At 71.4% G+C, this 44,265-nt stretch carries 35 protein-coding genes (1 of these 35 only partly in view); 19 read left to right on the forward strand and 16 right to left on the reverse strand.

Going from position 1 to position 44,265, the window contains the following annotated elements; genetic code table 11:
• The 5 genes from ACGFN2_RS06380 to ACGFN2_RS06400 all read left to right on the forward strand — a co-directional run.
• Nucleotides 1-90, forward strand: the 3' portion of a protein-coding gene (locus tag ACGFN2_RS06380) for a molybdopterin molybdotransferase MoeA (protein ID WP_393357931.1). It extends 1,572 nt beyond the left edge of the window; 90 of the gene's 1,662 nt are visible here — the last part of the coding sequence; its start codon lies off the left edge, out of view; it ends in the stop codon at nt 88-90.
• Entirely contained in the window at nt 87-1,226 is a 1,140-nt protein-coding gene (locus ACGFN2_RS06385) for a potassium channel family protein (RefSeq protein WP_362600546.1), read from the forward strand. The genes ACGFN2_RS06380 and ACGFN2_RS06385 overlap by 4 nt, the downstream gene beginning before the upstream one ends.
• A gap of 94 nt (nt 1,227-1,320) precedes the next feature.
• Nucleotides 1,321-2,298 carry an NAD(P)H-quinone oxidoreductase gene (locus ACGFN2_RS06390; protein WP_393357933.1) on the forward strand — a complete coding sequence of 326 codons (978 nt, stop codon included), beginning with the start codon at nt 1,321-1,323 and terminating at the stop codon, nt 2,296-2,298.
• A gap of 154 nt (nt 2,299-2,452) precedes the next feature.
• The gene (locus tag ACGFN2_RS06395; RefSeq protein WP_393357935.1) at nt 2,453-3,340 is read left to right on the forward strand and encodes a hypothetical protein; all 888 of its coding nucleotides are present in this window, start codon (nt 2,453-2,455) and stop codon (nt 3,338-3,340) included.
• Nucleotides 3,341-3,481: 141 nt separating this feature from the next.
• A complete protein-coding gene (locus tag ACGFN2_RS06400; protein ID WP_362600555.1) occupies nt 3,482-4,048 on the forward strand; it encodes a bacterial proteasome activator family protein in 567 nt (188 codons plus the stop codon).
• A gap of 87 nt (nt 4,049-4,135) precedes the next feature.
• On the opposite strand, the gene ACGFN2_RS06405 is transcribed toward ACGFN2_RS06400, so the two are convergent.
• Nucleotides 4,136-5,779: a protein kinase gene (locus ACGFN2_RS06405; RefSeq protein ID WP_362600558.1), complete on the reverse strand. Its 1,644-nt coding sequence runs from the start codon at nt 5,777-5,779 to the stop codon at nt 4,136-4,138.
• Between the two features lie 313 nt (nt 5,780-6,092).
• Between ACGFN2_RS06405 and ACGFN2_RS06410 the strand changes: the two genes are divergently transcribed.
• Nucleotides 6,093-7,664 (forward strand): protein kinase, encoded by a 1,572-nt coding sequence (locus tag ACGFN2_RS06410; RefSeq protein ID WP_362600561.1) that lies wholly within the window; start codon nt 6,093-6,095, stop codon nt 7,662-7,664.
• 16 nt (nt 7,665-7,680) lie between these two features.
• Here ACGFN2_RS06410 and ACGFN2_RS06415 read toward each other — a convergent pair whose 3' ends face one another.
• Nucleotides 7,681-8,724, reverse strand: coding sequence for a phosphotransferase (locus ACGFN2_RS06415; protein ID WP_362600564.1), 1,044 nt, complete (start codon nt 8,722-8,724; stop codon nt 7,681-7,683).
• Between the two features lie 176 nt (nt 8,725-8,900).
• Entirely contained in the window at nt 8,901-9,560 is a 660-nt protein-coding gene (locus tag ACGFN2_RS06420; protein ID WP_362600567.1) for a response regulator transcription factor, read from the reverse strand.
• A 327-nt stretch (nt 9,561-9,887) separates the two neighbouring features.
• On the opposite strand from ACGFN2_RS06420, the gene pdhA reads away from it, so the two are divergent.
• The 4 genes from pdhA (at nt 9,888) to ACGFN2_RS06440 (ending at nt 14,532) form a co-directional block, all read left to right on the forward strand.
• Nucleotides 9,888-11,105 carry a pyruvate dehydrogenase (acetyl-transferring) E1 component subunit alpha gene (pdhA, locus tag ACGFN2_RS06425; protein ID WP_362600570.1) on the forward strand — a complete coding sequence of 406 codons (1,218 nt, stop codon included), beginning with the start codon at nt 9,888-9,890 and terminating at the stop codon, nt 11,103-11,105.
• Between the two features lie 3 nt (nt 11,106-11,108).
• Nucleotides 11,109-12,092 carry an alpha-ketoacid dehydrogenase subunit beta gene (locus ACGFN2_RS06430; protein WP_362600573.1) on the forward strand — a complete coding sequence of 328 codons (984 nt, stop codon included), beginning with the start codon at nt 11,109-11,111 and terminating at the stop codon, nt 12,090-12,092.
• A gap of 23 nt (nt 12,093-12,115) precedes the next feature.
• Nucleotides 12,116-13,582 (forward strand): dihydrolipoamide acetyltransferase family protein, encoded by a 1,467-nt coding sequence (locus tag ACGFN2_RS06435; protein ID WP_393357939.1) that lies wholly within the window; start codon nt 12,116-12,118, stop codon nt 13,580-13,582.
• Between the two features lie 527 nt (nt 13,583-14,109).
• Nucleotides 14,110-14,532: a VOC family protein gene (locus ACGFN2_RS06440; protein ID WP_393357941.1), complete on the forward strand. Its 423-nt coding sequence runs from the start codon at nt 14,110-14,112 to the stop codon at nt 14,530-14,532.
• 26 nt (nt 14,533-14,558) lie between these two features.
• Here ACGFN2_RS06440 and ACGFN2_RS06445 read toward each other — a convergent pair whose 3' ends face one another.
• Complete coding sequence (locus ACGFN2_RS06445) at nt 14,559-14,735, reverse strand: hypothetical protein (protein ID WP_362600582.1); 177 nt, start codon at nt 14,733-14,735, stop codon at nt 14,559-14,561.
• 197 nt (nt 14,736-14,932) lie between these two features.
• Here ACGFN2_RS06445 and ACGFN2_RS06450 point away from each other — a divergent pair, with 197 nt between their 5' ends.
• The 3 genes from ACGFN2_RS06450 (at nt 14,933) to ACGFN2_RS06460 (ending at nt 18,110) form a co-directional block, all read left to right on the forward strand.
• Nucleotides 14,933-15,793 carry a GNAT family N-acetyltransferase gene (locus ACGFN2_RS06450; RefSeq protein WP_393357943.1) on the forward strand — a complete coding sequence of 287 codons (861 nt, stop codon included), beginning with the start codon at nt 14,933-14,935 and terminating at the stop codon, nt 15,791-15,793.
• Between the two features lie 269 nt (nt 15,794-16,062).
• Entirely contained in the window at nt 16,063-16,746 is a 684-nt protein-coding gene (locus tag ACGFN2_RS06455; protein ID WP_393357945.1) for a GntR family transcriptional regulator, read from the forward strand.
• 110 nt (nt 16,747-16,856) lie between these two features.
• Nucleotides 16,857-18,110: a nitrate/nitrite transporter gene (locus ACGFN2_RS06460; RefSeq protein WP_393358017.1), complete on the forward strand. Its 1,254-nt coding sequence runs from the start codon at nt 16,857-16,859 to the stop codon at nt 18,108-18,110.
• A 161-nt stretch (nt 18,111-18,271) separates the two neighbouring features.
• Here ACGFN2_RS06460 and ACGFN2_RS06465 read toward each other — a convergent pair whose 3' ends face one another.
• Together ACGFN2_RS06465 and ACGFN2_RS06470 are read right to left on the reverse strand one after the other, a co-directional pair.
• Nucleotides 18,272-19,096: a maleylpyruvate isomerase family mycothiol-dependent enzyme gene (locus tag ACGFN2_RS06465; RefSeq protein ID WP_362600590.1), complete on the reverse strand. Its 825-nt coding sequence runs from the start codon at nt 19,094-19,096 to the stop codon at nt 18,272-18,274.
• 151 nt (nt 19,097-19,247) lie between these two features.
• Complete coding sequence (locus ACGFN2_RS06470; protein WP_393357948.1) at nt 19,248-19,778, reverse strand: LURP-one-related/scramblase family protein; 531 nt, start codon at nt 19,776-19,778, stop codon at nt 19,248-19,250.
• Nucleotides 19,779-19,842: 64 nt separating this feature from the next.
• On the opposite strand from ACGFN2_RS06470, the gene ACGFN2_RS06475 reads away from it, so the two are divergent.
• The gene (locus tag ACGFN2_RS06475; RefSeq protein WP_393357950.1) at nt 19,843-21,651 is read left to right on the forward strand and encodes an NHL domain-containing thioredoxin family protein; all 1,809 of its coding nucleotides are present in this window, start codon (nt 19,843-19,845) and stop codon (nt 21,649-21,651) included.
• A 69-nt stretch (nt 21,652-21,720) separates the two neighbouring features.
• Here the strand turns inward: ACGFN2_RS06475 and ACGFN2_RS06480 are convergent, their stop codons facing one another.
• The 7 genes from ACGFN2_RS06480 to ACGFN2_RS06510 all read right to left on the reverse strand — a co-directional run bounded on the left by ACGFN2_RS06480 (nt 21,721) and on the right by ACGFN2_RS06510 (nt 31,294).
• Complete coding sequence (locus ACGFN2_RS06480; RefSeq protein ID WP_393357952.1) at nt 21,721-22,377, reverse strand: DUF4232 domain-containing protein; 657 nt, start codon at nt 22,375-22,377, stop codon at nt 21,721-21,723.
• 215 nt (nt 22,378-22,592) lie between these two features.
• Nucleotides 22,593-23,327: a helix-turn-helix domain-containing protein gene (locus ACGFN2_RS06485; protein WP_393357954.1), complete on the reverse strand. Its 735-nt coding sequence runs from the start codon at nt 23,325-23,327 to the stop codon at nt 22,593-22,595.
• 158 nt (nt 23,328-23,485) lie between these two features.
• Complete coding sequence (locus ACGFN2_RS06490) at nt 23,486-24,478, reverse strand: hypothetical protein (RefSeq protein ID WP_393357956.1); 993 nt, start codon at nt 24,476-24,478, stop codon at nt 23,486-23,488.
• 371 nt (nt 24,479-24,849) lie between these two features.
• A complete protein-coding gene (locus ACGFN2_RS06495; protein ID WP_393357958.1) occupies nt 24,850-25,668 on the reverse strand; it encodes a DUF4232 domain-containing protein in 819 nt (272 codons plus the stop codon).
• 159 nt (nt 25,669-25,827) lie between these two features.
• Nucleotides 25,828-27,849 carry a BTAD domain-containing putative transcriptional regulator gene (locus tag ACGFN2_RS06500; protein WP_393357960.1) on the reverse strand — a complete coding sequence of 674 codons (2,022 nt, stop codon included), beginning with the start codon at nt 27,847-27,849 and terminating at the stop codon, nt 25,828-25,830.
• Between the two features lies 1 nt (nt 27,850).
• Nucleotides 27,851-29,146 (reverse strand): M18 family aminopeptidase, encoded by a 1,296-nt coding sequence (locus ACGFN2_RS06505; RefSeq protein WP_393357962.1) that lies wholly within the window; start codon nt 29,144-29,146, stop codon nt 27,851-27,853.
• Nucleotides 29,147-29,452: 306 nt separating this feature from the next.
• Nucleotides 29,453-31,294 (reverse strand): acyl-CoA dehydrogenase, encoded by a 1,842-nt coding sequence (locus ACGFN2_RS06510; protein WP_362600615.1) that lies wholly within the window; start codon nt 31,292-31,294, stop codon nt 29,453-29,455.
• Nucleotides 31,295-31,458: 164 nt separating this feature from the next.
• Here ACGFN2_RS06510 and ACGFN2_RS06515 point away from each other — a divergent pair, with 164 nt between their 5' ends.
• The 3 genes from ACGFN2_RS06515 to ACGFN2_RS06525 all read left to right on the forward strand — a co-directional run bounded on the left by ACGFN2_RS06515 (nt 31,459) and on the right by ACGFN2_RS06525 (nt 34,327).
• Nucleotides 31,459-31,932, forward strand: a complete 474-nt coding sequence (locus tag ACGFN2_RS06515; protein WP_018092739.1) for an SseB family protein — start codon at nt 31,459-31,461, stop codon at nt 31,930-31,932.
• 203 nt (nt 31,933-32,135) lie between these two features.
• A complete protein-coding gene (locus tag ACGFN2_RS06520) occupies nt 32,136-33,092 on the forward strand; it encodes a pirin family protein (protein WP_393357964.1) in 957 nt (318 codons plus the stop codon).
• 98 nt (nt 33,093-33,190) lie between these two features.
• Nucleotides 33,191-34,327 (forward strand): AI-2E family transporter, encoded by a 1,137-nt coding sequence (locus ACGFN2_RS06525; protein WP_362600621.1) that lies wholly within the window; start codon nt 33,191-33,193, stop codon nt 34,325-34,327.
• Here the strand turns inward: ACGFN2_RS06525 and ACGFN2_RS06530 are convergent.
• Nucleotides 34,267-36,438 carry a SpoIIE family protein phosphatase gene (locus ACGFN2_RS06530; protein WP_393357966.1) on the reverse strand — a complete coding sequence of 724 codons (2,172 nt, stop codon included), beginning with the start codon at nt 36,436-36,438 and terminating at the stop codon, nt 34,267-34,269. The genes ACGFN2_RS06525 and ACGFN2_RS06530 overlap by 61 nt on opposite strands.
• 277 nt (nt 36,439-36,715) lie before the next feature.
• On the opposite strand from ACGFN2_RS06530, the gene aspS reads away from it, so the two are divergent.
• Together aspS and ACGFN2_RS06540 are read left to right on the forward strand one after the other, a co-directional pair.
• Nucleotides 36,716-38,479 carry an aspartate--tRNA ligase gene (gene aspS, locus ACGFN2_RS06535; protein WP_393357968.1) on the forward strand — a complete coding sequence of 588 codons (1,764 nt, stop codon included), beginning with the start codon at nt 36,716-36,718 and terminating at the stop codon, nt 38,477-38,479.
• Nucleotides 38,480-38,685: 206 nt separating this feature from the next.
• A complete protein-coding gene (locus ACGFN2_RS06540; protein WP_393357970.1) occupies nt 38,686-40,395 on the forward strand; it encodes a hypothetical protein in 1,710 nt (569 codons plus the stop codon).
• 104 nt (nt 40,396-40,499) lie between these two features.
• Here the strand turns inward: ACGFN2_RS06540 and metG are convergent, their stop codons facing one another.
• Together metG and ACGFN2_RS06550 are read right to left on the reverse strand one after the other, a co-directional pair.
• On the reverse strand, nt 40,500-42,215 hold the full coding sequence (gene metG, locus ACGFN2_RS06545; RefSeq protein WP_393357972.1) for a methionine--tRNA ligase: 1,716 nt from the start codon (nt 42,213-42,215) through the stop codon (nt 40,500-40,502).
• Between the two features lie 185 nt (nt 42,216-42,400).
• The gene (locus ACGFN2_RS06550) at nt 42,401-43,876 is read right to left on the reverse strand and encodes an MFS transporter (RefSeq protein WP_362600634.1); all 1,476 of its coding nucleotides are present in this window, start codon (nt 43,874-43,876) and stop codon (nt 42,401-42,403) included.
• Nucleotides 43,877-44,265 lie beyond the last annotated feature (389 nt).

Below are 44,265 nucleotides of genomic sequence, written 5' to 3' on the forward strand. Positions count from 1 at the left end.
TCGGCAGGCTGGTCCGCGGGCTGGACGCCCGACTGGGCCGCCCCACGGGACCCCTACGATCCCCCTGAGGCCACCGGAGGCCGCACGTGAAGCTCCCGTCCCAGGACGCCGCGGCGCGTGACGTGTCCGAGGACCGTTCGCACCGGGTGCTGCTGCCGCGCCGCACCCCCAAGCCGCCGCTGCGCCAGGTCGCCCGCCGGCTGCTGATGGCGCTGCTCGTGCTGCTCGCGACGGTCTTCATCGTCTGGATCGACCGCGACGAGTACCACGACAACGCCAACGGCAAGGTCGATCTGCTCGACTGCTTCTACTACGCGACCGTCACGCTCTCGACCACCGGATACGGCGACATCGTCCCGTACGGCGACAGCGCGCGGCTGCTGAACATCCTGCTCATCACGCCGCTGCGGGTGCTGTTCCTGATCATCCTGGTCGGCACCACACTGGAAGTGCTGACCGAGCGCACCCGCGAGCAGTGGCAACTGAAACGCTGGAGAAACGCCTTGCGCGATCACACCGTCATCGTCGGCTTCGGGACGAAGGGCCGTTCCGCCGCCCAGACCCTGTGTGCGACGGGGCTGCACCGCGACCGCGTCGTCATCGTCGACCCCAGCAGCAAAGTGATCGACGCGGCGGTCGCGGACGGGTTCGCGGGGGTGGTCGGCGACGCGACCCGCAGCGATGTGCTCCTCCGGGCCGAGGTCCAGCGCGCCCACCAGGTCGTGATCGCCACCCAGCGCGATGACACCGCCGTGCTGGTCTCGTTGACCGCCCGTCAGCTCAACAAGAGGGCGAACATCGTCGCGGCGGTGCGGGAGGAGGAGAACGCCCCGCTGCTGCGGCAGTCCGGCGCCGATGCCGTGATCACCTCGGCCAGCGCGGCCGGCCGGCTGCTGGGGCTCTCCGTCCACAGCCCCAGCGCGGGCACCGTCATGGAGGACCTGATCCAGCAGGGCAGCGGCCTCGACCTGGTGGAACGCACGGTGGTGAAGGCGGAGGTCGGCAAGTCCGTACGGGAGACCGACGACTTGGTGGTGTCCGTGCTGCGCGGTCACCGGCTCCTGGGCTACGACGACCCGGAGGCCAGTCCGCTGCAGAGCACGGACCGTCTGATCACCATCGTGCGCGCGGCCGCGGCGGAGCCGGCGGACCACCCCGGTAAGCAGTCCGGCAAGCCGAACCTCCCCGGCAGCGGCGTCACCCCGATGCGCCGGGCGGATGAATAACCGCACGTGGAGCGGGGGCGGATGGCCCTTCCTGCGGTAGTCGCCGCCCCCCACACCTTCGCTCCGTACGCGGACGGCGAGTAGCCTCGCGCCCATGCGAGCGATCACTATCCCGGAGCCCGGTGGCCCCGAAGCACTTGTCTGGGCGGACGTCCCCGATCCGCAGCCCGCCGAGGGCGAGGTCCTGGTCGAGGTCGCGGCCAGCGCCGTGAACCGCGCCGACCTGCTCCAGCGCCAGGGCTTCTACGACCCGCCGCCCGGCTCCTCCCGCTATCCCGGTCTGGAGTGCGCGGGGCGGATCAGCGCGCTCGGCCCCGGCGTGCACGGCTGGGCCGTCGGGGACGAGGTGTGCGCGCTGCTGGCGGGCGGTGGATACGCGGAGAAGGTCGCCGTCCCGGCCGGCCAGCTGCTGCCGGTGCCGGCCGGCGTGGACCTGGTCACGGCCGCCGCGCTGCCCGAGGTGACCTGCACGGTCTGGTCGAACGTCTTCATGATCGCGCACCTGCGGCCCGGGGAGACCCTGCTGGTCCACGGCGGTGCCAGCGGGATCGGCACGATGGCGATCCAGCTCGCCAAGGCCGTCGGCGCACGGGTCGCGGTGACCGCGGGCGGCCCCGAGAAGCTGGCCCGCTGCGCCGAGCTGGGCGCGGACATCCTCATCGACTACCGCGAGCAGGACTTCGTCCAGGAGATCCGCAAGGCCACCGACGGCAAGGGCGCGGACGTCATCCTCGACATCATCGGCGCCAAGTACCTGCAGCGGAACGTCAAGGCGCTGGCGGTCAGCGGACGGCTGGCGATCATCGGGCTGCAGGGCGGGGTGAAGGCGGAGGTCAATCTCGCCGCTTTGATGGCCAAGCGCGCCGCGATCACCGGCGCCGGGCTGCGCGCTCGCCCGCTGAACGAGAAGGCGGCCATCGTCGCCGCGGTGCGCGAGCACGTCTGGCCGCTGATCGCCAATGGTCAGGTCCGGCCGATCGTGGACCGCACGATCGCGATGGCGGACGCCGCCGAGGCGCACCGCGTCGTGGACGCGAGCGCCCACGTCGGCAAGGTCGTGCTGACCGTCTGAACCGACGCCCGCCCCTCCCGCGAACCGCGCCGTCCGCGCCCGCCGGCTGCCGCAACTGCGCCCGGTAACCCGGCCGAGCTGTCCGAGATGCCGTGAATCTCGTCACATGTGACGCTGGTCAGGTCACTCGACGGCTCGGCACGGGAGGGGCACTGTGGTCGCTCCAGGTTTCCGTTCGCGCATCGCCACCGGTCTGTTGGTGGCTGCCGTCGTGCTGCCCGTACCGATAGGGGCCACCTCCGCGGTGGCCGCGGACCGGCGGGCCACACCGGTCGACCGTCCCCCGCAGCTCGTCCGCCCCGGCGATCAGCCCGATGACGCCCCCGGAGACGGCGGTGCCGACGGTTTCGGTTCCGACGGGTACGGTGCCGACGGCTTCGGTGCCGGCCCGCCGCCCGCCGAGGGGCCCGGTGCCGGAGGAGGCCGGGCGCGCGCCGGACATCGCGGTCACCCGGGAGCCCCGGGACTGCCGGACCGCTTGCCCGGCCTGCCGTACGCCCTTCCGGACTTCCCGCACCGGCCGCATCACCATTTCGGGTTCCGTGGGTACGGCCGCTGGCACCACCACCCGCATCACCCCTTCGAGCCGGGCTCCGCCGCACCGCCGTACTCCGATGGCGGGAGCGCCGAGTCCCCGGGGCACGGCAGGCACCGGCACTCCGCTTCGGCGGGCTCGCCCGACGCCGACCGTGCGCACGCGCGGCCCGGCCGGCGTGCCCCGAAGCCCAAGCACCGCAAGCCCTCCGCGTCCGCTTCCCACGACGCCGCGGCCACTCCGTCCCGGCCCTCCCCGTCCCGGCGCGATGTCGCGGACCGGCACACCCGGCGCTCCTACGAGGCCTTGCCGCCGCTCCCGACGCCCGCTCCGGAGGACGTCCGCTCCGCACCGGAGAACGTGGACGACACAGCGGCGGCAACGGCGACCCCGTACGCCATGGAGACCCCCACGGCCCCCGTCGAGCGGGTGCTCCCGATGGGTGCCGGGCTTGCTCTCACGGGGCTGGGGCTCGCTTTCTTCGCCCTGCGGCTGCGCCGGGGCTGATGCCGGCGTCGGTTTCACGTGAAACGGCGGGAATCCGCGGTTTCACGTGAAACAGTGACGCCCGGATTCGCGCGGAAAGGGTGGATCACCTTCTCCCAGGGGCACCACTTGTGGGGAGCCCAGGTACGAGAGAATGGCGGCATGGAGATGCCGATGAATGAACGGTCGCAGGAGAATCCGCACGTCCTGGTTGTCGGCCCGGACGGAATGGCGCTCGGCGGTGGCGTCGGCTCCGGTGGCGGGGAAGACGGCGAAGAATCCCGGGAGACCCCCTTGACGGACATGGTCGAACAGCCTGCGAAGGTCATGCGCATCGGCAGCATGATCAAGCAGCTGCTGGAGGAGGTGAAGGCCGCCCCGCTGGACGAGGCGAGCCGGGTCCGGCTCAAGGAGATCCACTCCAGCTCGGTCAAGGAGCTGGAGGACGGTCTGGCGCCCGAGCTGGTCGAGGAGCTGGAGCGTCTGTCGCTGCCCTTCACTGATGAGTCGGTGCCGACAGACTCGGAGCTGCGGATCGCCCAGGCCCAGCTGGTCGGCTGGCTGGAGGGCCTTTTCCACGGCATTCAGACCGCGCTCTTCGCCCAGCAGATGGCGGCCCGTGCCCAGCTGGAGTCGATGCGCCGTGCGCTGCCGCCCGGTGCCATGCCGATGGAGGGCGAGGAGGGCCAGCCCGGTCACGGCGGCGCCCGCTCGGGCCCGTACCTCTGAGCCGGGGTTTGATTGTTCAGCGACCCGCAGCAAGCAGAAGGGGTCGGCACGCCGCGTGCGTGCCGACCCCTTCTTGTCCGGTCCTGATCAGTAGTGCCCCGTCGAGACGGTCAGCTCGATCGTCTCGCCGCTCTTCGGGTCCCAGCGTTCAAGGCTCGCCGGTTTCGTCTGTATGACCGTGTTCTTGGCCGTGTACCCGCGGTTCTCTTCCGTGACCTTGTACTTCCAGCCCGCCGCGTCGAGGCAGGACTTCACCGAGGCCAGGTTCTTGTAGGTGAGGAACGGGAAGTAGATCTTCTTCGGTTCGCTGTAGGGAGAGTCCGGCTTGGTGCACTCCGTCGAGTCAACCGTCTTCGTCTTGTCCTCAGGCATGACGCTCTGGGTGGGTGACGACGAGTAGGAGTAGGTCGATGTCGGGTCGGGGTCCGGGTCGTCGCCGCCACCGGCGCTCAGCCCGATGCCGATCGCGATCGAGGTGACCACGATGACACCGACGATCGCCGAGACGACGATCACCGCGGAGTTGTTCTTCCGCGGGGCGGGACGGGGGGCCGGCGGCATCGTGGGAGCCACCGGCGGCGGGGTGTACGCCGGGGGCTGGTACCCACCCGAATTGAACGGCGCCGGGCCCGGAACGGGGCCCGGCGCGGGCGTCGGGTAGGTGTTGCTCGGCGGCGGGGGAGTCGAGGGACCGAAGGCAGCCTGCGTCGGCTGGTACGGCTGCTGCACGCTCGGCGGGGCCGGGGTGTGCGGGTTGCCGGAAGCGGTCGGGAAGACGGCGGAGGAGACCGACGCACCACTGGTCCGCGCCCGCGGGCCCTCGCCGATGATCAGCGGCGTCGCGCCGGACTGCCCGGACCCGACGATCCGCAGACACTCGTCCCGCATCGCCTCGGCGGTGGGGAACCGTTCGTTGGGGTTCTTCTTCAGCGCACGGGCCACCAGCGCGTCCACGGCCGGCGGCAGCGAGCTGTTGATGCTCGACGGGACCGGGGGCTCTTCCTGGACGTGGGCGTAGGCGATGGCGAGCGGGGAGTCCGCGTCGAACGGCAGCTGGCCTGTCACCAGCTCGAAGAGCATGATGCCGACGGAGTAGAGGTCGGAGCGGGCATCCACAGCGCGGCCCAGCGCCTGCTCGGGCGACAGGTACTGCGGGGTGCCGACGACCATGCCGGTCTGCGTCATCGACGTCACGCCGGACTGCATGGCGCGGGCGATGCCGAAGTCCATGACCTTCACGACGCCGCGCTTGTTCAACATCACATTGCCGGGCTTGATGTCCCGGTGGACCAGGCCCATTTCATGGCTGACCTCGAGCGCGGCCAGGACATCGCCCGTGATCTTCAGGGCCTTCTCCGTCGGCATCGCGCCAACCTGGGCGATGTCGGTGTCCAGATCGGAGCGCAGCGGCTGGCCTGCGACGTACTCCATGACGATGTACGGCACCATGCCGCCGTCGAGCTCGTCCTCACCGGAGTCGAAGACGGAGACGATATTGGTGTGCGTGAGCTTCGCCACGGACTGCGCCTCACGGCGGAAGCGCTCACGGAAGGCCTGCTCGCGGCCGAGCTCGGTGTGCAGGGTCTTGATCGCGACCTCGCGGTCCAGCACGGTGTCGTAGGCGAGGTGAACGGACGCCATACCGCCCGCGCCCAGAAGATCACGAAGCTGGTAACGTCCTCCGCCGACCGAACGGCCCTCGAATTGGCCCTGAGCGCCGTCCTGGCTCATCGTTCCGCTTCCCCCTAGGCGCACTACCCGTACGTATAGCGATCAAAATCTGGAATTTCGCAGCCAAGTCTGCCCCAGGCCCCGGACACGTCAAGCCGTGTGCCCGTTCCGTGACCAGATGTGCAAGATCCCGTCACGGCCAGGGGGCTTTTCGGTGCCCGATTACCCCCGGTGAACTTGCGGTGCTTGACTTCCAGCGGCTTTGATGGCCGGTCCACGACGGACCGGTGGGTGCCGCGGAACCTGTAGCGTGCTCTAGCGAAGACCGATGACCTTACCGCTCTCATGCGGATTGATTCGACGGCGAGGACCGATGGCACCGACGCAGAGCCCCCAGGGCCCGTCCGATCCTGACGCCACCGGCTCCAATATCCCCGACGCACCGGAGATGTGGGGCAACGGCGGGCTGGTCGGCGATGGCCGCTACCGGCTCACGCGACGGCTGGGCCGCGGCGGTATGGCGGAGGTGTTCGCGGCGGAGGACGTACGGCTCGGCCGTACCGTCGCCGTGAAGCTGCTGCGGGCCGACCTCGCCGAGGACCCGGTTTCCAAGGCCCGCTTCACGCGGGAGGCACAGTCCGTGGCCGGGCTGAACCACCACGCGGTGGTGGCGGTCTACGACTCCGGCGAGGACCTGGTCGGCGGCAACACCGTGCCGTACATCGTGATGGAGCTGGTCGAGGGCCACACCATCCGCGATCTGCTGCTCAACGCCGACGCCCCGCCGCCGGACCAGGCGCTGATCATCGTCTCCGGTGTGCTGGAGGCGCTGGCCTACAGCCACCAGCACGGCATCGTGCACCGTGACATCAAGCCCGCGAACGTGATCATCACCAACAGCGGCGCGGTCAAGGTCATGGACTTCGGCATCGCCCGTGCCCTGCACGGCGCGCAGTCGACCATGACGCAGACCGGCATGGTCATGGGCACCCCCCAGTACCTCTCCCCGGAGCAGGCGCTCGGCAAGACCGTCGACACCCGCTCCGACCTGTACGCCACCGGCTGTCTGCTCTACGAACTCCTCACGCTGCGGCCCCCGTTCACCGGTGAGACGCCGCTGTCGGTCGTCTACCAGCATGTGCAGGACATGCCGGTGGCGCCGTCCCATGTCGCCGACGCGGTGCCGCCGGAGCTGGACGGCCTGGTCATGCGGTCGCTGGCGAAGGACCCCGACGACCGCTTCCAGTCCGCCGAGGAGATGCGCGGCCTGGTCCAGTACTCGCTGCAGATGCTGCACGAGCAGGGCGGCCACACCGGCACCTGGAGCACCGGCCCGGTCGCCGTCCACGAGGGCGGGCTCACCTCGCCCATGGGCACCGCGGCCACCACGGCGATGCCACACCCCGACGCCGGCAGGACCACGGCGCAGCCGATCCTTACCCCCGGTATGCGGGACGACGACGGGGGCTTCGACGGCGGGCCCCGGCCGGGCAAGGGCGGCCGCGGCAAGATCTGGCTGATCGCGGCGCTGGCGGTGATCGCCATCGCGGTGGGCGTGGCCTTCGCGCTCCAGAACACCGGTGGCCAGGACAAGAAGCACCAGACGCCCACTTCGGAGTCGCCCAAGCCGTCGAAGGACGACGAGACCAGCGAGCCGCCTTCGGAGGAGCCGAGCATTCCGGAGACCGAGCCCGAGGACACGGGCGATGACGGCGGCACCTACTCCGAGCCGCCTTCGGAGCAGCCCAGCACTCCGGAGACGTCCCAGCCGCCGACCTCGCAGCCGCCCTCCTCGCAGCCGCCGACGTCCGAGCCCCCGACGTCCGAGCCGCCCACGGACCCGACGGACCCGACCGACCCGACCGACCCGACCGGTGGTGCCGCTGACGGGGGCGCCGCCGACGGCGGTCCGGACACCGGTGTGACGGCGGGCGCGACCGGCTGACCGGTCCGTCCCCGCCTCAGCGGGTGAACGCGTTCCGCACGGCTCGGTACTCGCGGGTCCACCACACGGCCAGTGCGGCCGCCGCCGGGAACTGTGGATCGGTGCGGCGGTCGCCCAGCTGGTAGCGCCAGGTGAGCATCCAGAAGTCGTTCAGCCGCTCCCACCACACCCGGTGGACGGCCGCCGCGAGCTCCTCGGCACCTGCCCCGCAGGCATGGCGGTAGGCGCTCGCGTAGGCCGCCACCTTGGCGAGGTCCAGGGTGCCGCAGGGCCGTACGAAGAAGATCGCGGCGGCGCGTACCGCCTCTTCGGCGCGCGGCTGGACGCCCAGCCGGTCCCAGTCGACGATCGCGGTCGGCTCGGTGCCCCGGTAGAGCACGTTCAGCGGGTGGAAGTCGCCGTGCACCCAGCCCGCGGGCGGCTCCGCGCCGGGGGCCGGGCGGCGGTGCGCCTGCTGGGCCAGCAGGGAACGGCGCTCCAGCAGACGGTGTTCGGCCAGCTCGTCGAAGCTGGTGCGCGGCCGGGCCCCGCGGGCCAGGGCCAGCAGCTCGTCGATCGTCTCGAAGGTCCGTTCGGGGTCGGCGCCGGCGTCCGCGCAGGGTGGCCGGGGCGGATGCGGTTCGTCCGCCATGACCTCCGCCAGCGCGTTGTGTACGACCCCGAGCAGGGCGCCGAGCCGCCGGGACTGGTCGCGGGTCAGCGCGGCGCCGCCGAGATGGCGGCCTTCGACCCAGGGGTGCAGGGCGTAACAGCGGCCGTCGAGGACCGTGACCGTGCGGCCGTCCGGATGGGCGACGGGCGGGGCGACGGGCAGTCCGAGCGCGGCGAGCCGGTAGGTGGCGCGGTGCTGGCGGGTGAGGGCCGCGTGGTCGCCGTCGAGGTGGTGCTTGAGGAAGTAGCGGCCGCGGGTGGTGGCGAGGAAGTAGCCGTGGTTGAGCAGGCCTTCGGCGACCGGTTCACAGGACAGCGGCGTACCGGCGCCCGTGTAGTGGCGGAGCAGGGAGCCGAGAGTGTCTCTGTCGGGCGTCGCCGCCGTCCGGACTACAGATGAGCGCAGCACGCGCCAGATGTTAGATCAACTACGCCCGTCGGAGTGGGCGTGCCGGAAGGCCTCACGCAGCGTGCGCACAAGGACGGAGGGCGCTCCGGCTTCCGTCAGGCGGGGCCTGGGGGCGGCGGCGATTCCGTGTTTCCGCAGGACCGTTCGCCGAGGGTGCTGTCGCATTCCCTGGCTGGTCAGTGCCGTTCCGCCTGCATTCGGGCGACATAGGCGGCGGCCTGGGAGCGGCGCTCCATACCGAGCTTGGACAGCAGGCTGGAGACGTAATTCTTGATCGTTTTCTCGGCGAGATGGAGCCGTTCGCCGATGGCGCGATTGGTCATTCCCTCGCCGATCAGATCGAGGATCTTGCGCTCCTGGTCGGTGAGGCGGGCCAGCCGGTCGTCGCCCTTGGCGGCGTTGCCGTCGCGCAGCCGTTCCAGCACCCGGGCGGTGGCCACGGGGTCGAGCAGGGACTTCCCGGCCGCCACCTCGCGCACCGCGGAGAGCAGTTCGTTCCCCCGGATGGCCTTGAGGACATATCCGGCCGCACCGGCCATGATCGCGTCGAACAGCGCCTCGTCGTCCGCGAAGGACGTGAGCATCAGGCATTTGATGTTCTCGTCCTGCGAACGGATCTCGCGGCAGACCTCGACGCCGCTCCCGTCCGGCAGCCGGACATCGAGCACCGCTACGTCCGGACGGGTCGCCGGTATCCTGACCAGGGCATCTGCGGCAGTTCCCGCCTCGCCGACGACCTCGATGTCCTCCTCGACCGAGAGCATTTCGTGGACACCGCGCCGGACAACTTCGTGGTCATCGAGCAGGAATACCGTGATTTTTCCGTCTTCGCGCACCTCACCAGTCTCACACATCAACCCTTCCCGTGCTCCAGGTCACCGATATAACGTGCCGTTGTCCCGGCGGCCTGCAACGCTGTGACCAGGAGTTGTTCCAAGCCTTCGCGATTTACTTGGAAATCCAAGCAAAATCGCAGGTCAGCGCCGTTTCCACTTCGGCTTTGACAATGGGTAACGTGCAATGAGCAGGCCACTGTCCGGGAGCTTTGTTCCACCCGGAGCCGGCCGCGAACGCACACACCCCGTGCGCCGTATCGGATACCGGGTGAGCCGCAATACGGCCACCGGCGGACCCCGGGGGCCGGACAGACGGAGGAGCAGCACGTGACCGTGGAAGGCACTGCGCAGCGGAAAAACGCCCGCGGCAGCAGCAAGCGCACCACCGCCAAAAAGGCGACGTCGGCGAAGAAGGCGTCCCCGGCCAAGGCCCGGAACTCCGGCCGGCCCGAGCAGGCGGAGCACGACCAGCTCGTACAACTGCTGACGCCCGAAGGCAAGCGGATCGAGCACCCGGATTACTCGATCGACCTTTCCGCCGAGGAACTGCGCGGGCTCTACCGCGACATGGTGCTGACGCGTAAGTTCGACGCCGAGGCGACCACCCTCCAGCGCCAGGGCGAACTGGGCCTGTGGGCCTCGCTGCTGGGGCAGGAGGCCGCCCAGATCGGTTCCGGCCGCGCGCTGCGCGACGACGACTACGTCTTCCCGACCTACCGTGAGCACGGTGTGGCGTGGTGCCGCGGTGTCGACCCGACGAACCTGCTGGGCATGTTCCGCGGTGTCAATCACGGCGGCTGGGACCCCAACAGCAACAACTTCCACCTGTACACCATCGTCATCGGCTCGCAGACGCTGCACGCGACCGGCTATGCGATGGGTGTGCAGAAGGACGGCGCGGATTCCGCGGTCATCGCCTATTTCGGTGACGGTGCCTCCAGCCAGGGAGATGTCGCGGAATCCTTCACCTTCTCCGCGGTCTACAACGCCCCGGTCGTGTTCTTCTGCCAGAACAACCAATGGGCGATTTCCGAACCCACCGAGAAGCAGACCCGGGTGCCGCTCTACCAGCGCGCCCGCGGTTTCGGATTCCCCGGTGTACGGGTCGACGGCAATGACGTGCTGGCCTGTCTGGCGGTGACCAAAGCGGCGCTGGAGCGGGCCCGTACCGGCCAGGGGCCGATGCTCATCGAGGCGTTCACCTACCGCATGGGTGCGCACACCACCTCCGACGACCCGACGAAGTACCGGGAGGACGAGGAGCGGGTGGCCTGGGAGGCCAAGGACCCGATTCTGCGGCTGCGGACGTACCTGGAGGCCGAGGGCATCGTCGATGACGCGTATCTCGCCTCGATCGACGAGGAGAGCGAGGCCCTGGGCAAGCGGGTCCGCGATGCCGTACGTGCCATGCCCGACCCGGACAACATGGCGATCTTCGAGAATGTCTATGCCGACGGGCATGCGCTCGTCGATGAGGAGCGCGCGCAGTTCGCCGCGTATCAGGCGTCGTTCGCCGATGCCGATCTTGCCGCGGAGGGGAACTGAACCATGGCCGTCTTCGAGAAGATCACCATCGCCAAGGCGATCAACGAGTCGCTGCGTGCCTCCATGGAGGCCGACCCCAAGGTCCTCGTCATGGGCGAGGACGTCGGCAAGCTCGGCGGCGTCTTCCGCGTCACCGACGGTCTGCAGAAGGACTTCGGCGAGGAGCGGGTGATCGACACCCCGCTCGCCGAGTCCGGCATCGTCGGCACCGCGATCGGGATGGCGCTGCGCGGCTACCGCCCGGTCGTCGAGATCCAGTTCGACGGCTTCGTCTTCCCCGCCTACGACCAGATCGTCACCCAGCTCGCGAAGATGCACGCCCGCGCGCTGGGCAAGGTCAAGGTGCCGGTCGTCATCCGCATCCCGTATGCGGGCGGTATCGGCGCGGTCGAGCACCACTCCGAGTCCCCCGAGGCGCTGTTCGCGCATGTCGCCGGACTCAAGATCGTTTCTCCCTCGAACTCCTCCGACGCCTACTGGATGCTCCAGCAGGCCATCGCTGGCGACGACCCGGTCATCTACTTCGAGCCCAAGCGCCGCTACCACGACAAGTCGCGGCTGGACACCGAGTCGATCCCGGACCCGCTGCACAAGGCCCGGATCGCCCGGACCGGCTCCGACCTGACGCTGGCCGCCTACGGACCGATGGTCAAGGTCTGTCAGGACGTCGCCAACGTCGCGGCCGAGGAGGGCAAGTCGCTCGAGGTCGTCGACCTGCGCTCGCTCTCCCCGATCGACTTCGACACCGTGCAGTCGTCGGTGGAGAAGACCGGCCGGCTGATCGTCGTCCACGAAGCCCCGGTCTTCTTCGGCGCGGGTGCCGAGATCGCCGCCCGGATCACCGAGCGGTGCTTCTACCACCTGGAGGCCCCGGTCCTGCGGGTCGGCGGCTTCCACTCCCCGTACCCGCCCTCCCGTCTGGAGGACGAGTACCTTCCGGGACTGGACCGGGTGCTCGACGCCGTTGATCGCGCGTTGGCGTACTGAGGGTTTGAGGAGAGTTCGTGACCATGACTGCAAGTACCGCCAAGGCTCAGCGCTTCCGCGAGTTCAAGATGCCGGACGTCGGCGAGGGGCTGACCGAGGCCGAGATCCTCAAGTGGTACGTCCAGCCGGGCGACACCGTCACCGACGGCCAGGTCGTCTGTGAGGTCGAGACCGCCAAGGCCGCCGTCGAACTGCCCATTCCCTACGACGGGGTGGTGCACGAGCTGAACTTCGGCGAGGGCGTCACCGTCGACGTCGGCACCGTCATCATCTCCGTGGACACCGACCCGGGCGCCGGGCCCGCCACGGCACCGGCGGCGGCCCCCGCTCCGCAGGAGGCCGCCAAGGCCGAGGAGGAGGCCGAGCCGCAGGGCCGGCAGGCCGTGCTGGTCGGGTACGGCGCCGCGCCGTCCTCGACCAAGCGCCGGGCCCGCAAGCCCCAGGCGGGGGTGCCGGCCCAGCCGGAGCCCGTGAGCGCCGCGCTCCAGGCGGAGCTGAACGGGCGGACGGCGCCCGCTCCCGTGGCACCGGCCGCTCCCGTGGCTCCGGTCGTGAACGGCGCGGGTGCCGGGGCCGTCGGGCGGCCGCTGGCCAAGCCGCCGGTGCGCAAGCTCGCCAAGGATCTCGGGATCGACCTGGCGACGATCGTCCCGAGCGGACCGGACGGCATCATCACCCGCGAGGACGTCCATGCCGCCGCCACCCCGGCAGCGGCGCCCGCACCGGCCGAGGCCGCTCCCGTCGCGGCTCCCGCGGCGGCAGCCGGGACCGGTGTCGTCGACGCCGCCGCCCGTGAGCGGCGGGTGCCGGTCAAGGGCGTCCGCAAGGCCACCGCACAGGCCATGGTCACCAGCGCCTTCACCGCGCCGCATGTCACGGAGTTCATCACCGTCGACGTGACCCGCACGATGAAGCTCGTCCAGGAACTCAAGCAGGACCCGGACATGGCCGGACTGCGGGTCAACCCGCTGCTGCTGGTCGCCAAGGCCTTCCTGGTGGCCCTCAAGCGCCACCCGGAGGTCAACGCGGCCTGGGACGAGCCGCGGCAGGAGATCGTCTACAAGGACTATGTGAACCTCGGGATCGCGGCGGCCACCCCGCGTGGGCTGATCGTCCCGAACATCAAGGACGCAGGGGCCAAGACGCTCCCCCAGCTCGCCGAGGAACTGGGCGAGCTGATTTCCACCGCCCGTGAGGGCAAGACCTCCCCGGCGGCGATGTCCGGCGGCACGGTCACCATCACCAACGTCGGCGTCTTCGGCGTCGACACCGGTACGCCGATCCTCAACCCGGGGGAGTCGGCGATCCTCGCCTTCGGCGCGGTCAAGCTCCAGCCGTGGGTCCACAAGGGCAAGGTGAAGGCGCGTCAGGTCACCACCCTCGCGCTGTCCTTCGACCACCGCCTGATCGACGGTGAGCTGGGCTCCAAGCTGCTCGCGGACATCGCGGCGATCCTGGAGCGGCCCAAGCGGCTCATCACCTGGGGATGAGCCGGAATGCGCGACCGGGCGGTTCGGAGCGGCGTTTCACGTGAAACGCCGCCTCGGGTCCGCCCCGGCCCGGTGGACGAGCAGCCGGTCGGCAGCCACCGCGCCGCCGCTCCGGCCGTACGTCAGCTCCTACGCCGGATACCGGCAGGCCGGGCTGCCACCGGGCCGGCACCGTGGGCTTCCCTCGCCCCGGCTGACGCTGCTCTTCACCCTCGATGAGCCGCTCACGCTGACCGGCCATCCCGATACCGCACAGGCCCCCGGGGCCCACGACACCCTCATCGGCGGGCTGCACACCCGCCCCGCGCTGATCACCCACCCGGGCACTGCTGGCCGGTCTGGCCGTGTGCTGCGGCTCCTTCGACCAGGCTGTCTCGCCCGGGAGTTCCGCTCGCCGGCCGGCTGCCCGCCCAGCCAGTGGCCCGCCGAGGAGTTCCGAGACGTCCGAGCCGCCGGGGACGTCTCGGGGAACGCTGAGTCCGGCGGCCCACCGGGGGCCGCGTTCCGATCCAGGAGGTCCGGCGAACATGCCCGAGAGCCTGTCCGACACCACGCCCGCACCCCAGGTATGGCCGACGCTGCGGGCCCGTGACGCCCGTGCGCTGATCCGCTTCCTGGTCGATGCGTTCGGCTTCGAGGAGACCGTGGTCCATGGCGAGGGCGAGCGCGTCGAGCACGCTCAGCTCTCCTGGCCCGAAGGCGGCGGCATCATGCTCGGCTCCGTCAGGGAGGCGGAGGACGACCACTGGCCGCTGCGGCCCGGGACGTTCGGGGGCTATGTCGTCACCGACCGTCCCGACGAGCTGTGTGCCCGCGCCAGAGCTGCCGGAGCGGAGATCATCGAGGAGCTGACCGACACCGACTACGGCTCGCGGGGCTTCGCTGCCCGTGATCCTGAGGGCAACCTCTGGTCGTTCGGCACCTATCGCGGCGAGCCGCGCACCGCGTAGCGGCCGGTGACGGGGCCGGTGGCCGGTCAGCCGCGGATGAGTTCCACCGCGCGGCTGAAGTGGCCCACCGGTCCGGTCGAGCCGGATTCGTCGGTGTGTGCGGCGCCGCGGGTCAGGGCGACGCCCGCCCACAGGCAGGCGACGATCAATGCCAGCACGACGGTGTTCCGCGCACGGCGGCCGGCGTTCGTCCTGGGCTGCATGGTCAACTCCCCTTGGATGTCGGAGCCTCCCCGGCTCCCTGTCTCTATTCACCCATGAGATTCACCGCCGTCCGTACGCGGCAGGTACGGACTCCCGTACGCCTTGAGGTGGACCCGACATCCCCCTGGAGTCTCCCTTCCCGAGGGGGCCGGGAAAGGGTTTGCCGCGGCCGGCCGGGCTGTTTACGGTCGGCGCAATGAGCAGCGAAATGATCATCCGGCGCTATCACCCGTCCGACCAGGACGTTGTCACCGACCTGTGGTCCCGGGCCGCGCGGCAGGCGCACCCGTTCCTCGACGGGGAGGGCACGGGCGAACGGGCCCGGCTCCTCCGCGAGGTGTACCTCGTCGAGGGGGAGAACTGGGTGGCCGAACGCGCGGGCCGCGTCATCGGACTTCTCGGACTGCGGGCCGGCGGGCCCGGGGACGGCAACGGGGCGGAGATCGGCGGTCTGTTCGTGGCGCCGGAGGCCCAAGGCGGCGGAGCCGGACGGGAGTTGCTGGAGCATGCGGCGGCGCTGCACGGCGCGCTGACCCTGGAGGTCTTCGAGGACAACGACCGGGCCCGCGGCTTCTCCGCCCACCTGGGCTTCACGGAGCAGGGCCGGCCCACGGACGAGGAGACCGGCCGTCCGCTGATCGCCCTGGAGCGTGCCGCGCCGCTGAAGTCGGTGAGCTGGCTGCATCTGCGCGAGGGACGGCTGCTGAGCGTACGGACGCGCGGGAACGACACCTTCTATCTCCCGGGCGGCAAGTACGAGCCCGGCGAGACCGCCCGGGAGGCGCTGTCGCGCGAACTCGGCGAGGAACTCGGCCTGGTGGTACCCGCTGAGGAGCTTCAGGAGGCGTTCGTCATCCACGACGTCGCCCACGGGAAGAACGGGCGCCGGCTGCACATGACCTGCTTCACCGGCGGGCCCCAGGACATCGCACCGGCCCCCGGCCGGGAGATCGCGGAGTACGCCTGGTTCGACCGCCGGGAGGCGCGGGAGCGCTGCGCGCCCGCCCATGCGCAGGTCGTGCGCCGACTGGTCGCCCAGGGGCGGATGCCGGGCTGAGAACGTCGCCGTGCGGCGGACGGGCAGGGGCACGCGTCGGGTGGTGGCCGAGGCGGGTGGTGGCCGGTCCGGCCGGGCCGGGCGGTGGCCGGGCCGGATGCGCTCGGCGGTGGCCGGCCGAGGTGCGGGCGGCGCACACCGGCCCGGCCGGCTGTCGCGACGCCGCCACGATGGCCTCATAACGCCCCTACCAGGGCAAACATGACCTCCCCTGTCCGCATCGCGGAACGGAGTGTCGGACGTATACCTGTTGTATCTATCCTGTGCGCATGCCCTCAGCGTCCACGCCCACCGCCCCTGCCAGAGAGCCCGCCGCCAAGCAGCCGCCCGCCGCCGAGCGGGTCTATGCGCACATCAAGGACGCCGTCCTGGAGCGCCGCTACGAGGGCGGGATGCTGCTCACCGAGGGGGAGCTGGCCGACGCCGTGGGGGTGTCGCGGACGCCGGTGCGCGAGGCGCTGCTGCGGCTGGAGGTCGAGGGGCTGATCAAGCTCTACCCCAAGAAGGGCGCGCTGGTGCTGCCGGTCTCGGCGCAGGAGATCGCCGATGTCGTCGAGACCCGGCTGCTGGTGGAGAAGCACGCCGCGGCCAAGGCGGTGCCCGCGGGCGAGCCGCTGCTCGGCGAGCTGACCGAACTGCTGGAGACGATGCGGGAGCAGGCCGCGTCCGGCGATCTGGCCGCCGTCTCCGTCACCGACCGCGCCTTCCACGCCGCCATCGTGCGCAGCGCCGGCAACCAGATCCTGGACCGGCTCTATGAGCAGCTGCGCGACCGTCAGCTGCGGATGGGGGTCGCGGTGATGCACGCGCATCCGGACCGGATCGCCAAGAACATCACCGAGCACGCGGAGATCCTCGAGGCGCTGCGCGCCGGGGACGCGGACGCCGCCACCGACGCCGTGCAGCGGCACGTCAGCTGGGTCCGCAACCTCGCGCAGGGGGACGTGCGATGACCGCCGGCAGCGGAAGCGCCGGCGGCTCACCCGGCCAGGACGGTGCCGGCGGTTCCGGTATAGGCGGCGCCCGGCTGATGCCCGCCGACCCGCCCGGCGGCCGTAAGGCGATGGCCGTCTGGGGCATCGGCGTCGCGGTCTACTTCGTCGCGATCACCTACCGCACCAGCCTCGGCGTGGCCGGGCTGGACGCCGCCGACCGCTTCCACATCAACGCCTCGGCGCTGTCGACGTTCTCCATCCTCCAGCTGCTGGTGTATGCGGGGATGCAGATCCCCGTGGGTCTGCTGGTCGACCGGCTCGGCGCCAAGAAGGTGCTGACGCTCGGCGTGGTGCTCTACACCCTCGGCCAGTTCGGCTTCGCGCTCTCCGCGTCGTACCCCATGGCTCTCGGCTCGCGTGCGCTGCTCGGCTGCGGCGACGCGCTGACCTTCATCAGCGTGCTGCGGCTGGGCTCCCGGTGGTTCCCGGCCCGCCGCGGCCCGATGATCGCCCAGATCGCGGCGCTGGTCGGGATGGCGGGCAACCTGGTCTCCACGCTCGTCCTCGCCCGATTCCTGCATTCCTTCGGCTGGACCCCGACCTTCGCCGCCAGCTCCGTCGGCGGCATCGTCGTGCTGATCGTGCTGCTGCTCTTCCTGAAGGACCACCCCGACGGCTTCGCTCCGCCGCCCGCGTCCGCCCAGCACACCGGCGCGGGGTTCGTGCGCCGGCAGATCGCGGACGCCTGGCGCGAGCCCGGCACCCGGCTGGGCATGTGGGTGCACTTCACCACCCAGTTCCCCGCGATGGTGTTCCTGCTGCTGTGGGGGCTGCCGTTCCTGGTCGAGGCGCAGGGGCTGACCCGCGGTACCGCCGGTGAACTGCTCACCCTGGTGGTGCTCTCCAACATGGCGGTCGGCCTGGTCTTCGGCCAGATCATCGCCCGTCACCACGCGGCCCGTACCCCGCTGGCCCTGGGCACCGCCGGTATCACGGCGCTGACGTGGGCACTCGTGCTGTCCTGGCCGGCCGATCATGCGCCGATGGCGCTGCTGGTCGCGCTGTGTGCGGTCCTGGGCGCCTGCGGTCCCGCCTCGATGATCGGCTTCGACTTCGCGCGGCCCGCCAACCCGCCCGAGCGGCAGGGCACTGCCTCCGGCATCGTCAACATGGGCGGCTTCACCGCCTCGATGACGACGCTGCTCGCCATCGGGGTGCTGCTGGACGCGACCGGGGACAACTACCGGATCGCCTTCGCCTCGATCTTCGTCCTGGAGGCGTTCGGCGTCGCACAGATCCTGCGGCTGCGCCGCAGCGCGGCACAACGCGAGCGGGAACGGCTGGTCGTCAGTCGCGTCGAGGCGGTTCACGTTCCGGCCTGAGGCGGCCGAGCGGTTCGCGGCCGAGTCCGTTTCACGTGGAACGGACAGGGCTGTTTCACGTGAAACGGCTCATACTCCGAGGCCGGCTCTTGCTCCGGCCGTCCGACGGGCACGGGTGCGGCGCGGCGGACACCCGCCCGGACGCCGTCTCACCCCTCGGGCTACGGCGTGACCGCGAAGTGGTCCAGGACCGCCGCGGCCAGTTCGGCGTCGCCCTCGATCTTGATCTGCTCGGCGACGGCCGACGGGCGCACCCGGCCGCAGGCCAGCTGGTGGAAGGTGTCCCAGTCCAGAGCGAGTGTCAGCGTCGGGCCCAGCGAGACGCTGCCGTCGATCGAGGCCTTGCCCTCGGCGTCGACGCGGACCGTCCGCAGGAACTCCAGCGGTCCGCTGACGTCGAAGACCACCGCCGAATCGGCGGGCGCCTGGGCGCGCTTGGCGACGATGCCGGGCAGCAGCTTCACCAGCAGATCGCGCGTCACCTGCGCGCCGGGGGAGTCGAGGTTGCCGGGCTTGCCGAGCGCCCGGCGCAGGTCCTGCTCATGTGCCCAGACATCGAACGCCCGCTGCCGCAGCACGAATTCCAGCGAACGGTCCTCGCCGAGCGGGCTGCGCACCACGGCGTCCGGCTGGCGGGACTCGTTGCGCAGCTGCCGGGAGCGGCGGATGACGGTGTATTCGAGTTCGCTGATCATCTCCGGCGCGGTGTGGTGCCGGCGGACGTCGACCTGCACCTCCATGCGTCGCGCCGACTCGGTGCGGACGTGGTAGAGATCGCGCGGCAGGGTGTGGATCGGCCGTGGGTCGCCCAGCATTTCGCATTCCAGGCCGATGACATGGGAGACCACATCGCGCACGGACCATCCTGGGAGGCCCGTCGCCCTGTTCCACTCGCCTTCGACGAGCGGAGTCACCAGCTCGGTTATCGCTTCTATGGAGTGCGTCCAGGCATCGATGGAGGACTGAAGGCTGGGATGGACGGTCACGGGACCCCTCGGACGGTTCGTACGCGGGCTGCTGTCTGTGCAGTTAAGTTACGCTGCGCACGGGCACCCCGGCAGTGCTTTCGGACGACCATCGTAGGCCGAGGGCCCCCGGTCGCAGAGGGGTGCGCGGTTCACCGGGAACGCGTGCTTCTCAGTCCTCTCCACGCTCCCGCTCGGCCAGCCGGATCACACACACCGCGATGGCGATCAGCAGCGGCGGATCGGCGTCCTCCCGTACGACGTTGACCGCATAGGTGTCGCGCACGGTCAGCCAGCGCCGCGAGATCTCGGCGAGCAGTTCGCCCTCGTACTCGATCGCGAACTCCCGGTCCAGGATCTTTCCGCTGACGTCCAGCTCGGTGCCGTCCACCAGCTCGACGCGGTAGTGGTTGCGCAGCAGCGAGAGCCGTTTGCGCCGGATCGTGGCCAGCGGCTGGTCGTCCCGCTCGATGGTCATGGTGTCGCGCAGGCTGAGCATCTTCTTGCGGATGGTGATCAGCACCCGCCGCTCGGGGTCCTTCAGCTCGAAGGTCTCCCGCAGCCGCAGCGCCTTCCCGTCCACGAGGAAGGCGTGCCGGCCGTGCTCGTCCTCGATCCAGTAGTCGTCACCGATGCCGAAGATGCGGTCGCGTACCAGGTACTTGCTCGGGCGCGGGGAGGCTTCCCCGGGAGATGGGTGCATGGCTGACCTGTTCCCGCGGGGCCCTGCGGAATGCGCACGCACCGGAGTGACGTTGAATGTGCACATGGCTTCACGTGCACGCGTCCGCGCCCCCGAGCTGACCGGCAAGGGCGGCTGGCTGAACACCGGCAACAAGGATCTGACCCTCTCCGACCTGCGAGGACGCATTGTCGTCCTGGATTTCTGGACCTTCTGCTGTGTGAACTGTCTGCATGTCCTGGATGAGCTGCGGGAGCTGGAGGAGCGGCACCGCGACACCGTCGTGATCATCGGCGTGCACTCCCCGAAGTTCGTGCACGAGGCCGAGCACCAGGCCGTCGTCGACGCCGTGGAGCGGTACGGCGTCGAGCACCCCGTCCTCGACGACCCCGAGCTCGCCACCTGGAAGCAGTACGCGGTACGGGCCTGGCCGACGCTCGTGGTGATCGACCCCGAGGGATATGTGGTCGCCCAGCACGCCGGCGAGGGCCATGCGCACGCCATCGAGAAGCTCGTCGAGGAGCTGGAGGCCGAGCACACGGCGAAGGGGACCCTGCGCCGCGGCGACGGACCCTACGTACCGCCGGAGCCGGTGGCCACCGACCTGCGCTTCCCCGGCAAGGCGGTACGGCTCCCGGGCGGCGGTTTCCTCGTCTCGGACACCACCCGGCACCAGCTGGTGGAGCTGGCGGCGGACGGCGAGCAGGTGCGGCGCCGGATCGGCAGCGGCGAGCGCGGGCTGACCGCGGACTCGTTCAACGAGCCGCAGGGCCTGGCACTGCTGCCCGACGGCAGGGTCGCCGTGGCGGACACGGTCAACCACGCCATCCGCGTCTTCGACCCCGGCAGCGGTGCGCTGGAGACGGTGGCCGGCACCGGCAGGCAGTGGTGGCAGGGCTCGCCGACCTCGGGTCCGGCGCGCGAGGTGGACCTCTCCTCGCCGTGGGACCTCGCCTGGTGGCAGGACCGGCTGTGGATCGCGATGGCCGGGGTGCACCAGCTGTGGACGTACGACCCGGTGGCCGGCACGGTCCAGGTCGCGGCCGGCACCACCAACGAGGGCCTGGTGGACGGCCCGGCCGACGAGGCGTGGTTCGCCCAGCCGTCCGGGCTCGCGGCGGCCGGCGACCGGCTGTGGGTCGCGGATTCGGAGACCAGCGCGGTCCGCTGGGTCGAGCCCGCCGGGGATGGGGACGGCTATGTCGTCCGTACGGCCGTCGGCACCGGCCTGTTCGACTTCGGGCACCGCGACGGCGCCGCCGGCCAGGCGCTGCTGCAGCACCCGCTGGGGGTGACCGCGCTGCCCGACGGCTCGGTCGCCGTCGCGGACACCTACAACCACGCACTGCGCCGCTTCGACCCCGCGAGCGGTGAGGTGACGACGCTGGCGAAGGATCTGCGTGAGCCGTCCGACGCGGTGCTCGTCGACGCCGACATCGTGGTGGTGGAGTCGGCGCGGCACCGGCTGACCCGGCTGCGGCTGCCGGAGGAGGCGATCCGCGTCGAGTCGGTGGCGCATCGCACCCAGCGCGCGGCCACCGAGGTCGCCCCGGGAGCGCTGCGGCTGGAGGTGGTCTTCCAGGCCCCGGCCGGGCAGAAGCTGGACACCCGCTACGGCCCCTCGACCCGGCTGCTGGTCAGCGCGACGCCGCCGGAGCTGCTCGCCGACGGCGCGGGCGCCGGCACCGACCTCACCCGGGACCTGGTGCTCGCGGACGGTGTGACCGAGGGCGTGCTGCACGTCTCGGCGATGGCCGCGTCCTGTGACGACGCCCCGGACATCGAGTACCCCGCCTGCCATGTGCACCAGCAGGACTGGGGCGTCCCGGTCGAGATCGTCGAGGGCGGGGCGGCCCGTCTGGGGCTCGTGCTGGCCGGGCTGGACGCCGAGTAGGAGCGGAGAGCCCCGGGGCCGTGGGGCGGGCCCGGGGCTGAGGCCGGCCGGCGGACCGGCCGGCGTGCGCTACTTGCCGACGCCGCCCGCCAGCTGCGCCCCGTGAATGCTGGAGCTCCAGTTGGTGACCTTGCTCTTGCCGACGGAGATGTGGAGCCGCTTCTCCGCGAAGCTGACGGTGGCCGGACCGTGCGTCGGGGAGCCGGCCGAGATGCCCATGAAGTCGACGGCCACCGACTTCTGCTCGTTGCCCTTGGTGGCCGCGGTGTTGGTGGGGATGACCGCGTAGGCGTAGCCGTGGGCGGGCACGGTGATGCGGGTGCCGTCGAGGTGGCCGGGCGTGCCCTGCAGCAGGGGCAGCGGCTTCTTGGCGTTGTCGAAGCGCAGCAGCGGCGCGTTGTAGAGCTTGCAGTCACGGCTGCCGGAGTTCTTGAACTTCACGGCCACATGGCTCTTCGGGCCGGTCTGCTGGGAGAACGTGACCTTGTACGTGCTCGGGTAGCAGTCGGGCACCCGCCGCGAGGCCGCCCCGGCGCCCGCCGCTGCCGCACCGCCGCCGATGATCTTGCGCTTCTTGCTCTTGGAGGACGAGAAGGAGGACTTCTTCGACTTCTTCGACTTCTTCGAGGAGTGGCTGTTGCAGCCGGTCAGCGCGAGCGAGCCCGCCAGACCGAGGGCCAGCGCGGCATACGCGGCGGAGCGGCGGCGGGAGCGGCGTGCGGTCATGGGTGGTCCCCCAGTGAGTTGCTGCGGTGTCAGCGTGGTGTGTCTGTCATGGCACGGCCACGATATCCATAGCGGGCCGGGGCGCCAGGGTCGGTGCACCGCGCACCCTGCCGCCATGGCGTCATCGCAGGTCAGGGTGTTATGCGAGGCTCCGTGGCGGGGGTGAGGGCGATCTGCGGGGAACAAAGATCCGCTCCCGCACCCGGGCAGCGGAGTCAGTCCGGGCAGCCGGGCAGTGCGGTGTTCTCCACCTGTTCCGGGCGAATACGGATGGCTGGCACCCACATCTGAGCGCCGCCACGATCGACCCGGAACCACATGCTGCTGTGGCAGCCCCGTTCGACGTTGTGGACGGTGATCCGGGCGGAGCCGGTGGCCGACGCCGCGCCCTCCGCGCCCCGCGCCCTGCCGTCGCCGCTGCGGTCCGGCGACCCGTTCGAGCCGGTCAGCGCCGGTACGGCCAGCGCCGCGGCGAGGAGCAGTGCGGCGGTCCCGGCCCCGGTGAACACCAGCCGCCGCCTTCGCCGCGCGGCCGCCGTGGCCCCGGCTTCCGCACCTTCGCCGGCCGGCGCCTCGGCATCCGTCCGGACCTCACCGTCGGACGTGCCGTCCCGCTCCGCCGCCCGCTCGCCCGCGTCCGCCGCCTGGGCGCGGTGCAGCAGGTCGACGAGGGCGGGCAGCCGGTCCTCACCGGTGAAGGAGAGCTTGCACCACTGCACCAGCAGCCGTTCATCGGGCAGGCTCTGCCCCCGCAGATAGCGAGACAGGGAGGAGCGGCTGGCGGGCAGCCGGCTCTCCAACTCCTTCAGGCTGTAGCCGAGTTCGCCATGTGTGCGGCGTAAGGCGGCGACGAAGTCCCGTACCGGGCCGGAGAGTTCGTCGGGCAGAGGGGCCAGAGGCTTGCGGCGGACATGAGCGGCATGGTTCTGATGGCCAGGCACGTCTCGCATTCCAGCACAGCGGGCATGCGCGCGCGAGGGGCACTTCCGCTCCCTGCGGCGGAAGTGTCCCTCATGCCGCGATCCGGATCGCGCCCGGACCCCTTGGTGACGTTTCACGTGAAACAGCGTGAGATCTTCCGTCGGGCCCCTGCTCCGTTCGGCCGGAGTCAGTCGCCGAACTTCACCGGACGGTAGGGCGTGAACTCGGCGTCGCCGCCGGGCAGGCCGTAGGTCAGCGTCCGGTGGTCGGTGCCGTGGCCACCGCGCTGCTCATAGGCGGTGTACGAGGAATGGGCGTCGTTGTTCCACTTCTCGAAGGTCACCACATGCCGGGTGTTGTTGTCACCGGAGGCGTCGATGAGCAGGTCACCGGGCTTCAGCTCGCCGACCGGGATCGGCCGGGTGATGCCCCGGTCGGTGGCCAGCCCCACGGTGTTGGTGCCGGGCGCCGGCAGCCCGAGCGCCATCGAGACATAGCCCGAGCAGTCCTGGCGGTAGCCGTCCTTCCAGACCTTGGCCTGGCTGTACGGGACCTGCGCGCCGTTATCGGCGGTCAGCCAGGTGGCGGCGCGGTTCAGCGTCTCCTCACGCGAACCGCCGGGCTGCGGCTGCCCACCGCCGCCCTGGACCGGGACACCCGGCAGCCGGTCCTGCGCGATGTCCACCGCGACCACACTGAGGAAGCCGCTGACCGGCCCGGTGAGGTGCGCCATGAACGTCGAGCAGGAACTGCCCTCGCACACCTTGCGGCCGGTGTCGACCTGGTAGTCGGCGGTGACCCGGTCCTGTCCCGGCGCCGACTTGTTGATCATTCCGACGGCGGGGGAGCTGCTGTCCGCGGCGGCATGCACCACCCAACGGGTACCCCATGTCGGGAAGTCGGCAGCGGCGGCCTGCCGCGCGGCGCCGGTGCCCGCGGTGCGGACGGTGCGGGCGGAGCTGTCGTGGGAGAGCCCGGTGGCGGTGCGCCCGTCAGCGGTCGCGGCGCCCCTCTCACTGCCGTGGGCGGTCGTGGTGAACCCCGCGACGCCGATCCCCGCGGCCGCCACCGTCGGCAGGACCGTGCGCCACACGGTCCTGCGGAACGGGGACCGCCAACGGCGCGTGCGGTCCGCGGGGGTTGTGGTGTCCGCGGGGCGCGTGCTGCTGTGCTCGTCCATGCCGATTCCCCTCCGTCTACGGCCGGTTGGCCGATCACTGAGCCGCCGGGCGGTCTGCTCACGGCGACGGAAGCCATCGTCGAGCGGGGCACCGGGGCGGCCCGGAGGTTCCTCGTCCCCCGGGATGTCCCGTTCGTGTGCACGGCTGTGACCAGCACCGTCGCCGGGAGCGCGGGACAGGACGAGTCGGGGTGTGGGACATGACGGGACAGCGGGCAAAGGAAAGGGCGCCCGCTGGGGGATGCGGGCGCCCTGGTTCAAGGGGGCTCTGCCGTCGGCCTCTTCAGCCTGTGTCAGACGGCGGACGGCCTGCCGGGCGGTTCACCGGCCCCCGGATCGGGGGCGCGGACCGATGCGTCACCGGCCGGGGTTCACCACGTGGTCGCGGTGCTCGGGTCGGCCTGCCAGTACGTCACCCATGCGCTGTCGTCCACGAACACCGAGCCGCCGGGGAGCGCCACCGCCTTCGAGCCGCCGATGCTGCCCTTGCCGTCGCGGCCGGGGAGGCTGACCGACAGCGAGGTCATGGTGCGGCCGTTCCTGCCGGAGCCGTCCGCGGACGAGGTCAGCACACCGGCGTAGCCGGACTCGCCGGGGGCGAGGGTGACCACGGCCTGCGGTCGGCTGTCCGGCAGCTCCGCGAGGGGGGACTGCGCGTCGTCGAACCGCAGGTAGGGGGCGAGGTGGAGGTCGCAGGTGGCGCCGGAGGTGTTGGTGGCCTTCAGCAGCAGGTGGTTGACCGGCCGCTTCAGCTGCTGGGCGACGATCCGCATCTTCGCGGCGTCGCAGGCGGTGTGCCGGGCGTCGGTGCCGGCGCCGCTGCTCCTGCCTGCGTTGCGCATGCCCGCCCCGGTGCCGCTCGCCCCGGCACCCGTGCCGGAGCCGCGGTGTCCCGCCGAGGCCTGCTCCGCGCGGCCGCCGTCGGGCCGGGCACCGCCCTGGGGGCCGCCGTCACCCTGCGCGGCCGGGGCCTTGACGGCCTCGGGCGCCGGGTTGAACGGCTTGGCGGCGCCGGTCTGGAGCGGGTTGTCCTGGCCGCCGCAGGCCGTGAGGGTGAGCGCGGCGACGGCGGTCAGCCCCGCCGCGGCGATCCGCAGCGTACGGCGGCGGATCGCGCCGGACGGCCGGGAGGCGTCGGCCCCGGCGCCGGTCCCGATGACGGTCTCGGAGCGGTCGTGGCTGCGCGGCATTCCGGTCTCCCCCGGTCGGTGGTCCGTGCCGCGTCGGCGGTACGTCCCGTGGTCTGTCCTGCGGTGTGACCACTACCTTGCCGACCGCCGCTGCCGTGCCACTAACGTGCGCCTAACGCCCCGTTGCCGGGGCCGTCACGCGCTCGGCCACGCCGCTCGTCACGCCTCCTGGCCGTCCTCCGTACCGCGCCTGCCCTCGCCGCTCTCCCCGCGCTCGTCCCGCGCGAACAGCTGGGTCAGGGTGCTGATCGTGTAGACATCGGTGGCCTCCTCGTCCACCAGATGCATCTCCGCCAGCCGGTCCAGACCGTCCTGGGTGCGCTCCGGGTCGTAGCCGGCGAGCGCCGCCGCCAGCGACGCGTTGAGGTGCCCGTCCGCGCTGGTCGCCAGCGCGCTGAGCAGCTGTGCGTCGTCGGCCGACAGCCGGGCGACGGACATCCGCAGGGCCGCCGCGATCCCGGTGTCCTCCGCGGACAGCAGCGCCAGCCGCCGCCGTTCGTCGCGCAGCGCCGCCGCCAGCCGGGCCAGCCGCCAGCGCGGCCGGGCGGTCAGCTGGGCGGCCGCGGCCCGCAGCGCCAGCGGCAGACCGTCGCACAGATCGACCAGTTCGCGGGCGGCCGCCGGGTCCTCGGCGACCCGCTCCGGGCCGAGCATGGCACCGAGCAGCGCCGCGCCCTCCTCGTGGCCGAGGGGATGGAGGCCGACCGGCCGGGCGCAGTCGGTGGCGACCAGCCCGTCGAGGCGGCTGCGGCTGGTGACGACCGTGGCGCAGTGCGGGCCGCCGGGCAGCAGCGGCCGTACCTGCGCCGAGCTGCGCGCATTGTCGAGCACGACCAGCAGCCGGCGCTCCGCGACCAGCGAGCGGAACAGCGCGGAAGCGGCCTCCGCCGAACCGGGCACCTGCTCCGGCGGGGTGCCCAGCGCCAGCAGGAAGTCGCGCAGGATCTCGGCCGGCGCCGTCTCGTCGCCCTCGCCGAAACCGCGCAGATCGGCGAAGAGCTGGCCGTCGGGGAAGGCCCCGGCGTACTGGTGCGCCCACTGCACGGCACAGGCGGTCTTGCCGACGCCGGCCGGCCCCGCCACCACAGCGAGCGGGCTCTCCCCGGTCGCACGGTCCGTCAGCACCGCCGTCAGCGCGGTGAGCTGGTCCTCCCGGCCCAGGAAGCGGGCCGGCGGCCGGGGCAGCAGTCGCGGTGCCGCACCGGCCCGCGCCGAGCCGGACCCGGCACGGGCGCCGTCCGCCGCGCCCGTCCGCGCCCCGTCGGCCCCGGGCTCCGCACCGCTGCCGCCCGGTGCGGGCTCCTGACCCGCACCTGCGGGAGCCTGCGGCCCACCGCCTGCCGCGGCACGGCCCGCTGCGGAAGCCCCGCCGCGACCGTCCCCGGAGGCGGTGCCCGCCGTACGCGCCTGGCCCGCCGGCTTCTCCCGTCCGCCGCCGGCCGCCTCCGCGCGCAGAATCTCCTCATAGGCGCCGCGCAGCCGTTCGCCGGGATCGACGCCCAGCTCCTCGTTGAGCAGCCGCCGGGTGCGGTGGAACCACTCCAGGGCATCGGACTGCCGCCCCGTACGGAACAGCGCCCGCATCAGCCCGGCGATCAGGCCTTCGCGCAGCGGGTGGTTGACCGCCGCCGAGTAGAGGATGGCCGCGGCCTGTTCGTGCTCGCCGAGTGCGCCGTGCGCCCGGCCCAGTGCCTCCACGGCCGTCAGCCGCCGCTCCTCCAGCGCGTGGGCGGCGGCCGCGAACGGCGGGCTGGTGACCGTGCCGGTCAGCGCGGGCCCGCGCCACAGGCCGAGCGCCTCGCGCAGCAGGGGCACCGCATCGGCCGGAGCGGCCTCGGGGCGCGCCAGTGCCACCAGCTCACCGAACCGGTGAGCGTCGATCAGCTCCTCCGGCAGCCGCAGGAGATAGGCGGAGCCATGGGTGGTCAGCTCGATGCCGTATGCCTCCGCACCGCCCTCGGCGAGCGTGGCGCGCAGTCGCGAGACATGCCCCTGGACGACCGTACGGGCGTGTTCGGGGGGTTCGTCCTCCCACAGGGAGTCGATCAACTGCTCCAGTGGGACGGTGGTGTTGGGTTGCAGCAGGAGCAGCGCCAGCACACTGCGCCGTTTGGCGGGCCCGAGCGACAGCTCCGCGGAGCCGGTCGTCACGGCGATCGGGCCGAGCAGTGAGAACTCCAACTCAGCCCTCCAGGAAGGCCGTCAGGGCGTTCGCCAGCAGATACGGGTCCTCGGCGCCGCACAGCTCACGTGCCGAGTGCATGGACAGGATGGCCACTCCGATGTCGACCGTCGAGATGCCGTGCCGGGCCGCGGTGATCGGCCCGATGGTGGTCCCGCACGGCATCGAGTTGTTGGAGACGAAGCTCTGCCACGGCACCCCGGCCCGCTCGCAGGCCGCCGCGAAGACGGCCCGCCCGCTGCCGTCGGTGGCGTAGCGCTGATTGACGTTGACCTTGAGAATCGGTCCCCCGTTGGGCATCGGGTGGTGGCCCGGGTCGTGCCGCTCACCGTAGTTGGGGTGCACGGCGTGCCCGGTGTCGGATGACAGGCAGAGGGTGCCGGCGAAGGCCCGCGCCCGGTCCTCGTACGAGCCGCCGCGGGCGAAGACCGAGCGCTCCAGGACCGTGCCGAGCAGCGGCCCGTCCGCGCCGGTGTCGGACTGGCTGCCGTTCTCCTCGTGGTCGAAGGCGGCCAGCACCGGAATGCTGGTCAGGGCGCTTCCGGCGGCCGCCGCGGCGATGAGCGCGGCGGTACCGGCGTGTACCGAGAGCAGGTTGTCCATTCTTGGACCGGCGACCAGCTCGCGGTCGCGGCCCAGATAGGCGGGTGGTTCGATGCTGTGGACCATCAGGTCCCAGCCCTTGATCTCACCGGCCGGGACGCCGGTCTCCTCGGCGACGAACGCGATCAGATCGCCCTCGGCCACCTCGCCCAGGCCCCAGATCGGCGTCATGTGACGCTGCTTGTCCAGCTTCAGCCCCTCGGCGTTCACCGAGCGGTCGAGGTGCACGGCCAGCTGCGGCACCCGCAGCAGTGCCCGGTCGACATGCACCAGCCGGTGGCTGCCGTCCGCCAGCGTCACCCGCCCGCTCAGCCCCAGATCGCGGTCGAGCCAGGTGTTCAGCAGGGTGCCGCCGTAGATCTCGACGGCGATCTGCCGCCAGCCGCGGGCGCCGGTGTCCGGAATCGGCTTGACTCGCAGATTGGGAGAGTCGGTGTGAGCCCCGACAATTCGGTACGGAGTGGCCGCGTGCGCGCCCTCCGGCACGTACCAGGCGACTATCGCGCCGCCGCGCAGGACGTACTTCCCGCCGCTCTCGCCGTCCCAGGCGTCGACCTCGGCGACCTGCCGGAAACCAGCCTTCTCCAGCCGCTCCGCCGCATTTGCGACCGCGTGGTAGGGCGACGGACTCGCGGCGAGATAGGACATCAGGTCGTCGGTGTGGCCGCGATCGAAGCGGGCGGAGTTGGTCATGGAATCAGCATAAGGAGCCGGACCCCGCATTCCCTGTGCGCGTGCGCCGCGACTGCGCACCCTTCCGGCCAGGATTTCCTTCTCCCGGGCCGGTAATGGGAGCGGAACGGCGGATTCTGGTCGCCCCGTCCGCGCTGCCGGCCCACGGGAGGCGTGCCCGCCGTGTCGCCCTGCCATCCGTCGTACCTCCCCGGACATGACGGAGCCCGCCTCTCCGGGGGAAGAGAGGCGGGCCACGTCAGTCTGAACGGTCAATCTGAGAGACCTCTAAGAGAAGCGCCGCGGCCTGGGCCGCGGCGCGTGCCGTCAGAACGCGGCTTCGTCGAGCTCCATCAGCGACTGGTCGACGGACTCGGCCAGACCGCGCTGGACGCTGACACCCGGCAGCACGTTGTGCGCGAAGAACTTCGCCGCGGCGATCTTGCCGGTGTAGAAGGGCACATCCTTGGCGGACACAGCCTTCGCCGAGGTGCCGGCCAGCTTCTCGGCGGCCACGGCCGCGCCCTTGAGCAGGAGGTAGCCGATGACGACGTCGCCGGAGGCCATCAGCACGCGGGTGGTGTTGAGGCCGACCTTGTAGATGGACTTGACGTCCTTCTCGGTCGCGGCGAGGTCGGTCAGCATCGCGCCGACGATCGCCTCCAGGTCGGCGGCGGCCTTGGCCAGCTCGCCACGGGCCTGCTCCAGCTCCTCGCCGCCGATGTTGTCGGCGAGGAACTTCTTGATCTCGTCGGAGAGGGCGGTGAGCGCCTGGCCCTGGTCGCGGACGATCTTCCGGAAGAAGAAGTCCTGGCCCTGGATCGCCGTGGTGCCCTCGTAGAGGGTGTCGATCTTGGCGTCCCGGATGTACTGCTCGATCGGGTACTCCTGGAGGTACCCGGAGCCACCGAAGGTCTGCAGCGACTGCGCCAGCTGCTCGTAGGACTTCTCCGAGCCGTAGCCCTTGACGATCGGCAGCAGCAGGTCGTTGAGGCGGATCGCGGCGCTCGCGTCCTCGCCCGCGGCCTCCTTGACGAGGATCTCGTCCTGGACCGTGGCGGTGTAGAGCACCAGCGAGCGCATGCCCTCGGCGTACGCCTTCTGCGTCATCAGGGAGCGGCGCACGTCGGGGTGGTGGGTGATGGTGACGCGCGGGGCGGTCTTGTCGGTGAAGGCCGCCAGGTCCGGACCCTGCACGCGCTCCTTGGCGTACTCCAGCGCGTTGAGGTAGCCGGTGGAGAGGGTGGCGATGGCCTTCGTGCCGACCATCATCCGGGCGAACTCGATGATCTTGAACATCTGGCGGATGCCGTCGTGCTTCTCGCCGAGCAGCCAGCCCTTGGCCGGGTGGTTGGCGCCGAACGTCATCTCACAGGTGTTGGAGGCCTTGAGGCCCATCTTGTGCTCGACGTTGGTGGCGTAGGCGCCGTTGCGCTCGCCCAGCTCGCCGGTCTCCCAGTCGAAGTCGTACTTCGGCACGATGAACAGCGACAGGCCCTTGGTGCCCGGACCGGCACCCTCGGGGCGGGCGAGGACGAAGTGCACGATGTTCTCGGACATGTCGTGCTCACCGGAGGTGATGAAGCGCTTGACGCCCTCGATGTGCCAGGTGCCGTCCGCCTGCTGCACGGCCTTGGTGCGGCCGGCGCCGACGTCCGAACCGGCGTCCGGCTCGGTGAGCACCATCGTGGAGCCCCACTGCTTGTCCACCATCAGCTGGGCTATGCGGTGCTGCTCCTCGGTGCCCTCCTCGTGGAGGACGCCGGCGAAGGCGGGGCCGGAGGCGTACATCCACACGGCCGGGTTGGCGCCCAGGATCGTCTCCGCGAAGCCCCAGAGGAGGGAGCGCGGCGCGGTGGTGCCGCCGAGCTCCTCCGGGATGCCCAGGCGCCACCACTCGGCGTCCATGAAGGCCTGGTAGCTCTTCTTGAAGGTGTCCGGCACCGGCGCGGTGTTGGTGTCCGGGTCGAAGACCGGCGGGTTGCGGTCCGCGTCGGCGAACGACTCGGCCAGCTCGTTCTCGGACAGCCGGGCGATCTCGGACAGCACGCTCTTGGCGGTGTCGACGTCCATCTCCGCGAACGGTCCGGTGCCGTACACGCTGTCCCGGCCGAGCACCTCGAAGAGGTTGAACTCGATGTCGCGGAGATTCGACTTGTAGTGCCCCATGGATACGGCTCCGTAAGGGTTCGGGAGGGAGGACCTCAAACGCAAATACCAGCAAGTAGCAAGTGCCTACGATGATGCTACCCACCGGTAATAAGAATCAACCCCTACCGCCCATCTGTGACGAGCGTCCCCCGGCGAATCGCCGACTCAGTACGCTGTGGCGCATGTACGGCTACGACCAGAACGCGGGTGCCGGGCAGCAGCAGTACGGAGCGCCGCCCCCGCCGCAGCAAGCGGCCCCCGGGGGCTACGGCGAGCAGCCGCTGTATCCCGAGCCGTCCCCGCCGTCCCTCGCCGACGCGGTGCGCGCCTTCACCACCGGCTCGATGTCCGCCGAGGACTTCCAGGGCATCTTTTCCACGTCCAAGATCTACTGCCCGCGCGGCGACAACCCCGGCTTCCTGGCGCTGCACAACACCCAGCAGCCGGTGATCCCGATGTTCACCTCGCTCAAGGAGCTGCGGCGGTACGCGGGCAAGGAGTCCAAGTACTTCGTGATCACCGGCGCCGAGGTGCTCGACCTGCTCCCGACCGGCTACGGCTTCGTCCTCGACATGGAGGGCGACCACCGGATGGTCTTCGACGCGAAGGCCGTGGAGGAGATGGTCGACTTCGCGATGCGGCGGATGTACGGCTAGCCGCCCCTGGCGCGCGGCCGGCGGAGAGCCGCTGCCGGGCTGAATCGAGGGCCGGTCCCGTGGAGGGGCCGGCCCGCAGTGCGTCTGGAGGTGCGCGCAGTGCCGAGTGTCCGTCTGACCAGGAGGAATGTGGGCGGGAATGTCGCGAGCCTTGCGGGTTGTTCACTGTTCAACTAAGTTGGTGAGCGACCGAGGAGGCCGTCATGCCCGCAGTGACCGTAGAGAATCCGCTGACCCTGCCGCGCGTGGCGGCGCCCGCCGCGGCGCACGCCCGTCCCGTGGTGGCCGTGGCCACCGCTCCGAGCGGATTCGAGGGCGAGGGATTCCCGGTGCGCCGCGCGTTCGCCGGGATCGACTACACGCACCTCGACCCGTTCATCATGATGGACCAGATGGGTGAGGTGGAGTACGCGCCGGGCGAGGCCAAGGGCACGCCCTGGCACCCGCACCGCGGCTTCGAGACCGTGACCTATCTGCTCGACGGCACCTTCGTGCACCGTGACTCGCACGGTGGCGGCGGGGTCATCAACGACGGCGACACCCAGTGGATGACGGCAGGTTCGGGGCTGCTGCACATCGAGGCGCCGCCGGAGTCGCTCGTCATGGCCGGTGGCCTCTTCCACGGCCTCCAGCTGTGGGTGAACCTGCCGAAGAGCGACAAGATGATGGCCCCCCGCTACCAGGACATCGGCGGCGGCAAGGTCAAGCTGCTGACCTCCGGCGACGGCGGGGCGCTGCTGCGGCTGATCGCCGGTGACCTCGACGGCCACCAGGGGCCGGGCATCACGCACACGCCGATCACGATGATGCATGTGACGGTGAACCCGGGCGCCGAGCTGACGCTGCCCTGGCGCAGGGATTTCAACGCCCTCGCCTATGCCCTGGCCGGACGCGGTGCGGCCGGTGCCGAGGGGCGCCCGTTCCGTATGGGCCAGACGGTCGTGTTCGGGAACGGCGGAGACTCGATCACGATCCGCGCGGACGAGTCCCAGGAGTCGCGCAGCCCGAACTTCGAGGTGGTGCTGCTGGGCGGGCTGCCGATCCGTGAGCCGATGAGGCACTACGGCCCGTTCGTGATGAACACCCACGCCGAACTGGCCCAGGCCTTCGAGGACTTCCAGGCCGGACGGCTCGGGTCGATCCCCGCCGGCGAGCGCTGACGGTACGTCGGCAGCGGGGGCGGCGTTTCACGTGAAACGCCGCCCCCGGCCTCTTCCGCGGTGCGTCTCCGGACCTTCTGCCGTGGTGGACTGTCCGGGTGCGAAACGACTCGGAGGAAAACCGGCCCGGCGCCGACGGCGAACGGCCGCAGGCCACCGGCCCGTTGCTGCCGATCGAGGCCCGCCGTGCCGGGGCCTGGTGTCTGGTGGCGCTGCTGATCGCGGCCGTGCTGGCCGTCGGGGTGTGGCTGTGCGTCGAACTGAGCGCGGCCGTGACGCCGGTGCTGCTGGCGCTGCTGGGCAGCGGGCTGCTCGGGCCGCTCTACCGGCGGCTGGTGGCGATGAAGCTCAACCGTTCGCTGGCGGCCGGGCTGACCTGTGCGGTCCTCGTGGTGGTGGTCGGCGGTGCCGGATACATCGTCGTCAGCGCGCTGGTCGACACCGGGGACCAGATCATCGCCTCGCTCCGGAGCGCCGCCAAGGACCTCTCCCAGCACTTCGGGGCGGCCGGTACGTCGCTCGACGACCTCGCCGCCAAGTCCAAGGACCTGGTGGCCAAGTTCGGGGGCACCGCGGCCTCCGGGCTGCTGGCCGGTGTCAGCGTCGTCGGCCAGTTCCTCGCCGCCTCGGTCCTGGCCCTGCTGCTGACCTTCTTCTTCCTGCGGGACTCCGACAAGGCCGTACGCGCCCTGCGGGACTGGGCGCCCGGCAACTCGGCACCGCAGCTGGAGCGGATGGCCCGCCGCGGTTTCCAGAGCATCGAGGGCTTCATGCGCGGCACCACCTTCATCGCGCTGATCGACGCCATCTGCATCACCGTCGGGCTGCTGATCCTGCAGGTGCCCGGGGCCGTCGGGCTGGGCGCCCTGGTCTTCGTCGGTGCCTACATCCCCTACCTCGGCGCCTTCATCTCCGGCGCGGTGGCGATCCTGGTGGCGCTGGCCGACCGCGGCTTCGTGATCGCGCTGTGGGCGCTCGGCGTCGTCCTGGCAGTGCAGGTGCTGGAGGGGCACGTCCTCCAGCCGATGATCCAGAGCCGTACGGTCCAGATGCACCCGGCGACCGTGATGCTGGCGATCACCGCGGGCGCCAGCGTCGCCGGCATCCTCGGCATGCTGCTGTCCGTACCGCTGACCGCCGCCGTGACCGGGGTGCTCCACGAGCTGCGGGTGCACTACGCCGCGGGCTCGGACTCCGACGACAGCGGGCCCGCCGCCTCCCCCGCCTCCTCGTAGAGCTCGAACCACGTCGACTTGCCGTCCCCGCGCGGGTCCACGCCCCACGCGCCGGCCAGCAGTTCCAGCAGCACCAGACCGCGCCCCGACGACGCCAGCTCGCCGGGCCGGCGGCGGTGCGGCAACTCATCGCTGCTGTCGGCGACATCGACCCGGATGCGCCGGGCGCCCCGCTCACCGGTGATCTCGGCGACCAGCAGCGCGTCCCCGTCGGTGTGCAGCAGGACGTTGGTGACCATCTCCGAGACCATCAGCACCGCCGAGTCCACCTGATCCGGGTCGGCCCAGTCATGCAGCACGTCCCGGACCTGCCGGCGGGCTGCGGCTATCCGCTCCGGTTCGGCCTGCGCCACGGAGAGCACCGTGCGCCGGACGGGCTGCGGGGGCAGCAGGCCGCCGGTGCCGACCGCGCAGGCGGCGCCCTCCCGGCGCAGCAGCAGGAGGGCGATGTCGTCCTCGCGGCGGTCCACCAGTGGCCCGGTGGTGTGGTGCGACGGCGGCCCGTGTACGGCCTGGACCAGCGCGTCGGCGAGCCGCTCCAGGCTCTCGCCGTCCGCGCCCTCCGCGCCGTCCTCGCCGGACTCCTCCGCCTCCAGGACGCCGCGCAGCCGCGCCCAGCCGGTCTCCAGATCGTGGCCGCCGGTCTCGATCAGCCCGTCGGTGCACACCAGCATGGTCTCGCCGGGCTCCAGGACCAGCCGGGTGGTGGGGTAGTCGGTGTCCGGGACGATGCCCAGCGGCAGCCCGCCCGCGGTGGGCCGGACCAGCATCGTGCCGTCGCTCATCCGGACCGCCGGATCGGGGTGCCCGGCCCGCGCGATGTCCAGCAGCCCCGTCGCCGGATCTACCTCGATGTAGAGGCAGGTAGCGAAGCGCTGGTCCTCGCCGTGGCCGCGCAGCTCGGTCTCGTTGATCCCGGCCAGGAAGCGGGAGGCGCGGGAGAGCACCGCATCGGGGTGGTGGCCCTCGGACGCGTAGGCCCGCAGCGCGATCCGCAGCTGCCCCATCAGGCCGGCGGCCCGTACGTCGTGCCCCTGGACGTCCCCGATGACCAGCGCGATCCGGCCGGACGGCAGCGGGATCATGTCGTACCAGTCGCCGCCGACCTCCAGCCCGCCGCCGGTCGGGACGTAGCGGGCCGCCACCGTCATCCCCGGGATGTCCGGCTGCACCGTCGGCATCATGCTGCGCTGCAGTCCGAGCGCCAGCTCCTGCTGCTCCTCCTGCACACCGGCCCTGGCCAGCGCCTGGGCCAGCATCCGGGCGACGGTGGTCAGCACCGAGCGCTCGTCGGGGGTGAAGGCCACCGGCTGGGCGAACGCCGCCATCCAGGCGCCGATCGTCCGGCCCGCGTTCACCAGCGGCAGGAACGCCCAGGACGTCCGGCGGAACCGGGTGTCCGGCGGCCAGGTGGCCGGGTAGCGGCGGCGGTACTCCGCCGGGGTGGGCAGGTAGAGCGCCCGGCCGGTGCGGACGACCTCGGCGGCCGGGTGGTCGGTCGCCAGCGTCATGGCGGCGAACGGCCCCTCGTCGCCGGACTGGTGGCCGTGGTGGCCGATGACCGACAGCCGGTCGCCCTCGAAGCCGAAGACCGCCAGCCCGTCGGGCATGAACCCAGGCATCGACAGCCCGGCCGCGACCCGCAGCACCTCGGCGGTGGACCGCGCCTCGGCCAGCGCCCGGCCCGCGTCCAGCAGAAACGCCTCGCGGGAGCGGCGCCAGTCGCCGGTGATCGGGGTGTGCGCGGCAGCGGTGCCGGGCTGTGGTTCGGGCACCTCCTGGAGGGTGCCGACCAGCTCGAAGCCGCCGTCGACGCTCCGGGGGCGGGAGCGGGAGCGGACGATGCGCTGGATGCGCCCGTGCTCGTCCACGATGCGCAGCCGGGCCTCGGCGAGCGTCTCCTCGGCGACCGCGAGCTGCACGATCCCGTTGACCTCGGCGAAGTCGACGGGATGAAAACGGGAGCGCACCGCCGCCTCGGTCAGCTCCACGGGCTCGGCGGGCAGCCCGAGCAGCCGGGCCGCTTCGGCGTCGAGGGTCACCCGTCCCGATGCGTTGTCCCACCGCCACAGGCCGGTCGCGATGGCGGCCAGGAGATCCTCGGTGCGCATTGCCTCACTTTAGGGGCGTTTGGTGCGACCCGACCAGTGAGCCGGACGTGACCGTCGTCCCATTCGGATGCCGCGATCCGGACCCGTGGAGGCTGACGCGTATATGTCAGCGAAGGGGTGCGGGCCGGGACGGTAACCTGGAGCGGTTATGTCAATCCTGGGGTGGCCTTTCGGGTGATCCACGGGGAGAGCGACCGGGCGGACCAGCCCGTGCACCTTTTCCTCTCCCTCTCCCGACAACTCCTCACCTCGACACTCGCGACGACTTGGATGAGCGATGCACCGGTACCGGTCCCATAACTGCGGCGAGCTCCGAGCCACGGACGTCGACACCGACGTCCGCCTCAGCGGCTGGCTGCACAATCGACGTGACCTGGGCGGCATCCTCTTCATCGATCTGCGCGACCACTACGGTCTCGTCCAGCTCGTCGCCCGCCCCGGCACCCCGGCCAACGAGGCCCTCGGCTCGCTGACCAAGGAGACCGTCGTCCGCATCGACGGCAAGGTCAGCGCGCGCGGCGCCGACAACGTCAACCCCGATCTGCCGACCGGTGAGGTCGAGATCGAGGTCTCCGAGGTCGAGGTACTCGGCGCCGCCGACCAGATCCCCTTCACGATCAACGCGGACGACGGCGTCAACGAGGAGAAGCGCCTCGAGTACCGCTTCCTCGACCTGCGCCGCGAGCGGATGCACCGCAACATCATGCTGCGCACCGCGGTCATCTCCGCCATCCGCCACAAGATGGTGACCCTCGGCTTCAACGAGATGGCGACCCCGATCCTGTCCGCGACCTCGCCCGAGGGCGCCCGCGACTTCCTGGTCCCCTCGCGGCTGCACGCCGGCAAGTTCTACGCGCTGCCGCAGGCCCCGCAGCAGTTCAAGCAGCTGCTGATGATCGCCGGCTTCGACCGCTACTTCCAGATCGCGCCCTGCTTCCGTGACGAGGACGCCCGCGCGGACCGCTCGCCGGGCGAGTTCTACCAGCTCGACATCGAGATGAGCTTCGTCGAGCAGGAAGACGTCTTCCAGCCCGTCGAGAAGCTGATGACCGAGCTGTTCACCGAGTTCGGCAACGGCCGCAAGGTCACCTCCCCCTTCCCGCGCATCCCGTTCCGCGAGGCGATGGTCAAGTACGGCTCCGACAAGCCGGACCTGCGCGCCGAGCTGGAGCTGGTGGATGTCTCCGACGTCTTCGCGGGCTCCGGCTTCAAGGCCTTCGCCGACAAGCACGTCCGCGCCCTGGCCGTGCCGGACACCGCCGACCAGCCGCGCAAGTTCTTCGACCAGCTGGGCGACTTCGCCGTCCAGCAGGGCGCCAAGGGCCTGGCCTGGGTCCGCGTCGGCGAAGAGAACGCGCTGACCGGCCCGATCGCCAAGTTCCTCACCGAGGACGACATCAAGGCGCTGGTCGCCGCCCTGGACCTGAAGCCCGGTCACGCCGTGTTCTTCGGTGCCGGTGAGTTCGACGAGGTCTCCAAGATCATGGGCGCGGTCCGGGTCGAGACCGCCAAGCGCGCCGGGCACTTCGTCGAGGACGAGTTCCGCTTCTGCTGGATCGTCGACTTCCCGATGTTCGAGAAGGACGAGGACACCGGCAAGATCGAGTTCTCGCACAACCCGTTCTCCATGCCGCAGGGCGGCCTGGAGGCGCTGGAGACCAAGGACCCGCTGGACATCCTGGCCTGGCAGTACGACATCGTCTGCAACGGCACCGAGCTGTCCTCCGGCGCGATCCGTAACCACGAGCCCGAGGTCATGTACAAGGCCTTCGCGATCGCCGGCTACGACAAGGACACCGTCGAGGCGGAGTTCGGCGGCATGCTCCGCGCCTTCAAGTTCGGCGCCCCGCCGCACGGCGGCATTGCCCCGGGCGTCGACCGCATCGTCATGCTGCTGGCCGACGAGCCCAACATCCGCGAGACCATCGCCTTCCCGCTCAACGGCAACGCCCAGGACCTGCTGATGGGCGCCCCGAGCGAGGTCGAGGAGGCACGCCTCAAGGAGCTGCACCTCTCCCTGCGCAAGCCGCAGGCGAAGTAGGCGGCACACCGACGGCCAAGGGGCCTCGGACCGGCTGAGGGGCGGCGTTTCACGTGAAACGCCGCCCCGGCCCGTTCGAGGCCTCTGTGCTGTCGGACGCGCGGCAGCCCGTCCCGGGGCGGGAACGGACGCCGCGGGACGGGCCGGGTGCCCCGACCGCTCCACTCATGTGGCCGTGCCCCGGCGGCGCCCGCACTGTGGTGCCCATGCAGCAAGCCAGCCTCCTCACCGCTCCGCCCGGCCCGCGGCCGCGGGCCCGCGCGACGCGCTCCGCCGTGGCCCACGACCTGTGGTGGCTCGGCGCCGTCGCCGCCGCGTTCACCGCCCTCCTCGTCTACTCCGCCCTGACCACCCCCGGTCTGGGCTGGGACGAGACGGTGTACGTCAGCCAGGTCGACCGCCATACGCCGGCCGCGTTCTTCAGCGCCCCGCGCGCCCGCGGTGTCAGCTTCCTCCTCGCGCCGGCCGCCGCGCTGACGACCTCGGCCACCGTGCTGCACTGCTACCTGGCGGTGCTCTCCGGCGCCGGGCTGCTGCTCAGTCTGTGCGCCTGGCGGCGTCTGCTGCCCGCCCCCGTACCGGCGCTGGGCGGCGCGCTGTTCGCCGGTCTGTGGATCACGTTGTTCTACGGCCCGCAGGCGATGCCCAACCTGTGGGTCGCCTACGCCGCGCTCACCGCCACCGGCTGCTTTCTGCGCGCCGTACGGCAGCCGTCCCGGCAACTGGCGCCGCGCGCGGGCCGCGGCGCGGCGGCCGGGCTCGCCCTCGCGGTGGCCGTGGCCGCGCTGATGCGCCCCACCGACGCCGTCTGGCTGGCCGTGCCGCTCTTCGCCGCGGCGCTGTGCGTCCCGTCATGGCGGCGCCCCGCCGTGCTGCTGGCGCTGCCCGCCGGGCTGGCCCTGGGGTGTGCCGAGTGGGTCGCCGAGGCGTATCTGTCGTACGGCGGGCTGGTGGCGCGGCTGCGGGAGGCGGCGCGCATCCAGGGCGGCCTCGGCTGGCATCTGTCCTTCGACGACCATGCCCGGTCCCTCCAGGGCAAGACGCTGTGCCGCCCCTGCCAGCTCGCCTGGGACCACCCGGTGACGGCGGTCTGGTGGTTCCTGCTGCCGCTGGCGGTCATCGGAGCGGTGTGGATGGCGCTGCGGTCCCGTGAGTCCGGTGGCGCGCTGCACCGGTACGGCCCGGCATGGGCGGCGGCGGAGCGCGGCGGTGGTCCGCCGCCGCTCGGGCTGGCGCCCGTCCGGCCGGGCAGCCGCGAACCGTCCGGTGAGCCAGCCGGCCACGGTCCGGTCTGGCCCGCGGTGCGGCTGCACGAGCCGGTCGGTCCGCTGCACCGCAACGGCCCGGCCCCGCTCGTCGTCCCGGCCCTGGTCGGCCTCTGCCTCGCCGCCCCCTACCTGCTGACGGTGAATTACGCGGCGCCGCGCTTCCTGCTGCCCGCCTACGCCCTGTTGCTGATGCCCGCCGCGTGGTTCCTGTGGCGGCTGACCCGGCTGCCGCGCCGCCGGCACGTGTGGGCGGTGGCCGCCCTCGTCCTCGTGCTGATGAGCCACGAGGCCGTCCAGCTGGTGATCCTGCACAAGATGGTGCGCAGCACCGTACGCTCCCAGACCGGCATCGACCGGATCACCGGGACGCTGCGCCGGGCCGGGCTGCGGGCGCCCTGTGTGGTGAGCGGCGAGGAGGCGGTACGGGTGGCGTACCGGGCGGGCTGTGCGTCCCGCCAGCCGCAGGGCCACGACGCCGGGATCACCCCCGCGGCCCTGGCCCGGCTGGCCGCTTCCCGGCCCGCCGCCGTCCTGATCACCGGCCGTAAGCCGCCGTCCTACGCCCGGGGCTGGCGCCCGGTCCCGCTGCCGCCGACGCCGGGCCTGAAGCCGCTGCGCGCCTTCGTGTCCCCGCCGACCCGGCCCTGAGCCACGGCACCGGCTCCGCACAGGTCTGCGCCCGCCCGGCCCGAAGGCCGGACGGGCGCACCTGCCGGGTCGCCGCCGCGGAGACGTCCGCGGTCAGCAGGGGCTCACTCCTCCGCGCCGCCGAAGCGCTCGCGGTAGGACTCCAGGTCGTCCTCGGTGATCTTCGCGAAGAGCACCGGCGGCACCGTGAACGGTGTTCCGGCCGGCACCGCGGCCAGCGCCTTCGCCTCCTCCTGGGAGACCCACACCGCCGTGTCGTTCTCCAGCGTGAAGGCACCGCGCATCGCCTTGGCCGACGACGGGATGAACGGCTCGGAGACGATCGCGTACAGATGGATCAGGTTCATCGCCGTACGCAGCGTCAGGGCCGCCGCGTCCTTGTCGGTCTTGATCTCCAGCCACGGGGCCTTCTCCTCCAGGTAGGAGTTGCCCGCGCTCCACAGGGCGCGCAGCGACGCCGCGGCCTTGCGGAACTGCAGGGCGTCCATGTGGCCCTCGTACTCGGCCAGCAGCCCGGCGATCTCCTGGCCCAGCTTCTGCTCCGCGGCCCCGGCCTCGGCGCCCGCGGGCACCTCGTCACCGAACCGCTTCCGGGAGAACGACAGCACCCGGTTGACGAAGTTGCCGAGGGTGTCCGCCAGGTCCTTGTTGACCGAGGACGAGAACAGCTCCCAGGTGAAGGAGGTGTCGTCGGACTCCGGGGCGTTGGCGATCAGGAAGTAGCGCCAGTAGTCGGCCGGCAGCAGCTCCAGGGCGGCGTCGGTGAAGATGCCGCGCCGCTGGGAGGTGGAGAACTTCCCGCCGTAGTAGTTGAGCCAGTTGAAGGCCTTGAGGAAGTCGACCTTCTTCCACGGCTCGCGGGTGCCCAGCTGCGTCGCCGGGAACATCACGGAGTGGAACGGCACATTGTCCTTGGCCATGAACTCCGTGTACCGGACGTCCTCGGCCTCGTACCACCACGACTTCCAGTCGCGGTTCTCCGGGTCGACGTCCGCCCACTCCTTCGTCGAGCCGATGTACTCGATCGGCGCGTCGAACCACACGTAGAAGACCTTGCCCTCGGCCGCCAGCTCCGGCCACACATCGGCCGGCACCGGGACGCCCCAGTCCAGGTCACGGGTGATCGCCCGGTCCTGGAGCCCCTCCGTCAGCCACTTGTGGGCGATGGACGAGGCCAGCGTCGGCCAGTCCTTGCTGCCGTTGCCTTCCAGCCAGCCCTCGACCTCGTGCTGCAGCTTCGACTGGAGCAGGAAGAGGTGCTTGGTCTCCCGCACCTCCAGCTCGCCGCTGCCGCTGATCGCCGAGCGGGCGTCGATCAGGTCGGTCGGGTCGAGCACCCGGGTGCAGTTCTCGCACTGGTCGCCGCGGGCCTTGTCGTAGCCGCAGTGCGGGCACGTACCGACGATGTAGCGGTCGGGGAGGAAGCGGTCGTCGGCGACCGAGAAGACCTGGCGGATCGCCCGCTCCTCGATGAAGCCGTTCTCGTGCAGCTTGCGCGCGAAGTGCTGCGTCAGCTCCACGTTCTCCCGTGACGAGCTGCGCCCGAAGTGGTCGAACTCCAGGCTGAAGCCCTGGTAGATCGCCTTCTGCTTGTCGTGCTGCTCCGCGCAGAACGCGTCGACCGACTGGCCCGCGTCCTTCGCCGCCAGCTCGGCGGGGGTGCCGTGCTCGTCCGTCGCGCAGATGTAGAGCACGTCGTGGCCGCGCTGCCGCATGTACCGCGCATAGACATCGGCCGGGAGCATGGACCCCACCATGTTGCCCAGGTGCTTGATCCCGTTGATATACGGAAGGGCGCTGGTGATGAGGTGTCGAGCCATTGCCGGCTGCTCCCAAGTCGCTACGGTGAGTGAGGATTTGCTTTACGGAACGTCAATATCGTACTGGACGGGGCAGGGGTGACCGCGCGGGTATTCCGGCGGCGGACCGAGCCTCTGCTCACTCCGCCTGCCGCCCGCTCTGCCCCCGTCGTCGGCGGGCTCGCGCCCTGCCCGCCGCCCGTTCCTCACACCGGCGCGTCCGCGGACTCGGCGCCGTCCGCCGCGGGGCTCCGGCCGTGCCGCGGCGCCCGGCCGTTGACCAGGACTCCGGCCACGAGTGCGGCGAGCAGCATGATCGCCGACGCCACCCCGATGGCGACGTTGAACCCGTGCACCACCCCCTGCTTCACGATCTGGTCCCGCACCGCCGGGGTGAGCCCGAGCCCGCCGCCCCTGCGCGCCGCGTCCGCCAGGTGCTCCGTGATGAACACCGCGCTCGCCGACGTGGCGAGGGTGTTCAGCAGCGCCGTGCCGATCGAACCGCCCACCTGCTGCGCGGTGTTGACCGTCGCTGAGGTGACCCCGGAGTCGTGCGCGGCCACCCCGGACGTGGCCGTGGCCATCACCGGCATGAAGATCAGGCCCATGCCGAGCCCGACCAGCAGCATGGCCGGCAGCACATGCGACACATACGCGGGCTCGGCCGTCAGGTACCGCAGGGTGAACAGTCCCGCGGCGGCCAGCAGCGCGCCCGGGACCATCAGGAACCGTGGCGGGACGCGGTGCAGCAGCCGCGCCGAGATCTGGGTCGAGCCGACCACGATCGCCGCGACCATCGGCAGGAAGGCCATCCCGGTCCGTACCGGCGAATAGCCGAGCACGGTCTGCAGGTAGTAGGTCATGAACAGGAACATCCCGAACATCGCGATGACCGCCAGCCCCATGGTCAGGAAGGCGCCGCCACGGTTCCGGTCCCGCACGATGTGCAACGGCAAAAGGGGATGCGGCGCCCGCGACTGCCACCACGCGAAGACGCCCAGCAGCGCCACCCCGCCCACGAGCAGCCCGATGACCAGCCCGTCGACCCACCCCCGCGGCTCCGCCTCACTGCACCCGTACACGATCGCGACCAGGCCGCCGCAGCCCAGCACCGCGCCCGGAATGTCCAGCCGCACCTGGCCCCGGTCCGGCTTGTCGTGCAGAAACACCGCCGCCCCCAGGAAGGCGATCACCGCGACCGGCACATTCACATACAGGCACCAGCGCCAGTTCAGGTACTCGGTCAGCAGCCCGCCGGCGATCAGGCCGATGGCCGCGCCGCCGCCCGCGATGGCCCCGTAGATCCCGAAGGCCTTGCTTCGCTCCTTCCCGATGGTGAACGTCGTGGTGAGCAGCGACAGCGCGGACGGCGCCAGCAGCGCCCCGAAGGCGCCCTGGAGTGCCCGCGCCCCGAACAGCATCCCGGACCCGGTGGCCGCGCCGCCCAGCCCCGAGGCGACCGCGAACCCGACCAGCCCGATCATGAACGTCTTCTTCCGCCCCACCAGGTCGGCGATCCGCCCGCCGAGCAACAGCAGCCCGCCGAACGCCAGGGTGTACGCGGTGATCACCCACTGCCGGTTGGCGTCCGACATGCCCAGGTCCCGCTGCGCCGACGGCAGAGCGATGTTCACGATGGTGGCGTCCAGCACCACCATCAGCTGCGCGAGCGCGATCACCACAAGGCCCCACCAGCGCCGCGGATCGGGCTTCGCCGGTGCGGCCCAGCTGGGGCCGGTTCTGGGAGGGGTAGCGGGACCTCCCTCTTGGCTCGCGTCACTCATCACGGCCCGCCTCGCTCGGCTGGTACGGCCACCCCGGCCACCCGCCGCCCAAACCCAGAGCAACCGGATCAAACGGAGCGCTCACCCATTCAGCGTAGGTAGCGGCGCGGGGCCTCGCCTCTTGTGGTGCGGGTCGCCGGCGTGCTCATGGGCGCGCACACGACAGCGGCCGCGGGGGGGGCCCCGGGGGGGCCCGCCCCCCCCCGGGGGGGGGGGCGGGGGGGGGGGGGCGGGCCGGGCCCCCCCCCCCGCGGGGCCCGCCCCCCCCGGCCCCCGGAACCCCCCCC

The organism is Streptomyces sp. NPDC048612 (genome assembly GCF_043199295.1).
Lineage (GTDB): Bacteria > Actinomycetota > Actinomycetes > Streptomycetales > Streptomycetaceae > Streptomyces.

Coding starts and splice junctions, on each gene's coding strand:
- ACGFN2_RS06485 (WP_393357954.1), bottom strand. CDS start 23,327: ATGCGAGACGTGCCTGGCCATCAGAACCATGCCGCTCATGTCCGCCGC.
- ACGFN2_RS06540 (WP_393357970.1), top strand. CDS start 38,686: ATGCAGCAAGCCAGCCTCCTCACCGCTCCGCCCGGCCCGCGGCCGCGG.
- metG (WP_393357972.1), bottom strand. CDS start 42,215: ATGGCTCGACACCTCATCACCAGCGCCCTTCCGTATATCAACGGGATC.
- ACGFN2_RS06495 (WP_393357958.1), bottom strand. CDS start 25,668: ATGCCGCGCAGCCACGACCGCTCCGAGACCGTCATCGGGACCGGCGCC.
- ACGFN2_RS06435 (WP_393357939.1), top strand. CDS start 12,116: ATGACTGCAAGTACCGCCAAGGCTCAGCGCTTCCGCGAGTTCAAGATG.
- ACGFN2_RS06440 (WP_393357941.1), top strand. CDS start 14,110: ATGCCCGAGAGCCTGTCCGACACCACGCCCGCACCCCAGGTATGGCCG.
- ACGFN2_RS06410 (WP_362600561.1), top strand. CDS start 6,093: ATGGCACCGACGCAGAGCCCCCAGGGCCCGTCCGATCCTGACGCCACC.
- ACGFN2_RS06480 (WP_393357952.1), bottom strand. CDS start 22,377: ATGACCGCACGCCGCTCCCGCCGCCGCTCCGCCGCGTATGCCGCGCTG.
- ACGFN2_RS06400 (WP_362600555.1), top strand. CDS start 3,482: ATGGAGATGCCGATGAATGAACGGTCGCAGGAGAATCCGCACGTCCTG.
- ACGFN2_RS06390 (WP_393357933.1), top strand. CDS start 1,321: ATGCGAGCGATCACTATCCCGGAGCCCGGTGGCCCCGAAGCACTTGTC.
- ACGFN2_RS06475 (WP_393357950.1), top strand. CDS start 19,843: ATGGCTTCACGTGCACGCGTCCGCGCCCCCGAGCTGACCGGCAAGGGC.
- ACGFN2_RS06470 (WP_393357948.1), bottom strand. CDS start 19,778: ATGCACCCATCTCCCGGGGAAGCCTCCCCGCGCCCGAGCAAGTACCTG.
- ACGFN2_RS06515 (WP_018092739.1), top strand. CDS start 31,459: ATGTACGGCTACGACCAGAACGCGGGTGCCGGGCAGCAGCAGTACGGA.
- ACGFN2_RS06405 (WP_362600558.1), bottom strand. CDS start 5,779: ATGAGCCAGGACGGCGCTCAGGGCCAATTCGAGGGCCGTTCGGTCGGC.
- ACGFN2_RS06510 (WP_362600615.1), bottom strand. CDS start 31,294: ATGGGGCACTACAAGTCGAATCTCCGCGACATCGAGTTCAACCTCTTC.
- aspS (WP_393357968.1), top strand. CDS start 36,716: ATGCACCGGTACCGGTCCCATAACTGCGGCGAGCTCCGAGCCACGGAC.
- ACGFN2_RS06505 (WP_393357962.1), bottom strand. CDS start 29,146: ATGACCAACTCCGCCCGCTTCGATCGCGGCCACACCGACGACCTGATG.
- ACGFN2_RS06490 (WP_393357956.1), bottom strand. CDS start 24,478: ATGGACGAGCACAGCAGCACGCGCCCCGCGGACACCACAACCCCCGCG.
- ACGFN2_RS06455 (WP_393357945.1), top strand. CDS start 16,063: ATGCCCTCAGCGTCCACGCCCACCGCCCCTGCCAGAGAGCCCGCCGCC.
- ACGFN2_RS06450 (WP_393357943.1), top strand. CDS start 14,933: ATGAGCAGCGAAATGATCATCCGGCGCTATCACCCGTCCGACCAGGAC.
- ACGFN2_RS06430 (WP_362600573.1), top strand. CDS start 11,109: ATGGCCGTCTTCGAGAAGATCACCATCGCCAAGGCGATCAACGAGTCG.
- ACGFN2_RS06445 (WP_362600582.1), bottom strand. CDS start 14,735: ATGCAGCCCAGGACGAACGCCGGCCGCCGTGCGCGGAACACCGTCGTG.
- ACGFN2_RS06460 (WP_393358017.1), top strand. CDS start 16,857: ATGGCCGTCTGGGGCATCGGCGTCGCGGTCTACTTCGTCGCGATCACC.
- ACGFN2_RS06530 (WP_393357966.1), bottom strand. CDS start 36,438: ATGCGCACCGAGGATCTCCTGGCCGCCATCGCGACCGGCCTGTGGCGG.
- ACGFN2_RS06520 (WP_393357964.1), top strand. CDS start 32,136: ATGCCCGCAGTGACCGTAGAGAATCCGCTGACCCTGCCGCGCGTGGCG.